The organism is Chelatococcus sp. CO-6 (assembly GCF_001271345.1).
Classification (GTDB): domain Bacteria; phylum Pseudomonadota; class Alphaproteobacteria; order Rhizobiales; family Beijerinckiaceae; genus Chelatococcus_A; species Chelatococcus_A caeni.
This window is the reverse complement of record NZ_CP012398.1, coordinates 2,130,001-2,184,954: the sequence shown is the minus strand read 5'-3', so window position 1 is coordinate 2,184,954 and position 54,954 is coordinate 2,130,001. Positions and strand designations below refer to the sequence as shown.

General features: G+C 67.5%; 57 protein-coding genes and 1 pseudogene (2 of these 58 cut by a window edge). 28 read left to right on the top strand and 30 right to left on the bottom strand.

What is annotated here, in order from left to right; genetic code table 11:
• The 6 genes in view from AL346_RS10260 to AL346_RS10235 are tightly spaced (at most 34 nt apart) and all read left to right on the top strand, a layout consistent with a single transcriptional unit that may run on beyond the window.
• Nucleotides 1–20, top strand: the end of a protein-coding gene (locus AL346_RS10260) for an ABC transporter substrate-binding protein (RefSeq protein ID WP_026015145.1). The gene continues 1,222 nt to the left of window position 1, outside the view; the window shows 20 of its 1,242 coding nt (coding positions 1,223–1,242); its start codon lies beyond the left edge, outside the window; it ends in the stop codon at nt 18–20.
• 34 nt (nt 21–54) lie between these two features.
• Nucleotides 55–927 carry a branched-chain amino acid ABC transporter permease gene (locus AL346_RS10255; protein ID WP_019402266.1) on the top strand — a complete coding sequence of 291 codons (873 nt, stop codon included), beginning with the start codon at nt 55–57 and terminating at the stop codon, nt 925–927.
• A 10-nt stretch (nt 928–937) separates the two neighbouring features.
• Nucleotides 938–1,918: a branched-chain amino acid ABC transporter permease gene (locus tag AL346_RS10250; protein ID WP_019402267.1), complete on the top strand. Its 981-nt coding sequence runs from the start codon at nt 938–940 to the stop codon at nt 1,916–1,918.
• A complete protein-coding gene (locus AL346_RS10245; RefSeq protein WP_019402268.1) occupies nt 1,915–2,670 on the top strand; it encodes an ABC transporter ATP-binding protein in 756 nt (251 codons plus the stop codon). Before AL346_RS10250 ends, AL346_RS10245 begins: the two co-directional genes overlap by 4 nt.
• Nucleotides 2,663–3,367 (top strand): ABC transporter ATP-binding protein, encoded by a 705-nt coding sequence (locus tag AL346_RS10240; RefSeq protein ID WP_019402269.1) that lies wholly within the window; start codon nt 2,663–2,665, stop codon nt 3,365–3,367. The genes AL346_RS10245 and AL346_RS10240 overlap by 8 nt, the downstream gene beginning before the upstream one ends.
• A gap of 17 nt (nt 3,368–3,384) precedes the next feature.
• Nucleotides 3,385–3,825, top strand: a complete 441-nt coding sequence (locus AL346_RS10235; protein ID WP_040404443.1) for a CoxG family protein — start codon at nt 3,385–3,387, stop codon at nt 3,823–3,825.
• A gap of 21 nt (nt 3,826–3,846) precedes the next feature.
• Here the strand turns inward: AL346_RS10235 and AL346_RS10230 are convergent, their stop codons facing one another.
• Both AL346_RS10230 and AL346_RS10225 read right to left on the bottom strand, forming a co-directional pair.
• Entirely contained in the window at nt 3,847–4,674 is an 828-nt protein-coding gene (locus AL346_RS10230) for an IclR family transcriptional regulator C-terminal domain-containing protein (protein ID WP_197286612.1), read from the bottom strand.
• Nucleotides 4,674–5,537 carry a dioxygenase gene (locus AL346_RS10225; RefSeq protein ID WP_019402272.1) on the bottom strand — a complete coding sequence of 288 codons (864 nt, stop codon included), beginning with the start codon at nt 5,535–5,537 and terminating at the stop codon, nt 4,674–4,676. The genes AL346_RS10230 and AL346_RS10225 overlap by 1 nt, the downstream gene beginning before the upstream one ends.
• 132 nt (nt 5,538–5,669) lie before the next feature.
• Between AL346_RS10225 and AL346_RS10220 the strand changes: the two genes are divergently transcribed.
• The 7 genes from AL346_RS10220 to AL346_RS10195 are packed head-to-tail and all read left to right on the top strand — an operon-like array spanning nt 5,670 to nt 11,053.
• Entirely contained in the window at nt 5,670–6,326 is a 657-nt protein-coding gene (locus tag AL346_RS10220; RefSeq protein ID WP_371259736.1) for a citryl-CoA lyase, read from the top strand.
• A 5-nt stretch (nt 6,327–6,331) separates the two neighbouring features.
• On the top strand, nt 6,332–6,478 hold the full coding sequence (locus AL346_RS25935) for a hypothetical protein (protein WP_371259735.1): 147 nt from the start codon (nt 6,332–6,334) through the stop codon (nt 6,476–6,478).
• Between the two features lie 8 nt (nt 6,479–6,486).
• Nucleotides 6,487–7,632: a CaiB/BaiF CoA-transferase family protein gene (locus tag AL346_RS10215; protein WP_019402274.1), complete on the top strand. Its 1,146-nt coding sequence runs from the start codon at nt 6,487–6,489 to the stop codon at nt 7,630–7,632.
• A 28-nt stretch (nt 7,633–7,660) separates the two neighbouring features.
• On the top strand, nt 7,661–8,065 hold the full coding sequence (locus tag AL346_RS10210; RefSeq protein WP_019402275.1) for a YciI family protein: 405 nt from the start codon (nt 7,661–7,663) through the stop codon (nt 8,063–8,065).
• Nucleotides 8,066–8,086: 21 nt separating this feature from the next.
• On the top strand, nt 8,087–9,166 hold the full coding sequence (locus AL346_RS10205) for a C4-dicarboxylate TRAP transporter substrate-binding protein (protein WP_019402276.1): 1,080 nt from the start codon (nt 8,087–8,089) through the stop codon (nt 9,164–9,166).
• A 29-nt stretch (nt 9,167–9,195) separates the two neighbouring features.
• Nucleotides 9,196–9,753 (top strand): TRAP transporter small permease, encoded by a 558-nt coding sequence (locus AL346_RS10200; RefSeq protein WP_210168029.1) that lies wholly within the window; start codon nt 9,196–9,198, stop codon nt 9,751–9,753.
• Nucleotides 9,740–11,053 (top strand): TRAP transporter large permease, encoded by a 1,314-nt coding sequence (locus AL346_RS10195; RefSeq protein ID WP_019402278.1) that lies wholly within the window; start codon nt 9,740–9,742, stop codon nt 11,051–11,053. The genes AL346_RS10200 and AL346_RS10195 overlap by 14 nt, the downstream gene beginning before the upstream one ends.
• A 188-nt stretch (nt 11,054–11,241) precedes the next feature.
• Here AL346_RS10195 and AL346_RS24600 read toward each other — a convergent pair whose 3' ends face one another.
• A complete protein-coding gene (locus tag AL346_RS24600) occupies nt 11,242–12,108 on the bottom strand; it encodes a chemotaxis protein CheB (RefSeq protein ID WP_019402279.1) in 867 nt (288 codons plus the stop codon).
• Between AL346_RS24600 and AL346_RS10185 the strand changes: the two are divergent.
• Nucleotides 12,022–15,291, top strand: a pseudogene (locus tag AL346_RS10185) (CheR family methyltransferase); the annotation flags it as partial. The gene AL346_RS24600 and the pseudogene AL346_RS10185 overlap by 87 nt on opposite strands.
• A 13-nt stretch (nt 15,292–15,304) precedes the next feature.
• Entirely contained in the window at nt 15,305–15,613 is a 309-nt protein-coding gene (locus AL346_RS10180; RefSeq protein WP_157672242.1) for a hypothetical protein, read from the top strand.
• Nucleotides 15,614–15,959: 346 nt separating this feature from the next.
• Here the strand turns inward: AL346_RS10180 and AL346_RS10175 are convergent, their stop codons facing one another.
• The 4 genes from AL346_RS10175 to AL346_RS10160 form a co-directional block, all read right to left on the bottom strand.
• Nucleotides 15,960–16,523, bottom strand: a complete 564-nt coding sequence (locus tag AL346_RS10175) for a nuclear transport factor 2 family protein (protein ID WP_040404451.1) — start codon at nt 16,521–16,523, stop codon at nt 15,960–15,962.
• A 488-nt stretch (nt 16,524–17,011) separates the two neighbouring features.
• A complete protein-coding gene (locus AL346_RS10170; protein WP_019402282.1) occupies nt 17,012–17,698 on the bottom strand; it encodes a type 1 glutamine amidotransferase domain-containing protein in 687 nt (228 codons plus the stop codon).
• A 101-nt stretch (nt 17,699–17,799) separates the two neighbouring features.
• Nucleotides 17,800–18,405: a TetR/AcrR family transcriptional regulator gene (locus AL346_RS10165; RefSeq protein WP_019402283.1), complete on the bottom strand. Its 606-nt coding sequence runs from the start codon at nt 18,403–18,405 to the stop codon at nt 17,800–17,802.
• Nucleotides 18,406–18,618: 213 nt separating this feature from the next.
• Entirely contained in the window at nt 18,619–19,500 is an 882-nt protein-coding gene (locus AL346_RS10160) for an aldo/keto reductase family oxidoreductase (RefSeq protein ID WP_026015147.1), read from the bottom strand.
• Nucleotides 19,501–19,590: 90 nt separating this feature from the next.
• Between AL346_RS10160 and AL346_RS10155 the strand changes: the two genes are divergently transcribed.
• Complete coding sequence (locus AL346_RS10155) at nt 19,591–20,502, top strand: LysR family transcriptional regulator (protein WP_019402286.1); 912 nt, start codon at nt 19,591–19,593, stop codon at nt 20,500–20,502.
• Nucleotides 20,503–20,585: 83 nt separating this feature from the next.
• Here the strand turns inward: AL346_RS10155 and AL346_RS10150 are convergent, their stop codons facing one another.
• Genes AL346_RS10150 through AL346_RS10140 form a run of 3 tightly spaced genes read right to left on the bottom strand, consistent with a single transcriptional unit; the run spans nt 20,586 to nt 22,604 of the window.
• On the bottom strand, nt 20,586–21,581 hold the full coding sequence (locus tag AL346_RS10150) for an MBL fold metallo-hydrolase (protein WP_050996619.1): 996 nt from the start codon (nt 21,579–21,581) through the stop codon (nt 20,586–20,588).
• Between the two features lie 42 nt (nt 21,582–21,623).
• On the bottom strand, nt 21,624–21,836 hold the full coding sequence (locus AL346_RS10145; RefSeq protein WP_019402288.1) for a 4-oxalocrotonate tautomerase family protein: 213 nt from the start codon (nt 21,834–21,836) through the stop codon (nt 21,624–21,626).
• A 30-nt stretch (nt 21,837–21,866) separates the two neighbouring features.
• Nucleotides 21,867–22,604 (bottom strand): SDR family oxidoreductase, encoded by a 738-nt coding sequence (locus AL346_RS10140; protein ID WP_019402289.1) that lies wholly within the window; start codon nt 22,602–22,604, stop codon nt 21,867–21,869.
• A gap of 96 nt (nt 22,605–22,700) precedes the next feature.
• Between AL346_RS10140 and AL346_RS10135 the strand changes: the two genes are divergently transcribed.
• The gene (locus tag AL346_RS10135) at nt 22,701–23,594 is read left to right on the top strand and encodes a LysR family transcriptional regulator (protein WP_019402290.1); all 894 of its coding nucleotides are present in this window, start codon (nt 22,701–22,703) and stop codon (nt 23,592–23,594) included.
• Nucleotides 23,595–23,765: 171 nt separating this feature from the next.
• On the opposite strand, the gene AL346_RS10130 is transcribed toward AL346_RS10135, so the two are convergent.
• Nucleotides 23,766–24,569, bottom strand: coding sequence for an NAD(P)H-dependent oxidoreductase (locus AL346_RS10130; RefSeq protein WP_019402291.1), 804 nt, complete (start codon nt 24,567–24,569; stop codon nt 23,766–23,768).
• A gap of 93 nt (nt 24,570–24,662) precedes the next feature.
• Between AL346_RS10130 and AL346_RS10125 the strand changes: the two genes are divergently transcribed.
• Nucleotides 24,663–25,577 carry a LysR family transcriptional regulator gene (locus AL346_RS10125; protein WP_026015149.1) on the top strand — a complete coding sequence of 305 codons (915 nt, stop codon included), beginning with the start codon at nt 24,663–24,665 and terminating at the stop codon, nt 25,575–25,577.
• 133 nt (nt 25,578–25,710) lie between these two features.
• On the opposite strand, the gene AL346_RS10120 is transcribed toward AL346_RS10125, so the two are convergent.
• Complete coding sequence (locus AL346_RS10120; RefSeq protein WP_026015150.1) at nt 25,711–26,352, bottom strand: glutathione S-transferase family protein; 642 nt, start codon at nt 26,350–26,352, stop codon at nt 25,711–25,713.
• A gap of 351 nt (nt 26,353–26,703) precedes the next feature.
• Between AL346_RS10120 and AL346_RS10115 the strand changes: the two genes are divergently transcribed.
• Nucleotides 26,704–27,510, top strand: a complete 807-nt coding sequence (locus tag AL346_RS10115) for a class I SAM-dependent methyltransferase (RefSeq protein ID WP_019402294.1) — start codon at nt 26,704–26,706, stop codon at nt 27,508–27,510.
• 372 nt (nt 27,511–27,882) lie between these two features.
• On the opposite strand, the gene AL346_RS10110 is transcribed toward AL346_RS10115, so the two are convergent.
• The 3 genes from AL346_RS10110 to AL346_RS10100 form a co-directional block, all read right to left on the bottom strand.
• Complete coding sequence (locus tag AL346_RS10110) at nt 27,883–28,605, bottom strand: DUF1194 domain-containing protein (RefSeq protein ID WP_019402295.1); 723 nt, start codon at nt 28,603–28,605, stop codon at nt 27,883–27,885.
• A 227-nt stretch (nt 28,606–28,832) separates the two neighbouring features.
• Nucleotides 28,833–30,215 (bottom strand): magnesium transporter, encoded by a 1,383-nt coding sequence (gene mgtE, locus AL346_RS10105; RefSeq protein WP_019402296.1) that lies wholly within the window; start codon nt 30,213–30,215, stop codon nt 28,833–28,835.
• Nucleotides 30,216–30,389: 174 nt separating this feature from the next.
• Nucleotides 30,390–30,683 carry a hypothetical protein gene (locus AL346_RS10100; RefSeq protein ID WP_019402297.1) on the bottom strand — a complete coding sequence of 98 codons (294 nt, stop codon included), beginning with the start codon at nt 30,681–30,683 and terminating at the stop codon, nt 30,390–30,392.
• A gap of 346 nt (nt 30,684–31,029) precedes the next feature.
• Here AL346_RS10100 and AL346_RS10095 point away from each other — a divergent pair, with 346 nt between their 5' ends.
• Nucleotides 31,030–32,325 carry an NRAMP family divalent metal transporter gene (locus tag AL346_RS10095; protein WP_026015152.1) on the top strand — a complete coding sequence of 432 codons (1,296 nt, stop codon included), beginning with the start codon at nt 31,030–31,032 and terminating at the stop codon, nt 32,323–32,325.
• 361 nt (nt 32,326–32,686) lie between these two features.
• Here AL346_RS10095 and AL346_RS10090 read toward each other — a convergent pair whose 3' ends face one another.
• A complete protein-coding gene (locus tag AL346_RS10090) occupies nt 32,687–33,700 on the bottom strand; it encodes a LysR family transcriptional regulator (protein ID WP_245258889.1) in 1,014 nt (337 codons plus the stop codon).
• Between the two features lie 171 nt (nt 33,701–33,871).
• On the opposite strand from AL346_RS10090, the gene AL346_RS10085 reads away from it, so the two are divergent.
• The 6 genes from AL346_RS10085 (at nt 33,872) to AL346_RS10060 (ending at nt 39,546) form a co-directional block, all read left to right on the top strand.
• The gene (locus tag AL346_RS10085) at nt 33,872–34,516 is read left to right on the top strand and encodes a glutathione S-transferase family protein (protein ID WP_026015153.1); all 645 of its coding nucleotides are present in this window, start codon (nt 33,872–33,874) and stop codon (nt 34,514–34,516) included.
• Nucleotides 34,517–34,550: 34 nt separating this feature from the next.
• The gene (locus tag AL346_RS10080) at nt 34,551–35,477 is read left to right on the top strand and encodes a DMT family transporter (protein ID WP_019402301.1); all 927 of its coding nucleotides are present in this window, start codon (nt 34,551–34,553) and stop codon (nt 35,475–35,477) included.
• Between the two features lie 54 nt (nt 35,478–35,531).
• Nucleotides 35,532–35,864, top strand: a complete 333-nt coding sequence (locus AL346_RS10075) for a multidrug efflux SMR transporter (protein ID WP_040404455.1) — start codon at nt 35,532–35,534, stop codon at nt 35,862–35,864.
• Between the two features lie 110 nt (nt 35,865–35,974).
• Nucleotides 35,975–37,057, top strand: coding sequence for an ABC transporter ATP-binding protein (locus AL346_RS10070; protein ID WP_082312481.1), 1,083 nt, complete (start codon nt 35,975–35,977; stop codon nt 37,055–37,057).
• Nucleotides 37,054–38,037 carry an ABC transporter ATP-binding protein gene (locus AL346_RS10065; RefSeq protein ID WP_019401390.1) on the top strand — a complete coding sequence of 328 codons (984 nt, stop codon included), beginning with the start codon at nt 37,054–37,056 and terminating at the stop codon, nt 38,035–38,037. Before AL346_RS10070 ends, AL346_RS10065 begins: the two co-directional genes overlap by 4 nt.
• 33 nt (nt 38,038–38,070) lie before the next feature.
• Nucleotides 38,071–39,546 (top strand): alkaline phosphatase family protein, encoded by a 1,476-nt coding sequence (locus AL346_RS10060; RefSeq protein WP_019401391.1) that lies wholly within the window; start codon nt 38,071–38,073, stop codon nt 39,544–39,546.
• A 300-nt stretch (nt 39,547–39,846) separates the two neighbouring features.
• On the opposite strand, the gene AL346_RS10055 is transcribed toward AL346_RS10060, so the two are convergent.
• The 14 genes from AL346_RS10055 to AL346_RS09990 form a co-directional block, all read right to left on the bottom strand.
• Nucleotides 39,847–41,409 (bottom strand): ABC transporter substrate-binding protein, encoded by a 1,563-nt coding sequence (locus AL346_RS10055; protein WP_019401392.1) that lies wholly within the window; start codon nt 41,407–41,409, stop codon nt 39,847–39,849.
• Between the two features lie 73 nt (nt 41,410–41,482).
• The gene (locus AL346_RS10050) at nt 41,483–42,262 is read right to left on the bottom strand and encodes a glycerophosphodiester phosphodiesterase family protein (RefSeq protein WP_019401393.1); all 780 of its coding nucleotides are present in this window, start codon (nt 42,260–42,262) and stop codon (nt 41,483–41,485) included.
• Between the two features lie 3 nt (nt 42,263–42,265).
• Nucleotides 42,266–43,153, bottom strand: coding sequence for an ABC transporter permease (locus AL346_RS10045; protein ID WP_019401394.1), 888 nt, complete (start codon nt 43,151–43,153; stop codon nt 42,266–42,268).
• Nucleotides 43,153–44,094 carry an ABC transporter permease gene (locus AL346_RS10040; protein ID WP_026014998.1) on the bottom strand — a complete coding sequence of 314 codons (942 nt, stop codon included), beginning with the start codon at nt 44,092–44,094 and terminating at the stop codon, nt 43,153–43,155. Before AL346_RS10040 ends, AL346_RS10045 begins: the two co-directional genes overlap by 1 nt.
• A 143-nt stretch (nt 44,095–44,237) precedes the next feature.
• Nucleotides 44,238–45,020 carry an HpcH/HpaI aldolase/citrate lyase family protein gene (locus AL346_RS10035; protein WP_019401396.1) on the bottom strand — a complete coding sequence of 261 codons (783 nt, stop codon included), beginning with the start codon at nt 45,018–45,020 and terminating at the stop codon, nt 44,238–44,240.
• 7 nt (nt 45,021–45,027) lie between these two features.
• Nucleotides 45,028–45,810 carry a fumarylacetoacetate hydrolase family protein gene (locus tag AL346_RS10030; protein ID WP_019401397.1) on the bottom strand — a complete coding sequence of 261 codons (783 nt, stop codon included), beginning with the start codon at nt 45,808–45,810 and terminating at the stop codon, nt 45,028–45,030.
• A gap of 9 nt (nt 45,811–45,819) precedes the next feature.
• Complete coding sequence (locus tag AL346_RS10025; RefSeq protein WP_019401398.1) at nt 45,820–47,274, bottom strand: 2-hydroxymuconic semialdehyde dehydrogenase; 1,455 nt, start codon at nt 47,272–47,274, stop codon at nt 45,820–45,822.
• Nucleotides 47,275–47,285: 11 nt separating this feature from the next.
• Entirely contained in the window at nt 47,286–47,966 is a 681-nt protein-coding gene (locus tag AL346_RS10020) for a class II aldolase/adducin family protein (RefSeq protein ID WP_019401399.1), read from the bottom strand.
• Nucleotides 47,963–48,823, bottom strand: coding sequence for a VOC family protein (locus AL346_RS10015; protein ID WP_019401400.1), 861 nt, complete (start codon nt 48,821–48,823; stop codon nt 47,963–47,965). The genes AL346_RS10020 and AL346_RS10015 overlap by 4 nt, the downstream gene beginning before the upstream one ends.
• Nucleotides 48,820–49,683, bottom strand: coding sequence for a VOC family protein (locus tag AL346_RS10010; protein WP_053193610.1), 864 nt, complete (start codon nt 49,681–49,683; stop codon nt 48,820–48,822). The genes AL346_RS10015 and AL346_RS10010 overlap by 4 nt, the downstream gene beginning before the upstream one ends.
• 51 nt (nt 49,684–49,734) lie before the next feature.
• Entirely contained in the window at nt 49,735–50,706 is a 972-nt protein-coding gene (locus AL346_RS10005) for a TRAP transporter substrate-binding protein (protein WP_019400070.1), read from the bottom strand.
• Nucleotides 50,703–51,659, bottom strand: coding sequence for a 3-hydroxyacyl-CoA dehydrogenase NAD-binding domain-containing protein (locus AL346_RS10000; protein ID WP_053193607.1), 957 nt, complete (start codon nt 51,657–51,659; stop codon nt 50,703–50,705). Before AL346_RS10000 ends, AL346_RS10005 begins: the two co-directional genes overlap by 4 nt.
• Nucleotides 51,659–52,930, bottom strand: coding sequence for a TRAP transporter large permease (locus AL346_RS09995; protein ID WP_019400067.1), 1,272 nt, complete (start codon nt 52,928–52,930; stop codon nt 51,659–51,661). The genes AL346_RS10000 and AL346_RS09995 overlap by 1 nt, the downstream gene beginning before the upstream one ends.
• On the bottom strand, nt 52,927–53,541 hold the full coding sequence (locus AL346_RS09990) for a TRAP transporter small permease (RefSeq protein ID WP_019400066.1): 615 nt from the start codon (nt 53,539–53,541) through the stop codon (nt 52,927–52,929). The genes AL346_RS09995 and AL346_RS09990 overlap by 4 nt, the downstream gene beginning before the upstream one ends.
• A 122-nt stretch (nt 53,542–53,663) precedes the next feature.
• Here AL346_RS09990 and AL346_RS09985 point away from each other — a divergent pair, with 122 nt between their 5' ends.
• On the top strand, nt 53,664–54,362 hold the full coding sequence (locus AL346_RS09985; RefSeq protein WP_019400065.1) for a GntR family transcriptional regulator: 699 nt from the start codon (nt 53,664–53,666) through the stop codon (nt 54,360–54,362).
• 331 nt (nt 54,363–54,693) lie between these two features.
• On the top strand, nt 54,694–54,954 hold the start of the coding sequence (locus tag AL346_RS09980; protein WP_156332851.1) for a TonB-dependent receptor. The gene runs 1,899 nt beyond the window's last position; the window shows 261 of its 2,160 coding nt (coding positions 1–261); the start codon lies at nt 54,694–54,696; the stop codon falls past the right edge of the window.

Below are 54,954 nucleotides of genomic sequence, written 5' to 3'. Positions count from 1 at the left end.
AACTGGGCCTGCCGGCCTGATCGCGCACCGGACCCCTCTCACGGAGGCCTTGCGATGGACGCCGAACTCGTCGCCATGCAGCTCTTCTCGGGCGTTGCGCTCGGCGCCATCCTGATCATGGTCGCGCTCGGCCTGTCGATCATCTTCGGCATGCTGGGCGTGGTGAACTTCGCCCACGGCGCATTGTTCATGGTCGGCGCCTATGCCGGCCTGTGGGTGGCCTCGCTGACCGGCAGCTTCTGGTGGGGGCTGCTGGTGGCCCCGGTCGCCATCGGGCTCTTCGGGATGGCGATCGAGCGGGTCCTGATCCGCCCGCTCTACCGCCGCTCGATCGACGATCCGCTGCTGCTGACCTTCGGGCTCGGCTATGTGCTCGTCGAGGCGGTGCGCATCGTCTTCGGCAGCGACGGCATCCCCTTCCCGACGCCGCCCGAGCTCGCTGGCGTCGCCGATCTCGGCATCGGCTTCTTCCCGATCTATCGCCTCTTCGTGGTCGGCGTCGTCGCCGCCGTGCTCATCCTCGTCTGGCTGTGCCTCGAGAAGACGCGGTTCGGCCTCATCGTGCGCGCCGGCGCGCGCGATCCGCTGATCATGCGCGTGCTCGGCGTCGACATCGCCCGGGTCTGGCTGCTCGTCTTCGGGCTCGGCGTCGGCCTGACGGCGCTCGGTGGCGTGCTCGCCGCACCGATGCGCAACGTCAATCCCGAGATGGGCTCGCTCGTGCTGGCGGAGGCCTTCGTCGTCACCGTGATCGGCGGCATGGGCTCGCTCGTCGGGGCGGTGGTCGCCGGGCTCGTCGTCGGCGTCGCCATCAGCATGACCGCGCTCTTCGCGCCGGAGATGGCGACGATCGTGATGTTCGCCCTGATGGCGCTCGTGCTGCTGGTGCGTCCGCAAGGCCTGTTCGGCAAGCCGGGCCGCGCCTGAGGAGAACCCGATGACCCTCTCCGCCCAATCCCTCGACGCCGGCCCTCGTCCCCTGAGGGCGCGCCTGGCTGCCCGGCGCGTGCCACTCTCGATCCTGGCCCTGTGCCTGCTGCCCTGGATCCTGCCGTCCGAGGCGCTCGCGGTGAACGTGCTGGTCTACGGGCTGGTGGCCGTCGGCTACAACCTGCTGTTCGGCTATACGGGGCTCCTGTCCTTCGGCCATGCTGCCTTCTTCGGCGCGGGCGCCTATGTCACCGGCATCGCCATCGGCCGGTTCGACGTTCCGTGGTTCGCGGCGCTGGCGCTCGGCGTGGCCGCCGGCGGCGCGCTCGCCTTCGTCATCGGCCTTCTGTCCATCCGCACGCGCGGCATCTATTTCTCGATGGTCACGCTCGCGCTCTCGCAGCTCGTCTACTACATCGCCCTGCAGGCCTCGTCCTGGACCGGCGGCGAGAACGGGCTGCGGGGCTTCACCGTCAGCGAGCTCAATCTCTTCGGCTGGACGGTCGACTTCCTCGACCCCGTCAAGAAGTACTACGTCATCATGGTCTTCGCCGCGGCGGCCCTGTGGTTCGTCTCGCGCATCCTCAACTCGCCCTTCGGCTCGGTGATCGAGGCGATCCGCGAGAACGAGACCCGCGCCCGCGCCTGCGGCTACGACGTCGAGCGCACGAAGCTCATCTCCTTCACGCTGTCGGGGCTGATCTGCGCGCTGGCGGGCACGCTGTTCGCGCTGCATCTCGCCATCGTGCCGCTCGACATCCTGCACTACCACACTTCGGGCATGATCGTGATGATGACGCTGCTCGGCGGCGCCGGCAGCTTCTTCGGCCCCTTCGTCGGCGCCTTCGCCTTCCTGCTCATGGAAGACGTGGTGTCATTGTGGACGCCGCACTGGCAGATCGTGGTCGGCTCGGTCTTCATCCTCTTCGTGCTGTTCCTGCCCAAGGGCATCTGGGGCACGCTCATGGCCCGGGGGGCCGGCCGATGAACGCGCCCCTGCTTGCCGTCGAGAACATCGGCCGGCGCTTCGGCGGCTTCGTCGCCCTCGAGGGCGTCACCGCCAGCTTCGCGCCCAACAAGGTCACCGCCGTCATCGGCCCGAACGGCGCCGGCAAGAGCACGTTCTTCAACGTGCTCTCCGGCGTGCTGCCGCCCTCGACCGGCACGATGCGCTTCAAGGGCCGGGATCTCGCCGGCACGCCCCAGCACCGCTTCGCGCATCTGGGCATCGCCCGGTCCTACCAGATCACCAACATCTTTCCCGAACTCTCCGTCCACGAGAACGTCCGCGTCGCCGCGCAGGCCTTCCGCTCGCGCTACGACATCTGGCGCGACCGGGCGGCGCTGACCGAGCTCGACGACAGGGCCGCGGCGGCGCTCGCCGCCGTCGGGCTCACCCACCGCGGCAGCGCCACGGCCAAGTTCCTCGCCCACGGCCAGCAGCGGGCGCTGGAGATCGCGATCGCGCTCGTCGCCGATCCGGAACTCCTTCTCCTCGACGAGCCCACCGCCGGCATGGGCCCTGAGGAAACGAAGGAGATGATCGCGCTTATCGAGAAGCTCGCGGCCGAGCGCACCATCCTGCTCGTCGAGCACAAGATGAAGATGATCCTGGGGCTGAGCGATCGCATCCTGGTGCTGCATCACGGCCGGCTCATCGCCGACGGCAGCCCGCAGCAGATCCAGTCGGACCCGGAGGTCCGCCGCGTCTATCTGGGGCAGAACGATGGCTATGCTTGAGATCGAGGGGCTGAACGCCTGGTATGGGGCGAGCCATGTACTGCACGGCATCTCGCTCAGCGTCCAGCCCGGCGAGATCGTCGCGCTCGTCGGCCGCAACGGCGCCGGCAAGACCTCGACGATCCGCGCCGTCATGGGGCTGATGCCGAAGGCGACCGGCTCCGTGCGCTTCGCGGACGCCGAGCTCCTGCCGCTGCCCGCCCATGCCCGCTTCGGCCTAGGCCTCGCCTACGTGCCGGAGGAGCGGCGCATCGTGCCGGGGCTCACGGTGCGCGAGAACCTGCAGCTCGGGCTCGTCGCGAGCGACGGCACGATCGACGAGCGGCAGGCGATCGACGAGATCGCCAGGAGCTTTCCGCGGCTGAAGGAGCGGCTCGACCAGCAGGGCGTGACCATGTCGGGCGGCGAGCAGCAGATGCTGGCCATCGCGCGTGCCATGATCGCCAGGCCCAGGATGATCCTGCTCGACGAGCCGTCGGAAGGCATCATGCCCATCCTCGTCGAGGAAATGGGGGTGCTGTTCCGCCGCCTGCGCGACGAAGGCACGACGCTGCTGCTCGTCGAGCAGAACGTCGAATGGGCGCTCAAGCTCGCCGACCGCGCCGTCATCATCGACCAGGGCGAGGTCGTCCATCGCAGCAGTGCCGCCGCGCTGCTCGCCGACAAGGCCATCCAGGAACGCTATTGCGCCGTCTGAACGGCGGGGAGACCACCATGGACATCACCGGCGAACACCGCATCGCGGCGTCGCGCGAGGCCGTCTGGCATGCGCTCTTCGATGCCGAGACGCTGAAGGCCTGCATTCCCGGCTGCAAGGAGCTGGAGCAGACCTCGCCGACCACCTTCGCCGCCAAAGTCCAGCTCAAGATCGGCCCCGTCTCGGCGACCTTCGCCGGCACCGTCGAGCTGCACGACATCGACGCGCCGAACGGCTGCCGCATCGTCGGCCAGGGCAACGGCGGCATCGCGGGCTTCGCCAAGGGCAGCTCCGAGATGCGCCTGAGCGAGGACGGCGCCGGGACGCTCCTGACCTACGACGCCAAGGCGGAGATCGGCGGCAAGCTCGCGGCGCTCGGCAGCAGGCTCGTCCAGGCGACCTCGCGCAAGCTGGCGGAACAGTTCTTCGGCGCCTTCGCGGGCCGGCTCACCTCCTGAGGCGACCGGCTGTTCGCCGGATCAGCTGCGCAGCATGGTCGCCAGCACGGGATAGCGGCTGAGCTGGCTCGCGATGTGAGAAGCGATGGCCCTCAATTCCGGCAGCCGCTCCGCCACCAGCTGTTCGGGGGTGACGAGGCCGGTATAGCCGGACGTGTTCAGCGCGGCGATCGTATTGCCTTCGGTGTCCCGCACCGCAACGGCGAGAGCGGTGATGCCGTAGTCGAGCTGGTCCACCGTCGTGGCATAGCCGTTGGCACGCACCTGCATCAGCTCGTCACGCAGGCGCGCCTTGTCGAGGCAGGTCTTGGAGGTGAGCGGCACGGGCTCCAGCCGGTCGAGCCAGTCGGCGAGCTCGTCGTCCGGCTTGGCGGCAACCAGTACCCGGCCCATGGAGGTCGCGAAGGCCGGATAGACGGCGCCGGCGACCGCAGCGGCGCGGCGCGCCCGCTGGCGCGAGTGATGCGCGACATAGATGACGGAATGGCCGTCCAGCGTGGCGACCGACGACGCGTCGCCGAACCGCTCGACGAGCGAGCGCAGGTCCGGCAGCAGGACCTCCTCGATGCGTGCCGAGAAGTAGAAGGAGGAGCCCAGCGCCATGATCTTCGGGCGCAGGTGGAAGCGCTTGCCCTCCTGGCCGACGTAGCCGAGCGCCTTGAGCGTGAGGAGGCTGCGGCGCGCCGCGGCCGGCGACAGGCCGACCCGCTTGGCAACCTCGCTCAGCGTCATGTCCGGGTGGTTCTCGTCGAAGGTTTCGAGAATGGCCAGCCCCTTGGCGAGCGCCTCCACGAATTCGGACGGCCGGTCCTCCCTGGCGTCGGTGTCGGGCGACAATGACATCCCCATCAACCTTCCGGTGCGAGCACGAAATCGAATTCGATGATCGCATCCGGCTTTGCGTCAAGCGTGAAGCCCAGGGCCTCCACCTCCCTCGCCGGCCGGACCTTCGCCACCAGCGACCGGCGCACGCCGAAGACCGCGTCCGCATCGAGATATTCGGTATTCTCGAAGAAGACCTCGGTGGTGATGGCGCGCATGCCGGGCGCACGCACGATGTAGTGCAGATGGGCCGCGCGCCAGGCGTGACGGTTGCCGGCGCGCAGCAGCCTGCCCACCGGGCCGTCATAGGGGACGGTATAGGGCTTCGGCAACACCGTCGTGTAGTAGTAGCGGCCCTGATCGTCGGTGGTGAAGACGCCGCGCAGGTCGTACTTGTCCTGCCCGTGCTCCTGTTCCTGGATGGGATAGGTGCCGGAGGAATCGGCCTGCCACGTGTCGACGATCGCCCCCGGCAGCGGCTTGTGCAGGATGTCCGTCACCTTGCCATATACGAGCACCTTGGCGCCCTGGCGGTCCTTGCCGAGATCGGCGCCGAGCGCCATGCGCGGGGCATTGTCGAGATAGAAGGGCCCGAGGTTGGAGCCCTCGGTGGCGCCGCCGCGCGTGTTGATCATGTCCACCAGGGCGGAAAAGCCGAGCACGTCGGAGAGCAGGATGAACTCGTGCCGCTCCGGCGTCGAGATACGCCCGCAGTCGTAGAGGAAGTTGAGCACCCCGATCCATTCCTCATGGGTGAGGTTCATCTCGCGCGTATAGTCGTGGAGGTGATCGAGCAGACCGTGCAGCAAGGCCTCGAAACGGCTGCCGGGCTCGGTCCGGAAGGACTCCTTCACCGCCTGCGTGATCGTGAACTGATTGATATCGCGCACGTTTTCCTCCGCTCCAACCGACCGGCCGACGGTCCCAAGACCCTGTGCCGGTCTTTTATCTTGACGGGACGGTAATCGCTCCGCATTATTTCGACAAGCGAAAAACATTTCGTATAGCGAAAAAGAGGCGGCATGCGGATCGGCAAACAGGACAACGCCCTGACGGCGATCGCCACCTCGGATGCGGAAACGATCACCGTCCGCGGCGAGGATCTGTGCGAGGACCTGATCGGACGGATCGGTTTCACGGACTATTTCTGGCTGCTGGTGCTGGGCCGGCGTCCGACCCGCGCCCAGGCCAAAATGATGGACGCCTGCCTTGTCGCCATCGCCGAGCACGGGCTGGTGCCCTCGGTGCAGGCGGCACGGATGACGCTCGCCGCCGGGCCCGAGGCCTGGCAGGGCGCGATGGCCGCCGGGCTCCTCGGCATGGGCAGCGTCGTGGCGGGAAGCTCCGAGGCGGCCGGGCGTTTTCTTGCCGCCGTCATCGCCAGGGCGCAGGCCGACGGGACGGAGATCGAGGCTGCGGCGATCGCCAGCCTCGGAGAGTTGAAGGCCCGGCGGGAGAAGGTGCCCGGCCTCGGCCACCCCCAGCACAGCGCCGGCGACCCGCGTGCCGACCGCCTTCTCGCCATTGCCGACGAGCTCGGCGTTTCCGGGCCGTACTGCCGGGCACTCCGCCTTCTCGCCCGGCATGCGCCGGACATCTACGGGCGGCCGCTGCCCGTCAACGTCTCAGGGCCATCCCGGCGACGATCCTCGATGCCGGCTGGCCCGTCGAGGCGCTGAAAGCCGTGCCGCTCCTGGCGCGCACCGCCGGGCTCTCGGCCCATCTCTATGAGGAATCGCAGCGGCCGATCGGTTTCATCATGTCGCACAAGGCCGACCTCGCCATCGGCTACGACGGCGCCATGCCGCGCCGCGACAGCAAGAAGGGGTGACGGCAGGGATGGTCAAGATCCTCAAGGACGTGCGCGTCGTCGAGCTCGGCACCTATATCACCGGGCCGGCGGCCGGCATGCATCTCGCAGACCTCGGCGCCGATGTCATCAAGGTGGAGCGGCCGGGAACGGGCGATCCCTTCCGAGCCTTCAAGGGCGGGCTCTATTCGCCGCACTTCCAGACCTACAACCGCAACAAGCGGTCGATCGCCCTCGACACGCAGGCGCCCGGCGATCTCGAAGTGCTGCGCGAGCTCGTCGCCACGGCCGACGTCTTCATCCAGAACTTCCGCCCGGGCGTCGCCGAGAAGCTCGGCGTCGGCGAGCGGGACCTGCGCAAGATCAAGCCGTCGCTCATCTATTGCGCGATCTCCGGCTTCGGCACGTCCGGGCCGGCCCGCGACCGGCCGGTCTACGACAGCGTCGCGCAGGCCGCGAGCGGCTATCTGCGCCTGCTCACCCCGCCGGTGAAGCCGCGCGTCATCGGACCGGCGATCGCCGACGCGGTGACCGGCCAATATGCCGCCATGGCCGTCGTCGCCGCCCTGCTGGAACGCACGAAGACCGGCAAGGGCCGGCGCGTCGACATCTCCATGCTGGAGGCCATGGCGCATTTCAACCTCGACAGCTTCACGCACTATTTCTCCGTCGGCGAGGTCATGGGACCGCTGTCACGCCCCGTGGTGTCGCAGTCCTACACATTCGAATGCGCGGACGGGAAATGGATCGCCTTCCATCTCTCGTCGCCGACCAAGTTCTGGGAGGGGCTGCTCAAGGCGACGGGGCAGGAGCAGCTGCAGGAGGATCCGCGCTTCTGCGAGCGGCTCGCTCGCATCCGCCACCAGGACGAGCTGATCGAGCATTTCACCCCCGTCTTCAAGGCTAGGCCGCGCGCAGAGTGGTGCCGCCTGCTGGAGGAGGCCGAAGTGCCCTACGCGCCAGCCTATGATGCCGACGAGGCGCTCGAGGATCCGCAGGCGGTGCACCTGCACATCAAGGTCTCGGTCGAGCACCCGCAGATGGGCACCTTCACCACCGTGCGCGCCCCGTACAACTTCGACGGCACCCCGGAACTCGACGTCCTGCCGCCGCCGATGCTCGACGAGCACGGCCCGGAGATCCGCGCCGAGATCGCCCGCAGAAGGGCCGGCTGACGCAGCGCTGCAACCCGGAGGAAGAGACATGAGCGATGCAGCCGGCCCGGATTCGGTCCCTGTCGCCGACGTGATGGAGGCCAGCAGGGGGATGCTGCAAAAGCAGCTCTACGCCATCGCCACCACACCTACGAACGGCCTCGCGGCGGTCTTCGCGCATATGGAGGCCCACCTCGCCTTCCAGGTCGAGCTGGAGCGGAAGGGCATCATGTTCGCCGCCGGGCCGATCTGGACCGATGACGAGCAGAGCTGGAGGGGCGAAGGCCTCGTCATCATCCGCGCCGCCTCGCGTCAGGAGGCGGTCGCTATCGCGGCAGAAGACCCGATGCACAAGGCGGGCGCCCGCAGCTTCACGGTCAGGCCCTGGATGGTCAACGAGGGATCGCTGACCGTCCGGCTCGACTTCTCGAAGGGGAAATTCAGCATTTCCTAGTCGCTTCCAGGGGAGGAAAACATGAAAAAGCTCTTGGGCCCGATCTTGGCCGCATTCCTCGCCTTGCCCGCCGCGGCAACGGCGCAGGAGACCATATCCCTCACCATCGCCTCGAGCCATCCGACGGTCGTTCCCTGGGTGGGAATGATCAAGACGCACTTCATGGCAAGGACCGACGAGATCCTGGCCAAGGGCGGCAAGTACAAGATCCGCTGGAACGAGGCCTTCGGCGGCCAGCTCTACAAGGCCAATGCGACCCTGTCCTCGGTGGAGGAAGGGGTGACGGACATCGGCTGGGTGTTCTCCTTCCTCGAGCCGGCGCAACTGCCGCTGAGCCAGGTGTCGACGAACACGCCCTTCACCGTCACGAACGTGCCGGTCCTGCTCGAGGTGATGGAGACGCTGCTCGAAAGCAACGAGGCCTTCCGCAAGGAGTGGGAGAACCACAATCTGAAGGTGCTCGGCCTGACGGCGACCGACCTCTATGACATCTATACGAAGAAGCCCCTCACCGGCATCGGCGACATCCGTGGCATGAAGCTGTCGGCGCCGGGCGTGCTGGGCAACTGGCTGCGCGGCACGGGGGCGAATGCCGTCGACGGCGCGCTGACCACCTTCTACACGGACATCCAGACCGGCGTCTCCGACGGCGTCCTGACGCTGGCGCTCGGCGCCCTGCCGATCAAGCTCTACGAGGTCGCGCCCTATATCAGCCGCTTCGATGCGGCCGCCGCGTTCTCTGGCGCCATCGCCATCAACAAGGACAGCTGGGATCGCCTGCCCGACGAGGTCCGCAACGCCATGATCGAGGCCGGCAAGTACTACACGGTCAGCCATGGCGAGGACATGGTGCGGCTCCACGAGGACGCGTTGAACAAGATGGTGGAGCTCGGCGCCCGGCAGTCCCCTCCGGTGACGATCATTCCGATGCCGGCCGAGGAGCGCCAGAAATGGGTCGACATGCTGCCCAACCTGGCGGCCGAGTGGGCTGCCAAGCTCGAGGGTCAGGGTGTTCCCGCCAACGCCTTCGTCAAGGAATACATGGGCGCGCTGCGCGCCCGGGGCGTCGAGCCGTCCCGCAACTGGGACGAAGGCCTCTAGGCCGCGACATGAAAGCCTCGTCCTCCAGCATGAGCGCGCCGGCGTCGGCGGCCCGTCCGGATTGGCTGCGGCGCTGCTGGGCCTTCGTCGTCGATGGCCTTGCGGCGCTGGCGACCTGCCTCATCGGCATCCTGATGGTCATCATCTGCGCCGACATCGTGTTCAGGAACGTCTTCGGCGCGTCCCTGCCGCTGGTGTCGGAAATCGGCGCGCTTCTCGTCGTCCTGATCGTGGCCCTGCAGCTCGCCTCGGCCATCCGGGCCGATCGGCTGCCGCAGGTGGAGGTCGTCATGCTGGTTCTGTCGCGTCACGCACCGCGAGCGGCGGCGGCCCTGAAGGCGGCCTTCGCCCTCACGGGCGCGGCGATGATGGGCATGATCGCCTGGGCCACCGCCGGCATCCTGGCGAAGGACGTCGCATCCGGCGATTTCATCGGCACCCCAGGCCTCGGCACATTGCCGACCTGGCCCTTCCGGGCGCTCATCATGATCGGCATGGCGGTTGCCGCGCTCGCGTTCGCGTCGGCGGCGCTCAGGCATCTGCTCGATGCCGTCACGGGAAGGATCGACACCCATGAGCCCGGCTGAAATCGGCTCGCTGGCCATCGGCGCGCTCGTCGTGCTGATCGCCGTGGGCATGCCCATCGGCGTGGGCATGCTCCTCGTCTCCTTCATCGGTGTCGGCCTCATCCGCAACGACGTGGTGGCGATGCGGATGCTCGGGCAGGTGGCGAACGATTCACTCGAGGAATATCTCTTCGCCGTCGTGCCTTTGTTCGTCCTGATGGGATTGCTCGTCACCACCTCCGGCGTCGGCCGCGACACCTTCGACGTCTTCCAGCGCCTCCTGCGCCGCCTGACGGCCGGGCTCGGCGTGGCGACCGTGTTCGCCAATGCCGTCTTTGCCGCGATCACCGGCATTTCCATCGCCTCGGCAACGGTCTTCGCACGCGTGGCGGTGCCGGAGATGAGACGGCACGGCTATACGCGCGCCTTCGCCACGGGCGTGGTCGCCGGCTCGTCCGTGCTGGGCATGCTGATCCCGCCGTCGCTGCTCTTCATCGTCTATGCGGTGCTGGCGGAGGAATCCGTCGGGCGCATGTTCCTGGCAGGCGTCGGCCCCGGCATCGTCCTGGCGCTCGCTTTCACCGCAACGATCCTGCTGCTGGCCCATACCCGCAGGCCTTTCGTGTTCTCGGGCAGCGCCGACACGGCAGGCCATGACGCAATTGGTACCGGAGGCCTGGTGCGCAAGGTCATTCCGATCGCGCTGCTGATCGGCCTCGTTCTCGGCGGCCTTTACGGCGGCTTCTTCAACCCGACCGAAGCGGGCGCCGCCGGCGCCTTCGGCGCACTCGTCATCGCCGTGCTGCGCAAGTCGCTCGACCGCCGCTCCTTCTGGAACCTGCTGGTGGAGACCGGGCAGATCACCGTCTCGGTCCTCTTCCTCATCCTGGCGGCGAGCTTCTTCTCCCGCATGCTCGCGCTTTCCGGCATGCCCCAGGCGCTGGCGGCGTTCTTTCTCGAAGGCCCCGTCGGCCCCTACGGATTTCTCGTCGCCTATATCGTGCTCGTGCTGCTGCTCGGCTGCCTGATCGATTCGATATCGATCATGCTGATCCTCCTGCCGATCGCGGTCCCCGTCGCCAAGGCCATCGGGCTCGATCCCATCTGGTTCGGCGTCATCACGGTGCTCGCGGTCGAGATGGGGCTTCTGACACCACCGTTCGGGCTCTCCGTCTACACGATCAAGTCGGCGATGGGGGATGCCGACCTCAAGGTCGGCGAGATCTTCCGCGGGGCCATGCCCTTCCTCGCCGCGATGCTGTTCACGCTCGTGCTGATCATCCTGTTCCCGCCGCTCGCCACCTGGCTTGCCCGGCTCTGAGACGCACGAACTCCGGCCCGGAGACCTCCCCCCCCTCCTCGGCTGCAGCATCCCGCCCGCCAGATCAGCTAGGCGGTCCCGGTTCCAGTCGCCATTAACGCCGATGATGTCCTGCGATCGGATGACCGGGGCAAGCTCTTCCCGAGCCTGTGCACGGTGCAGGAGCGGCAGGGCGGCGGGGCCCCCGGCTATCCCGGCCCCCTTGCGACCTCCTCCATCCGTCGGACCGCGTCACGAACGACCGTGAGCTCGTGTTCATAGTCGCGGATACGCTCGGTCCAGATATTCTGCATGAGATGATGGCCGTGCTCGGCCGCCTGCTTCTGGAGCTTGCGTGCCAGGACCACCTTCTCCTCCAGCGCACGCAGCGCACTTGCGAGCGCGCGATGCAGGTTCTCGTCGACGGCGATGTCCATCAGTTCGGCGGTATAGGTATGGCCGACATGACAGCGATACCGCGTGAGCCCGCCCTCGTCGATCTCCCACATCACGCCGTGGCAGTCGGGGCAGGCCAGCAAGGATCGCCGGCCGATACGGTCCATGTTGTCCATGTTGGCGCGTCCCCCCTTTGCTATCTCAACCTCGAGCTTGATCTCTTCGGGAATCCTGACCTGACCGCCCGCCGGCTGATGGACGATGTTCTCGATGAGCGCCGCCATGTCCTTCAGCCTGGCGACGTGGTCGGGCTCGATCATGCGCAGGGCATTTTCCGGCATATCGGGAAAGGCCGCGTCGTCGGGATGCTGCACGATGCTCACGCCGCCACACCGGCTGACGGCCCAAAGACCCGATGCGCCATCGCCGAGCGTTCCGGTGAGCACGACCCCGACCGACCGCGATCCGCAGCAGACGGCGACCGAGCGCAACATGGGATCGAGAGCCGGCCGCGTGTTGTTCTCCCGCGGCCCGACGCCGAGCAGCAGCCTGTCGTTCTCGACCAGCAGATGGCGGTCGGGTGGCGCGATGAAGATATGGCCGTTACGGCCGCCACATTCGCCGAGCCGCGTAACCACCGCGCACCGATAGACCTGTTCTTCCGGTCCCTCGGCGAGCATGGCGACGGCTTTGCCGTCATTCTCTCGGGCGCGGGTTCGGACGGGGCGGTCGGCGTGCGCAAGGTCAAGGAGGCTGGCGGGATCATCCTCGTGCAGGATCCCCACGAGGCGGAATATCCGTCCATGCCGCGCAGCGCGATCGCAACCGGCATCGCCGACGTGGTGCTGCCGGTGCGCGAACTCGCCGGAAGGCTGGGCGATCTCATCCGCAACAGGAAGGCCGGTGATCTGGCCGATCGCGGCCATGTCGACGAGGATTTGCTCCGGCGGGTGCTCGCTCATCTGCGGGTCCGCACCGGGCACGATTTCTCGAAATACAAGCGCTCGACCGTGCTCCGCCGGATCGCGCGCCGCATCCAGGTCACCAGGACCGAGGATATGCGGCGATACTACGAATATCTTCGCGACAACGAGGAGGAGCCCCAGGCGCTGCTCAGCGACCTGCTGATCTCGGTCACGACCTTCTTCCGCGACCGCGAGGCCTTCGATGCGCTGAAAGACCAGGTTCTTCCGCAACTCTTCGGTGCAAAGCAGGCAAACGAGACGATCCGTATCTGGGTGCCCGGCTGTGCGACCGGCGAAGAGGCCTACTCGATTGCCATGCTTCTGTTGGAGGAGTCGGCACGCCACGAGGAGCGGCTTCCGGTTCAGGTCTTCGCTTCCGACATGGACGCACGCGCCCTGAACCTCGCCCGCGAAGGCCAGTATCCCTCCGCCATCGAGGCGGATATCAACGAGGAGCGCTTGCGGCGCTTTTTCACGCGGGAGAAAGAGGGTTACAGGGTGCGGCAGGAAGTCCGCGACATGGTGCTGTTCCCCAGTCACGACCTGCTGAAGGACCCGCCGTTCTCGCGCGTCGACCTCATATCGTGCCGCAACCTGCTCATCTATCTCGATCGCGAGCTTCAGGAGCAGGTCTGCACCACGCTCCACTACGCCCTCAATCCGGGCGGGTTCCTGCTGCTCGGCTCTTCGGAATCCGCCGACAATCCTCCGGGCCTGTTCCGCATCGTCGACCGGAATGCGCGCATCTACCAGTCTTCGTCCGTGCGGGGAGAGCGGCCACGCCTTCTCCCGCGCCTGCTCGGCAACTATGCGCTGCGCGAACACGGTCTGCCAGCGGTGCGCAGCCCGGGCCCCGGCGCGGCGCTCAGTGATGCTGTGGCCCACAGGCGCGCCATCGAGAGACTTGCCCCGCCCAGCATGCTGGTCGACGAGTACCACAAGGCGGTCCATCTGTCCGAGCATGCGGGCCGGTTCGTCCAGCCCTCGGGCGGGCCGGTGAACAGCGACGTGGTGGACCTGGTGCGGCCGGAGCTCCGCTTCGAGCTGCGTTCGGCGCTCCACCGCGCCTTCGATCAGCAGCAGTCGACCCTCAGCCTGCCGATCCCGGTCCGTTTCAATGGCGCGGTTCACCGCGTGATCCTCCACGTCCATCCGATCGCGGGCGGCAACGAGCGTGAGGTGAGGACGGCGCTGGTCATGTTCATCGAAGGAGAGTCCGCCGGCGACGGTTCCGCTGCCGGCTCCGGCGACCAGACGAACGACGATACGGTGCGCCGTCTCACCGAGGAGCTGGAACTGACGCAGGCCCGGCTCAGGACCGTGCGCGAGGAATCGGAAGCGGCCAACGAGGAGCTGCGCGCCGCCAACGAGGAACTGCAGTCGATCAACGAGGAATACCGGTCGACCTCCGAGGAGCTGGAGACCAGCAAGGAAGAGCTGCAGTCGATCAACGAAGAGCTGCAGACGGTGAACAGCGAGCTCAAGCTCAAGCTGGAGGCGATCTCCCGGGCGCACAGCGATCTGCAGAATCTGATGGCGGCCACGGACTTCGGCACGCTGTTTCTCGATTCCACGCTGCGGATCAAGCGTTTCACCGAGCAGGTGACGGAACTCTTCAGTGTCACGCCGAACGACGAGGGACGCCCTATCACCGATTTCGCGCACCAGCTCGAATACGACGATCTGGTGCGGGATGCGCGCGCTGTCCTGGCCGACCTCGCGCCGATACGCCGGGAAATCTACAGCCGGCTCGGGCGTTGGTACGATGTCCGCCTGCGGCCGTACCGGACCGTCGACGACAAGATCGACGGGGTGGTGATCACGTTCGTGGACGTGACCGACAGGCGGCATGTGGAAGAGGCGCTGCGGGCAAGCGGCCAGGAGCTGCGCCAGCAGAAAGCCCTTGTCGAGCTGTCCCGCGCGCCGATCATGGTCTGGGACTTTGACGGCGGGATCGTCGACTGGAACCGGGGCAGTGAGGAACTCTACGGCTACACACGCGACGAGGCGATTGGAAAACGCAAGGAACGGCTGCTGAAGACCGTCGTGCCGGGCTCCTCATTCGAGGCCTTGCGAAAGGAACTGGCGGAAAAAGGCTCCTGGACAGGCGAAGTAAGGCATACGAGCAAAACGGGGCGGGAGATCGTCGTCGAGAGTCATATCGAGCTGGAATCGCTGCAGGGCCGGCGGCTCGTGCTGGAAAGCACGCGCGACATCACCGAGCGCAAGGAATGGGAGCGCCGCCAGCAGCTCCTGCTCAGGGAACTCACGCATCGGGTGAAGAATGCCCTCGCCGTCGTTCAGTCGATCGCGCAACAGACACTGCGTGCCGCTCCCTCGCAGGAGGAGTTCGTGAAGCGGTTCAGCGGCCGGCTCGAGGCTCTGGCGGGCGCCCATGGCCTGCTCGTGCAGTCGGAATGGCTCGGGGCGGACTTCCGGGCGCTGGCAGAAAGCCAGCTTGCCGGTCACGTGTCGGATAATCCGGAACGGCTGACGCTCGAGGGCGAACCGGTCATGTTGGGAGCTGATCTTGCGACCCCATTCGGTCTCGTCTTGCACGAACTCGCTACCAATGCGGTGAAATATGGGGCGCTTTCCGTGCCGGAAGGCAAAGTTCACGTAAGCTGGACCGTCTTGGAGGGGAACTCCAAACGTCTTCGGGTGTTGTGGGAAGAGAGGAACGGACCTGTCGTCGCGGCTCCTGAGAGAATCGGCTTCGGGACAAGCCTTATCGAGCGCGGTATCCCGAATGCCCGAGTCAAGCGTGAGTATCGCCCGGACGGCTTCGTTTGCACGATCGAAGTTGCGCTCCACGAGGCGACCCGCGATGGAGAGACCGACAGGGCACAGCCAAAGCCGTCCGTTGGCGGGGGTGCGGGTCCTCGTGGTGGAGGATGATACCTTCATCCTCATGGACCTCGAGGCCGTGATCGTGGATGCGGGGGCGGAAGTCGTTGGCCTTTGTCGATCCGTCGGCGAGGCCCAGTCGACCCTCGACACCACGCGCGTCGACGTCGCCATCCTGGATTTCGGCGTATCCGACGGCACGGTGGCGGAACTTGCCCATCGGCTGACGGCCCATGGCACGCCCTTTTGCTTCTACACCGGTCAGGTGGCGACGGACCCTCGCCTGGCGGCCTGGCATGACCCAAAGATCATTCAAAAGCCGGCACAACCCCGCGCAATCGTGGATACTCTAGCAACGCTGGCGGGGCGGTGAACGCAGCCTTGCAATGACCGGAACGGGCGGCTCCGTCGCCGACTGCCTAAGAGAGCTGCCGCGCCCTGGCGGGGCGACACAAGCAGGCAGGCAAGCCAGATAAAGCGCAGCGGCAACAATCCATACCCGGCCATTCCACGAGTCCGCAGTCGCGGTATAAAGAACCGTAAAGCCAAGCGGAGAAAGCCATGTTCTCATGCCGTTCCCAGGTGGAACGGCTAACGGGACGACAGCTGCAGCATCCGGTGGAGGTGCTTCTTCAGCAAGGGAGCTTCAGCTGATGGTCACAGCGCCCACGGGGCGCGGTCGGAGAACGCCTTTGCCAGGTGATCGATAATCGCCCGCATCAGAAACCGAAGAGCTGCCGGGATTCCTCAGGCGTGATGCGGCGCGTGCTGTTGTGTTCGCGCACGATCTTCCACCCGTCGCCGGTGCACCGCCATACGAGCGTCGAACGCGCGCGAACCGAGATGATCGGCTGGCCCTCGGCTGGCTCGAGGCGCGCCGCGAATTCCAGCGTCGACGTCGACAGCTCATCGCCGACAATCGCCTCCGGGCCGTTCAGGACGAGGTGGTGGGCCCGGCGCAGTGCCTGGAACGACGATTCCCACAACGCGCGGTATTCCTCCGGCGAGCGAGCAATCCGGAAATCCGGAGACATGTCGTCATAGAGCACGATATCATTGGCTTCCCAGTCGTAGTACTTGCCGAGCTTCTCGCGAAAATCCCAGGATTGGCCGGCGACCGGCTTGTCCCACCCGACAAGGATCCATTCCTTGTGGAGCTCTGGGACCGAAGTTGCGCCCGAGATTGAACACCGGGCGGCCGTCCCCGATTGCGCCTGCGCCACCGTTGGCGATGCAAGCGCCATAGTTGCGGCCGCGATGATCGAGAATAGACCGATACGCATGTTGGTCCCCTTTGCGTCAATGCGGCGAGCCATGAAGCCCCGTCGAAGATGAGTTGCTCGTCGCTGACCGTTCGACGGGCCGGGACCGAGAATACGGGATCGGGATCGCCTACGCGGTTGAGCCGATCTGCTGCTCCGGCGATGCCACCACGTCCAAGGCGCAGAGATTATCTGGCCTGGACGCCCCAACGGCTCGCAATCGTCCCGGTCATTGCCTTCTCCAAATTGTCCGGCCCGAACGTAGAGGTCGCCAATGGAGCGGACAACCTGTTCAATTATGACCAGACTGGTAAGGCCAGCTAACCAATGGCCGCCGACCCGACCAGCTTCTCCATCTTTCTGGGCGTTGCAGAGGCGCGGAGCTTTCGCGCCAGGGCCCGGGCATTTGGGTGTGAGCGATCGGCGGAAGCGCGCGCTCCCTGCTCGCCGGTGCGATTGGTGGGCAAGCCCAATCGGCATCCTCGCTCACCCCGTCGGCGCTCTTGTGACTACTTGCCCGCGCGCAGCTGCGAGAGGAGCCGCTCCGCCGTGGGGGTCGACGATGCCGGATTCTGGCCGGTGATCAGCAAGCCGTCGCTCACAACGTGAGGTGCCCAGTCCGGCCCCTTGGTGTAGATGCCGCCCTTGGCCTCCAGCTCGTCCTCGACCAGGAACGGCACCACATCGGTCAATTCGACGGCTGCTTCCTCGGTGTTGCTGAAACCCGTGACCTGCTTGCCCTCGACCAGCGGGCGGCCTTGCGGTGTCTTGGCGTGACGCAGCACGCCCGGCGCATGGCAGACGAGCGCGACCGGCTTGCCAGCGGTGATAAAGGATTCGATCAGCGCGACCGAGTGCTTGTCTTCGGCCAGATCCCACAACGGGCCGTGACCACCGGGGTAGAACACGGTGTCGAAATCGGCCTGCGACACGCTGTCCAGGCGCACGGTCGCCGCCAGCTGCGCGTTCGCCTGCGGGTCCGCCGCGAAGCGGCGGGTTTCGTCGGTTTGAAACGCCGGTTCGTTGCTCTTGGGATCGAGCGGCGGCTGCCCGCCCTTGGGCGAGGCCAGCACGATCTCCGCCCCGGCGTCCTTGAGGGCGTAATAGGGAGCGGCCAGTTCTTCGAGCCAGAAGCCGGTCTTGCGACCGGTGTCGCCGAGTTGATCGTGCGAGGTCAAGACGATCAGGACTTTCATGGTGACGTTCTCCAGGTTGACGCTTTATATTAGACCGGTCGTCTATAACGTGGACGTAAAGGTCGCACTTCGCCTGGAAGTGCGAGGCCCCTTTTTTCCGGTCAGGGGGAAAGATGCAGCATCTGGCGCGTGCTCGTCATGGCGATCTCGAAAGGCTTGGTGTTGCGGGCGATCTTCACCATCACGCTGGCCCCCAGCCACAGCTGATACAGAGTTTGCGCGACAGCAGCGGGGGTACCGTCGACGGACAGCGAACCTTCCGCCACGCCGGCCTCGATGGCGCGCGCCAGGCGATCGGTAATGCCCGAGGTTCCCCTCTTGAGCGCCAAGCGCATGGCTTCGGACAGATCAGCCACTTCCGCACCCAGCTTCACCGCCAGACACTTGCCCTGGCAGTCGTCGAACGACTGGGTGTCCTGCCAAGCCTTCCAGTAGTTCATCAGGCGCTGCGCCATGGTTAGGCCCGGCGCGCTCATCGTGGCGTCGAGGTCAGCCAGATAGTCCTCGAAGTAGCGCTCGAGCAAGGCTTCACCGAAGGCATCCTTCGAGCCGAAGTAGTGATAGAATGATCCTTTCGGAACGGCCGAAGCGGTCAATATCTCGTTGATCCCGACAGCGGAAAAGCCCTTGCCGGCCATGATGCGCTGACCATGGGCAAGGATGCTCTCACGCACGTCGCGGGCTTCGATGGCAGGTGAAGTGACCATGACGCCAACGTAGCATCGATTAGACCGGTCGTCTATAATAATGCGCGGAACAACAGGTCATCGACGGGCGCCTTGCTCTGGAACGCGATGTCGACGACCTCGGCCAGCAGCGCGAAGACGACGGGGAAGTCGCCGGCCGACAAGCCAGTCGAGGCCGCTGCGCCCCACACTTCGGCCGTGCCGATTGGCGCTTCGCTGCTCTGAGGAATAGGGCTACGCCCGGGCTTCGGCCGTCGCGATCCCGTCGAGCTCGGCGATGGCATCCTCCGGCAGGACCAGCGATGCGGCCGCGATGTTCTCGCGCAGATGGGAAACCGAAGAGGTACCCGGTATCAGCAGGATGTTGGGCGAACGCTGCAGCAGCCAGGCGAGCGCCACCTGCATGGGCGTGGCCCGCAGCCGGGCCGCGACGTCCGAGAGGGTCCCCGACTGCAGGGGGCTGAAGCCGCCCAGCGGGAAGAAGGGCACATAGGCGATCCCGTCCTCCGCCAGGGCGTCGACCAGCGCGTCGTCCCCGCGATGCGCGAGGTTGTAATGGTTCTGCACGCAGACGATGTCGGCGATGCTCCGCGCCTCCTCCACCTGCGCCTTGGTGACGTTGCTGATGCCGATGTGGCGAACCAGCCCTTGGCGCTGGAGATCGGCGAGGACCTTGATCTCCGCTGCGATCGCTCCCTCCGCAGGGCCATGGGGATCGATCATCACCCGCAGATTCACCACCTCGATCACCTCGAGCCCGAGGTTGCGCAGGTTGTCCTCGACAGCCCGCGCGAGTTCGTCCGCGCGGACGGCAGGAAGCCACGAACCGTCATCGCCTCGGCGCGCGCCGATCTTGGTGACGATCGTCAGATCGACCGGATAGGGAGATAGCGCTTCACGGATCAACTGGTTGGTGACGTGCGGCCCGTAGAAGTCGCTCGTATCGATATGGTTGACGCCGAGCGACACGGCCTCGCGCAACACCGCGAGGGCTGCATCGCGGTCCCTGGGCGGCCCGAACACGCCCGGCCCGGCGAGCTGCATCGCGCCGTAGCCGAGCCGCTTCACGGTGCGGGTCCCCAGCTTGAAAGTTCCTGCCTGGTCGATGGTCTGCATGTCGGCCTCCATGTCCGGTTCCCATTTAGTCGTTGCCGACTGCACGGATAATCCAGCATGATCCGCACGAGCTGTGCGGAAGAGCGAACAATGCGAGCTGACCTGGGCGATCTGAACGCCTTCCTGGCCGTGGTGCGCGCCGGCGGCTTCCGCGGCGCGGCCCGCGCCAGCGGCATGGGCGCATCGAGCCTGAGCGAAGCGGTGCGCCGCCTCGAGACACAACTGGGCGTTCGCCTGCTCCACCGCACCACCCGCAGCGTCGCCCCGACCGAAGCAGGCGCGCGGCTGATCGAGCGCCTGGCGCCTGCACTGGGCGAGGTAAAGGCCGCGCTCGAAGTGGTGAACGGGTTTCGCGACCGGCCGGCGGGCACGCTGCGCCTCAACGTGCCGGTCGTCGCGGCCCGGCTCGTGCTGCCGGCGATCCTCCCCGGCTTCATGGCCGCCTATCCCGACATACGGCTGGAGATCATCGTCGAGGAGAGCTTCGTCGATGTGCTGGCCTCTGGCTGCGATGCGGGCATCCGTTACGAGGAGCGGCTGGAACAGGACATGATCGCGGTGCCTATCGGGCCGCGCGTCCAGCGCTACGCCACCGCCGCGGCGCCGGCCTACCTCGACCGGCACGGCCGCCCGGAACACCCGCGCGACCTGCTTGGTCACGCCTGCCTGCTCGGGCGCTTCCCCAGCGGCGCGATGATCAGCCCCTGGGAGTTCGAGCGCGCGGGCGAGGTGGTGCGCGTCGAACCGCGGGGCCCGCTGGTGGTGAGCGTCGGCGCCGGTGTCGATCTTGCCGTCGACACGGCCATCGCCGGCGTCGGGATCGTCGCGCTATTCGAGGACTGGCTGCGTCCGCACTTCGACAACGGCGCGCTCGAACCCGTGCTGCAGGACTGGTGGCAGCCCTTTTCCGGACCTTTCTTGTATTACTCCGGCCGCCGCCTCGTCCCCCCGCCGCTTCGTGCCTTTCTGGACTTCATCAAGGCGGGTGGCGCCAGCGCCTGACGGCCTCACGGATGGCCGGTGGAAACGGCAACGCCCCGCCGGGCCTCGCATTCGTCGGGCCCGGCCGTCGGCGCCCGGCAGACCTACGTCCTCTGCTGAAAGTATCGGAGTGCTGGCGAAATGAACTCCGGATTCTCCCAGGTTGCATAGCGCGCGCGAAGGAGCGACGGGAGATTGGCGGTCCGCGGACCAGCCTCGGCGAGCATTTCACGCATCGTCCGGAAATAGCCGAGCACAGCCTCCGGAAGCTCGATGCCGGCGAGATTTCCGTGCCCCGGCACAATGAGGCGCGGCGGCAGCCGCATCATGTCATTGAGGGCGGTTTCCCACCTGGCAATGTCCATGTCGCCGGCATCGATCATGGGCGGAAAGAACGGGACGATCGGAAACATCCGCTCTTCGAGGAGGTCTCCAGCGAACAGGATGCGCTCCTGAGGCAGAAAGACGATCTGATCCCCCGGAGAATGGGCGGTGCCCCAGGTCCGTAGCCGGACCTCACGGCCGCCGAGATCGATCACGGACTCGGCAGTGTCATAGGTCTCGTCCGGCGGCGTCAGCTCGATCCCGTCCAGCAGGTGCTTATGCCCTTCCGGCAGAATACGGGCTCTGAAGCCCTCCAGCAGGATCTGACCCGAGCGCTGCAGATAGTCTCGTTGCGCGCTGTTGTAGTAGATGCGTGCGTCGCGCCTGAACACCTGGGCACCGAAGGCGTGTTCCGGATGGGCATGGGTCACCGTCAGGATGATCCGGCGTCCCGGTGCGAGTTCTCGCGCCAGGCGCAGGACGTTCTCGGCGCTCTCGATACCAAGGCCGCAATCGATCACCAGCACGCTTTCCGTGCCGACGACGATCCCGATATTCGGAACGAGCGGGATGCGCTTGTCGGGCACAAGAAAGACGCCTGGCGCCATCTCGGCCGGAAAACGCGTATCCACAGTCGGCAGGGGTCGCGCGGGCGGTGGCAAGGCGGCCTGTTCTTGGGCGCTTGCGGGGACCGGCACCATTCCGGCCAGTCCAACGAGGGCGGTCAGCTTCAGCAGATCGCGCCTGTCTGCACCCGCTGCTTTTTCAGTCTCCATCACACGTCTCCCGTGTTCAGCAGTTCCCTATCGGGCCGGGCGTCAGTCCTTGGCCCGGTACTCTTCCGGCATGATGAACACCTCGTCCGCCCGTCCGTACCCGCCGTCGGGCACTTCCTCGATCAGGACCATCGTGTTCGGACGCACGACCTCTCCGAAGTAGTCGACCAGGAGTTGCGTCGTCTTGTGGATCAGGTCTTCCTTCTGCGCCGTCGAAAGCGAGGCCTCAGGCAGCTTGTAGTTGGCGAAAGGCATGGGTGGGCTCCTTGGATTTGAGGGTTGGGATCAGACCGCGCCGCCATTGGCGCGGATGGTTTGGCCGTTGATCCAGCCGCTGTCCGGCCCGGCCAGGAAAGCGACGGCGTCGGCGATGTCGCCGGGACGGCCGAGGCGGCCGAGCGGGATCATCCGCGTGATGCTGGCAACGAGCTCCTCGGATTTGCCGCGCAGGAAGAAGCCGGTCTCGACGGGACCGGGCGCGATCGCGTTCACGGTGATGCCACGCGGGCCCAGCTCCTTGGCGAGCACATGCGTCAGCGCCTCGATCCCAGCCTTCGTCGCGGCATACAATCCGTATCCGGGCTGGTAGAAGCCCACGACGCTCGAGGACAGGCTGATGATCCGCCCGCCGTCGCGCAGCCGCCTGGCGCCTTCGCGCATGCCGCGGAACGTGCCGCCGAGATTGATCGCGCAATGGTCGTCGAAATCCGCGTCCGTCGCGTCGGCGACCGCTGACAGCCGCATCATGCCCGCATTGTTGACCAGGATGTCGACCGGGCCGAACGCGGCTTCGGCCGCCTCGAACAGCGCGGGCATGCCGGCCGGATCGCCGACGTCAGCCTGCACCGCCACCGCCTTGCCGCCCGCCTGTTCGATGTCCTGCACGACCTGACGGGCAGCAGCCTCGTCGCGCGCATAGTTCACCGCGACAGCACAGCCCTCCCCGGCCAGCCGCCGCGCGATTGCAGCGCCGATGCCCTTGCCGGCGCCGGTCACGATCGCTCTCTTGTCCTTCAGTCTCATGTCTCGACCTCCGTTGCTCGGCAAGGAGGTAGGGAGACTTCACGTTGGGATAATCACTCTTTCGCGGGCAATGAAATTCGCCTATCCCGAACAATCATGGACCGTCTCGATGCAATGCGGCTTTTCGTTCGCGTCATCGACCGTCGCAGCTTCACGGCCGCGGCGGCGGATCTGGGCATTCCGCGGTCCACGGCAACCGAGGCGATCCGGCGGCTCGAGCGGAACCTCGGCAGCCGGCTGCTGGAACGCACCACCCGGCATGTGGCGCCCACGCCGGATGGCGACGCCTATTACCGGCGGTGCCTGTCGATCCTCGCCGATGTCGACGAGGCGGAGGGTGCCTTGCGCGGCGGCGAACCCTCCGGGGTGCTCCGCATCGATGCGCACGGCACGCTGACGCGGGCTTTCCTGCTGCCGCGCCTGCCTGAGTTCCTGGAGGCGTACCCACAGATCAGGCTGCAGATCGGCCAGGGCGACAGGCTGGTCGATCTGGTGCGCGAGGGGGTGGATTGCGTCATCCGGGCGGGCGAACCGGATGACAGCGGCCTCATCATGCGCAGGCTCCCCGATATTCCCGAGCAGACCTGCGCCAGTCCTCTCTATCTCGAACGTCACGGGGTGCCCGCTTCGGTCGATGATCTCGACGGACACCAGATGATCGGCTTCGTGTCGTCGCGCACCGGCCGTGTGATGCCGATGGAGTTCCAGACCACCGAAGGCGTCAGGGAGGTGACGCTCCCCTGCCGCGTCACCGCCAACGAGGCGGAGACGGCGCACCATCTCGCAAGGATGGGGTACGGGCTGATCCAGGCGCCCCGCTATCGTTTCCGGGAAGATCTGGCGCGGGGCGCCCTCGTGGAGGTCCTGCCGGATCAGCCGCCGCCGCCTCTGCCGCTCGCGGCCTATTATCCGCAGAATCGCCAGCTGTCGCCCCGTGTTCGGGTGTTCCTCGACTGGGTGGTGGCTGTCTTTGACGTGGCAGATCTCTAGTGTGATGGGCTTGCCTGCGCGAGGCTCAAGGGCGCGCCTGGTGCCGCTCATGACCATCCGCGCGGCAGGCGCGCACGGGCGCACTTCTGAAGCGTAACCGGACCGGCTCATTCCTCGGCGCTTGGGCTCCAGACCCTGCCGGTCCGCTTCCGGCCCCCGACCGGCGGCGTCTCACCGTTCGTTGACACCGCCTTCATTGTCCACATGAAGCCCGAAGCCGGTTGCGCCCGGATCGCCCAGTCCCGGGCGGAGCTGCATGCTCGGGATCAGATAGTCGCCGGCATTCTGCTGCCGGTAGGGTATGGGCCGGGTCGTAAAAAGCGTCCGCATCCTCTTGCGCAGGTGCTCAGCCACAGGCCCGAGCCTGCTCTCATCGAAACCGTCGGCCCTGTAGACGACGAACGGCGGGAGGACGTCGTAACCCGGGTAATAGAGGATGCCGTGGTTGATGGGGAACAGGAGGTCGTCGATCGGGCCGTTGACCCCGCGGGCGGCGTAGTGCTCCTCCCAGCCGCCGGCGGTCACGATCAACATCGCGCGTTTGCCTGCCAGCGTGCCCTCACCGTAGCGGTCGCCCCATCGCCTGTCGCTGTGCTCGCCGACACCATAGGCGAAGCCGTAGGCAAACACGCGATCGACCCAGCCCTTGAGGATCGCCGGCATGGTGAACCACCACAGGGGAAACTGGAGGATGAGGGCATCGGCCCAAAGAAGCTTCTCGATCTCGGCCTTGACGTCGCTGGTGAGGGTGCCGGCCTCGAAGGCCTTTTTCGACGCGGCAACCGTAATGAGGCGTTCGTCCCGCGCCAGTGATGGAAAATCGGCTCGGTCGACCTGCGACTTCCAGCCATCGGCATAGAGGTCCGAGACTTGCACCTCGTGACCCTGGGCCATCAGCTCCTTGACGGCGATCTCACGGAGCGCGCCGTTCAGCGAGCGCGGTTCAGGGTGGGCGTAGACAATCAGAACCTTCATGGGTCAGGGATCCTCGGTTGGCACTGATCCCCACGCTAGCCAAGGCCGGAATAATCCAGTAGGTGTCGGCAATGCATAAGATTATGCCGGACAATGGATAGATCCGACGTCACCCTTGAACGCATGCGCACCTTCGTCCGCGTCGCCGAGCGGGGCAGCCTGTCGGCGGTGGGACGCGAACTCGGAATGGGCCAGTCGACAGTCTCCCGGCATCTGCGGGAGCTGGAGACCTCCGTGGGAGTGCCCTTGCTCAGCAGGACCACGCGGCGCGTCGCGCTGACGGAGGAAGGCAGCCGCTACTATGCCAACTGCCTGCAGATCCTGCGCCTCGTGGAGCAGGCCGGCAATGAAGCGCGGGGTGCGCGCGGCGCGCCGTCCGGCACGATCCGGGTCTCCTGCACTGCGGCCTTCGGGGTCCTGCACGTCAGCCGGTTGATCTTCGCCTTTCAGGATCTCTATCCCGACATCGACATCGACCTCGGCCTGACCGATGAACGCATCGATCTCGTCCGGGAGGGCGTCGACATCGCACTGCGTCTCGGCCCGCTCACCGACAGTTCCATGAAGCTCAAGCCGCTCGGCCGGTCGCAGCGCCTGCTGGTGGCGGCGCCGGGCTATCTCGCGGCACGCGGCAGGCCGACGGTCCCGCAGGATCTCATCGGCCACGAGGGCATCAGGATGATGAACATCGCGGGAAGCGATACGCTCGTCCTGCAGGGGCCGGATGGAGAACGGCATGCGGTGCCCTTCGGCGGCCGTTTCCGCGTCGACCACGGGCTTGCCGCACGAAGCGCGCTTGCCGCCGGACGCGGCATTGCACCCGCGCATCGCTGGCTGGTCGAGGATCTCCTGGCCGAGGGTCAACTCGAGGCGGTCCTGCCCGGCTATTCCCTGCCGTCCGTCCCGCTGAGCATGCTGATCGTTCCCGGGCGCGCGGACGTCGCTCGCGTCAGGCTGCTCATCCGGTTCCTCACGGAGCAGATCGCCGGCATAGCAGGAATGGGGTAATCGGCCTCACCCACAATGTGATGCCTGCGGTCACGCTGCTGCTTCACCCGCAAGGCACCAGGGACACGAGCCTTACGCGGCCGATCGCCCTCGGCGCGAAGAGACCGGATCGCACGGCGCGCGATCCTCCCCCTTACGGCAGCGCATTGATTGCCAGCTGCGCAGCGAAGGCTCGCTGGTAAGCGGGCCGCGCTTCTCCGCGGGCGACATAGGCCGCAAGGCTTGGGTGCTCATCGAGAATGCCCGATGGCTTCAGCCGCTGCAGCACGTGCACCATCATCAGATCGCCCGCACTGAAGGCGCCATCGAGCCAATCGCCATCGCCAAGGTGGTTGGAGAGCTCCTGCAGTCGGGTATGGATGCGAGCTTCCACGAGCGGCATCCGTTGCGCCGTCCAGGGCTCGCGGCCCTCGATGAGCTTGGCCGTTACCAGTTCGAGGATGGGCGGCTCGATGGTGCCGACCGCGGCGAACATCCAGGTGATAGCGCGGGCACGGCCGTTTGCGTCGCGGGGCAGGAGGCCTTCATGATGCTCGGCGATGTGGAGGACGATCGCGCCGGATTCGAAGAGGACGAGGTCGCCTTCGGTATAGGCGGGAATCTGGCCGAAGGGCTGGAGGGTACGATAGGCCGGCGTCTTCATGGCGACAAAGGAGACTGGGCGAACGTCATAGGGTTGGCCGACCTCCTCGAGCGCCCAGCGTACCCTCAGGTCGCGCGCGAGCCCCTTTCCGCCATCCGGCGAGCGTTCGAAGGCCGTGATTGTTATGGTCATCATGGACCTCCCATGCCATGCGCGCCACAGGGGCGGGTCGTCTTCGCCGTCCTCGCCGGATCTCTGTGACCCTATCACACGCATCGTCTGTTTCCCGTCTGGCCGGCACGGCCGACTTCTCAGCGGGACGAGGGGGTGGCGGCAATCGCCGTGGATGCGACAGAGCGAGATCGCCGATAACGACGTCAATGTCACAGAAGCCGCCCGGGGACCCCGGTGCTCTACGGCTGAGTTCAATCCACTGCAAGCCGCCGCATCCGTGGTCGCACGAGCGGCAAGTCTTGATGGACTAGCAGCCTTTGCCGGGGACGGCGTATAATGCGCTACGGCTGTGTCGCAGGAAACAGGCCGATGTCCGAGGCATCCCGTCACGACGCATGGCAGGCCGGCGACAACTACGACCTGTATATGGGTCGCTGGAGTCGGCAGATTGCGCCGCGCTTTCTCGATTGGCTCGACGCTGCCGATCAGTTGGATTGGCTCGATGTCGGCTGCGGGACCGGAGCGCTTTCGATCGCCATTCTCGATCGCTGCGATCCCAAGAGCCTGATCTCGATCGACCCGTCCGAGGGCTTCCTCAAGAGAGCCCGTGCGAGTACCGCCGATGGGCGCGCAACGTTCGAGGTGGGCGATGCTCAGGCTCTGCCGGTGGATACCGGCAGCAAGGACATGATTGTGTCCGGGCTGGTGCTCAATTTCGTTCCCGACAAAGAAAAAGCGCTGGCCGAGATGCAGCGGGTGGCGCGCAGCCGTGGGACGGTGGCGTTTTATGTCTGGGACTATCCAGGCGGTGGCGTCGAGTTCATGCGCGCCTTCTGGACGGCCGCGACGGCACTCGACCCGCGTGCCAGGGACCTGACCGAAGACCGGCGATTTCCTTTTTGCACGGCCGATGGACTGGCGAACCTGGCCAGATCAACCGGCCTGACCTCGGTGGACTGCATCCAGATCGAGGTGCCGACGCTGTTCAAGGATTTTGAGGACTACTGGCACCCGTTTACGCTGGGGGCCGGGCCTGCACCGGGCTATTGCTCCAGTCTCGGCGCCCACGCCCGGGAGAGGTTGAGAGAAAAGCTATACGACAGTCTCCCCCGCGGAGAGGGTGGAGCAATTCCACTCAAAGCGAGAGCTTGGGCAGTGAAGGGGGTGGCCGGCTGATACCCAACGACGAGCCGAGGGATTGCTCGTGCCCCATACGTCGGCGTTCACGGCTGCCATTGTCACCGCCACTGGAAAAGACGAGCGGCCGTGCTTCCTGTCGCTCATCCAAAACCGCGAGATCGTCGTTCGCTGCCATCCTCCCCGGCCCGGGCCGCAGCCGCGATCTGCGGCAGGCCCGATACCATTGCCGGACAAGGTGACCAGGAGAGCGACGCCTGCATCGGCGACTTGCGCGCGGGCGAGAAGTGCGCTCGCGCTGCTTTCCATGCGAGACCACCACCGTGATCATTGCCATTCTCGCCAGCTTCGGCGCCACCGGCGCCATGTGCTGGCTGGTCTTTGCTCTTCCCGCCTTTGCGGGCGCCGAATTCAGTCGAATGAGACGTCGTAGGGCGGCAGCATCGTCAAGTGCCGGATATCGTAATGGCTTCCTGCAATCTCTCTTTTCAGCTTGTACAGGATTGCAGCAGAAAAGGCCCTGAAATCGTCGGCCACGACCAGGAAGGCACCGGGACCGCCGATGACATTGTCGCGGAAATACCTGTCGAGCGTCGGCTCCTCGGTCAATATCGGCAGGCCGTTGATCGTGATGCCCGCCGCGAGGGCCTCGTCGCGCGCCTCCGCGGGCGGGCGGCCGCTGTTGTTCGAACCGTCGCCCGAAATGTCGATGACCTTCCGGCTCGCGGCATGGCCACTCGACTGAAGAAATTGCACCGAAGCATCGATGGCACCGCTCAGGGAGGTGGAGCCACTGAGGGAGCGGCCGGTCTCCAGGGCCGCTGTCGCGAACCGGCTTGCCGACACCCGGTCCCGGATGACGGTCCAGCCGACGACCTGCCGATAATCGCCATAACTCGCCCATTGGACGAGGGTGACGGCAATCGCGCCGTGCGGACCCTGCTCTATCGCACCGATGACGTCGCTGTTCCGGAAGGCCTCGGCGAAGCCGCGCATCTGGAGCTGATAGCGCTCCTCGTTGACGCTCGAGGACGTATCGACGGCCAGGACGAGCGCAAGATCGACATCGGCCGAGCGTGCGGGCACGGCCGAGAGAGGCGAGCCTATCAGGAATGCGACCAGCAGCGCGGTCAACGAGAGCCTCATGACTGCAACTCCCCCGCTTTGGCGTGCTCGATGCCGCCCCCCCCTGCAGCCCAGAACCCTCAGGTTAGTGGACGGACTTTCGCCAGACCAGAGCGTATCGCTCCGCGGCGCCGTTCACGATAGCTCGCTCCCTCGCCCCCGCAGGGCGCGAGGGAGCGCCATCGCAGCCACGCCGCCGCCAAGGTGATGCGCAACCCGTTCGGCCGCCGTCGGTCTTATCCCTCGGTCAGCAGATGTCCGAGGAAGGCATAAGCCAGGCCGAAGTAGATGAAGACGCCGAGGAGATCCATGATCGAGGTGATGAGCGGCGAGGACAGCGTCGCCGGGTCGGTGCCGATGCGACGCGCGGCGAACGGCAGCAGCGCGCCGATGACACCGCCGAGCACGGTGCAGATCGCCATGGACAGGCCGACGACCATCAGAATGTCGCCGCCGACGCCCTTGCTGAAGAAGGCAAGCACCGCCTCGAGCATGGAGATGACGAGGCCCAGCATCAGCGCGACCGGAATCTCCCGCCGGATCACGAACCAGACGTCGCGCCAGCGCAGCTTCACCTCCCCGATCGCCATGGCCCGGATGACGAGGGTGGCGGACTGGCTGCCGGTGTTGCCGCCCATGTCGACGATGGGCGCGATGAAGGCCGCGAGGATGATGACCCGATCGAGGATGGCCTCCTGCGCCGCCACGAAGGTGCTGGTGACGACACCGAAGACCGTCAGCATGATCAGCCAGAAGGCCCGCACCTTGAACATCTCGAGGAAGGAAGAGGACCGCAGGTCGAGGTCGGGGCCGCCGCCCACGGCCACGTTGCCGCCGAACTGCAGCACGCGCCGGCCGCGCTCCAGCTCCGCGACATCCATGGCGTCGTCGACGGTGACGATGCCGACGAGGGCCTCGCCGCCGTTGACGATCGGCAGCGCCAGAAGGTCATAGTCGGCGATCTTGCGCGCCACGTCCTCGCGCCTGTCCTCGACGCGCGCGAAGACAGCCCCCTTGCGCATGATGTCGGCAATGCGGGCCTCGTCCTTGGCGAGCAGGAGGTCGCGCAGGGAGATGACACCGACGAGCTGACGCGCCTCGTTCACCACATAGGCTTCGTAGATCGTCTCCCGGTCCGGCGCCTCGCGGCGCAGCCGCTCGATCGCCTGCCGGGCGGAGAGGTCCGGCGCGAGCGTCGCGTAGTCCGAGGTCATGATCGAGCCGGCCGTGCCTTCCGGATAGGAGGCGAGCCGGCGGATGTCCTCGCGCTCGGCATGCGCGATGCCGGGCAGGAGCGCCTGCTGCTGCTCCGGCGTCAGCCGGTTGAACAGGTCCGCCCGCTCGTCGTGCGACATGGCGGTGACGAGCCGCGCGAGGTCGCCCCGGGAGAGCTCGCCGGCGACGGCGACCTGGGTCGCCGGATCGAAATAGCCGAAGACTTCCGCCTCGCGGCGATCCGGCAGCAGGAGCAGGATCCTGGCGATCTCGGCGGGGTCGAGATCCCCCATGTAGGCGACGATATCGGCGGCATGTTGGCCGGCGAGCGCCGCCTCGATCGAGGAAAGATCGTTCTGGGCGAGATAATCGCGGAGAGCCGCGTTGACGATGGCAACGGTCATGGTTGTCAACTCCGTCGGTCGGTCGGCGCCGACGGAGGACCGCCCATCACGAGAGATGCGGGGCCTGGCGTCGGCAGATTGTCGGGGTGAAGCGAAGCGGGGTGGCCACGAAGCGCGAACGCCGCGTGGCCCCAGGCCTAGGTCGATCGTCCATGTCTGGTCTCCTCGAGAACTTCAGGCGGCCCGAAGGCAGCCGTCGATGGGACTTGGCCTGCTGACAGGACGGGCCTGCAGCCGGGCACGCGGCGCAAGACTGCCGCCGTCGGTTTCGGCGCCGCCGTTGTCCGCGGACCAGCGGCAGCGCAGCTCAGCCGTCGTCATGTCAGTGAACCACTGGCAGGCCGGCGCGCGGCCAGTGCCCGGCGGCGCGCCGCCCTGGAGGCGCTCGGGACGCGGCTTCACGGCCGCCGAACGCGCGCGATCCGGCGGAAGCCGGTCGACATGCGGGAGGAAGATGACGTTCTTCATGGTTCACCTCCTTCGACCCCTCACGGCGGGGGAGGAGGTGAACGGGGCCGCCCTCAGGCGCGGACGCCGCCGCTCACCCGGCCCATGCCGGGAGCGATCCAATCTTTCTGCAATGGCGCCCGGTGACGGACGCCACGACTAGAATAGTCGTCCATGGTTCTCTCGATTGTCGGATGCGCCCGCCGGCCGAACCGCCACGGACGCCTGGGCACATACGCCTTCGCATGTCAGAGATCAAGCGGAAAACCGGGGCCTCCAGCACTCCCGGCGATGCAGCCCATGCAGCGGAACTTTTCTGCGATGCGGCACGTTTCACCCCGCTGTGCATGGCTGGAGAAAACAGCCGTTGGAAAGGTCAGAACCTGCCGCTGATGTCATCCCGCCGCAGGCGCAGTCGCGACTTCTTCGATTCCTTGGCCCAGGCCTGATCACGGGCGCGTCCGACGACGATCCGAGCGGGATAGCCACCTACAGCCAGGCCGGCGCGCAGTTCGGGTTGGCGCTCGGCTGGACCATGTTCCTGACATGGCCGCTCATGGTCTCCATCCAGCTGATCAGCGCCAGAATTGGCCGGACCACGGGCCACGGGATTGCGGGCAACCTGCGCAGACACTGCCCCAAATGGCTGCTGCTGTGCATCGTGTCGCTCCTGCTAGCCGCGAACACGGTCAACATCGGCGCCAACCTCGGCGCGATGGCCGATGCGACGAGGCTGGTGTTCGGCGGGCCTGCGCTCCTTTATCTGTTCGTGTTCGCCACCATATGCGCCGCGGTGCCTGTCTGGACCAGCTATCGCCACTACGTTGCGGTCCTGAGATGGATGACGCTGGCGCTGCTGGCCTACATCGTCACCCTGTTCGCCGTCGACGTTCCGTGGCGCGAGGCGGCATACCGGATCCTGGTGCCGACAGTGGCCTGGAGCCGGGATTATCTGATGATGATCGTCGCGGTCTTCGGCACGACGATAAGTCCCTATCTCTTCTTCTGGCAGGCGTCCGAGGAGGCGGAAGATGTGAGCGAGACGCCACATCGCGCGCCACTGAAGCAGAACCCGGGCCAAGGCCCGGCAGCCCTTGAACGTATTCGCTTCGATACGATGGGCGGAATGGCGGCCAGCAACATCGTCGGATTGGCGATCATCCTGACCGCGGCGTCGACGCTGCGGCCGAACGGCATCACCGACGTCGAGACTTCGGCCCAGGCGGCCGAAGCACTGCGGCCCCTCGCCGGCTCCTTTGCATCAACTCTGTTCGCCTTGGGCATCGTCGGCACGGGCCTGCTTGCAGTGCCGGTTCTGGCGGGCTCGGCAGCCTACGCCCTCGGAGAAGCGCTGCATTGGCCAACGGGGCTAACCCACAAGCCCAAGAATGCGAAGGCCTTCTACGGCGCGATAGTGATCGCCACGATCGTCGGTGCCATACTGAACGCCACCCCTGTCAACCCGATGAAGGCGCTCGTCTGGACCGCGGTGATCAATGGCATCGTGGCCGTTCCGGTCATGGGGATCATGATGTATCTGGCGTCGCGCAGGGACATACTCGGGCCATTCGCCGTCGCCGGCATCCTGAAGTGGCTTGGATGGCTCACCACGACCATGATGGCTGCAGCGGTCGTGGCGATGATGATGGCCGGCTTTGCTTGACCCACCGGCGTAAGGACACCCCGGGTTAGGCGTTTCCGAAACTGCACAGGCCGCGCCGTGACGTTGCCTGCGGATCGTCGCATTGACGCGCCGCATTGGCGATCGCTGGCCCAACGGCCGTAATGGCGGCCGGGGCTTCGCGCGCAAGAGCGGTTCGCGATGGACTCGCCCGACGAGATTCTGTTCCGGCCGACCCGCAGGAGCTGTGACGACAATGCTCGACAGCGAACCGACCAGCTTCCACAGCGACACGATGGTCGGATCGCATTGCTGCAGCGCCGGCTCGCTCGCGCTCGGCCCCCGGATCGTGGAGGCCGGGCTTCAACCCGTCGCAGCGAGCGCGCAGTTCCTTGATCGTAACCTATGCTGGCCGATCCAGAATTCGCGCTGCGCCTGGCTGCTCGACATCGCAGGCGAGGTCAGTCTGATCCTCCCACACGGAGCCACCCTCAAACAGCTCCCGCTGGCGCGCCAGCCCGTCGCCGACGACATCGAAAAAGGCCCTCACGCGCGCCGTCCCTTTGAGGTCCGCATGAGTCACGATCCAGAGCTCACCTTCGAGTTCGCGGATTGGCTCGGGCAGCGCCCTCGTCACGCCAGGTTCGCCGTCGCCAAGATAGCAGGGCAGCAGCGCTACCCCGATGCCGGCCCTCGCCGCGACGAGCTGGTTGACCAGACTGTTCGTTCGATAGACGAACGCCTCGGGTGGCCCCGCACGTAACAGCCAGTCGGCAGCCCCTATACCCGACGTCGTCTCCTCCCAACCAATCAGGGCGTGGCGATCCACACCGACGTTTGACAGCGGGCCGCCATTTGCTTCGAGATAGGCCGGAGCCGCATAGAGCGCCCAAGCGACAGCCGATAGCTTGCGCCCCCAAAGGTCTCCTTCCTTCGGGCGTATGGGACGCAGGGCAATGTCGGCTTCACGACGCGACAGGCTGAGCACGCGGTTGTCGATCGCCAGTTCCACGACAATGCCGGGGTGGACCTGCCGGAACGCAGCAAGAAGCGTTGTCAGCTGGCTATAGGCAATCGTTTCGGACGAAGTCACCCTGAGACGACCGGACAGGCGATGATCGCGGCCCGATATGTCGCGATCGAGCGCCAGCGCCTCGTCCTCCATGCGTTCCGCGCCGGCCGCCATGCGCGAGCCGGCCTCCGTCGCTCTGTAGGCGCCGCCGGGCAGCCGCTCGAATAGCCGCACCCCGAGCCGCTCCTCCAGTGCCTTCAGGCGACGGAACGCCGTGGAGTGATCAATCCCGAGCGTGACCGCCGCCGCCGTGAGGCTGCCGGCGCGCTGGACCGCAAGCACCAGCCGGAGCTCGTTCCAATCATCCATGCCGACGACGATAACACCGGCGCTGCTTGCAGTCACGCAAGCGGCGCTGGCGAAATGCCAATGAGCCTTGCGCGGGCGCTCACGCTAGCTTGGTGTCGATCACTGGCACACGAAAGCCATGGGCGAAGCCATGAATGCCGCTCGATGCGGAGGCAGCACCGTCTCCATCGGGGCGACCCGGCAAGCCCGGCCCTGGAGACAAGCGTAATGACCCCGCTCCAACTCTATACCTATCAGACGCCGAACGGTCACAAGGCCTCGATCATGCTCGAGGAGATCGGTCTCCCATACGATGTTCATATCGTAGACATCGAGAACGGGAGGCAGACAGCGCCGGAGTTCCTGGCTCTCAACCCCAACAACAAGATTCCAGTCATCGTCGACCCGGACAGGGACCGCACCGTCTTCGAGTCGGGCGCGATCCTGCACTACCTCGCCGAGCGATCCGGCGTCCTCTTGCCCGGTTCGGATGCCGAGCGCATCCAGGTATTGAGCTGGACCTTGTTCCAGGCCGCGCACGTCGGGCCGACATTGGGGCAGCTCTGGAACTACAAGATCTTCGCGCCTGAGAGGATTCCCTACGTCATTGACCGTTTCGCAGCGGAGGCAAATCGCATCTTCCGTGTGCTCAACGGGCAGCTGAAGCGCCAATCCCACATCGCGGGTGAAGCGTACGGCATCGCCGATGTGATGACCTGGCCATGGATTCACGCCGGCCTGAACAAGCTCGGCCTCGCGCTCGAACTAACGCCGAACCTCGCCCGCTGGTACAGCGCAGTCGGTGCACGCCCGGCCGTCCAGCGCGGCCTTCTCGTGCCGCGACTGCCGCGTCACGAGAGCGCTGTCGCCTGACCTCCATTCTCAACGTCATCAGGAAGGCTCTGACATGGAGGCCCTGTTCGTCCCATTGGCCATCATCTCGGGCGGTTTGCTCGCCGTTCAGGCCGGTGCCAACGCGCAACTCTCGAAAGCGGTTGGGTCGCCGTTTGCTGCGACCACACTCCAGCTCTCGGTTGGCACGGGACTTCTGGCTCTCGTCGCCCTGCTGACGGGGACGCTCGCTGCGCTCGTCGCCCTGCCGCAGGCCGCGTGGTGGCATCTCGTCGGCGGCACTGCCTCGGCCATCTACGTCGTCTCGACCATTGTTCTCTTCCCCCGTCTCGGTGCCGTCGTCTCTGTAGGGCTCTTTATCGCCGGGCAGATGCTCGTTTCGCTCGCCATCGATAGCTTCGGCCTCCTCGGCGTGACCCGGACGGGCCTTCAGGCCGGAGCAGCGATCGGCACTGCTGTCGTGCTCCTTGGCGCGGCGATGATCGTTTTCGGTCAGACGGGCGGAACGGACAACCTCAAGGCCGACAAGCTTGGCTGGATTGTCCTGGCGCTTTTCGCCGGCGCAGTGCTTCCGGCCCAAGGCGCCGTCAATGCGCTGCTGCGCCAGGACCTCGGCGGTGCATCGTTTGCTGTTGGCGCCGTGTCATTCTTCGTCGCTACGCTCGCAATGGCGGCAGTGCTGTTGGTGACGCTCGCGTGGCTGAAGGCGCCCCGCCCCAATATCGGCGGCATGCAAGCCATGCCCTGGTGGGGTTGGCTCGGCGGGTTCGCAGGAGCGACCTACGTCACCACGGTGTTCACGGCGATCCCGGTGATCGGCGCGGCGGCGGCGGTCGGGTTCACAGTAGCGGGTCAGCAGATCGCGAGTGTGTTCGTCGACCGCTACGGCTGGTTCCGCCTCCCGCAGAGACCGGTTTCAGTCTTGCGCCTGGCCGGTGTCGTGCTGCTGCTCTGCGGCGTCGCGCTCATCAAACTCATCTGACACAGGATCGAACGGAATGCGGTCGTGATCCCCTTGATCGCCGGGAGCGTTGATATGTCGTCGACATCGATTGCTTGGATATATCTGACATTATCCGGTCTGGCAGACGTCGTCTGGGCTGCCACCACAAAATTATCGAACGGGTACACCCGCACCTCTTGGACGCTCATCTCAATTGTTGCTCTGTTCGTATTTCTTGCGCTGCTCACTCAAGCTTTGAAGACGCTGCCACTCGGCACGGCCTACGCCGTTTGGACTGGCATTGGAGCCGTTGGCTCGGTCGTCTGCGGCCTGCTCCTGTTCGGTGAGACGCTCAGCGCCGCGCGCGCCGCCGCAACGCTCGTGATTGTGGGAGGGGTCGTCGCGCTCAAGGTCCTGCCGGCCTGATGGATCCGCCCAGGTCTGTATGAGGGGTCATGCGCGGGGCCCGGGGCCGATCCCCGGACAGCGGCCATCGTCATCGGGCGGTCATCGACGGCGTGTCTAGTCCGACCGTCATGACTCCCGCTTCCTCCTCCGTGAGGAGTTCGGCCCATCCGGTCCCGGGCTCCGTCGCCGCTCCGCACGAGCCGCTGCTCGCGCTCGATGCCTTTACCGTCGCCTTCGCGGCGCGGGATCGGGCGGTGCCTGTCGTCCACGGCATCGACCTCTCGCTGGCACGGGGGGAGGCTCTCGGCATCGTCGGGGAATCGGGCTGCGGCAAGAGCGTGACGTGGCTCGCGGCGCTCCGGCTCCTCGGCCACGGCGTCGTGACCTCCGGGCGCGTGCTGCTCGCCGGCCGCGACCTGACAACGATGAGCGAGCGCGAGATCGCGCGCGTGCGCGGCGGACGCATCGGGCTCATCTTCCAGGACCCGACGAGCTCGCTCAACCCGGTGCTGACCATCGGCGCGCAGATCGGCGAAGCGTTGGCGCTGCATCGCGGCCTTCGGGGGGAGGCGGCGCACGCGGAGGCGCTGCGCCTGCTCGACCGGGTCGGCATCGCCGATGGGCGCCGCCGGCTGCGGCAATATCCGCACGAATTGTCCGGCGGCATGAACCAGCGCGTCATGATCGCCATCGCGCTCGCCGGCGAGCCCGAGGTGCTGGTGGCGGACGAGCCGACGACGGCCCTCGACGCCACCATCCAGGCGCAGATCCTCGACCTCATCCGCGACATCCGCCGCGACAGCGGCATGGGCCTTATCCTCATCAGCCACGATCTCGGCGTCGTCGCCGAGCTGTGCGACCGCATCGCCGTGATGTATGCCGGCCGCATCGTCGAGACCGCCCCGGCGCGGCGGCTGCTCGCCGCGCCGCGCCACCCCTATACGCGCGGGCTCATGGCGGCGCTGCCGACGCTGGAGGGGCCGCGCGTGCGCCTCGCTCCCGTCCCGGGCACGGTGCCGGCACCGGAGGCCATGCCGCCCGGCTGCGCCTTTGCCCCGCGCTGCGTGCGCGCGACGGCGATCTGCGGCACGCGCGTGCCGGAGCTTGCGCCGATCGACGACCGGCACGAGGCGGCCTGCCTCGCGCTCGACCAACGCGGCTTCCGCACCACGCCGGCCGACGCCCCTGCCCTCGCGGGAGCCCCCGCATGAGCGCCCTCCTGACGGTCCGCGACCTCAGCCGGCATTATGCCGTACCGGGCATCGGCGGCGAGCGCCGCATCCTCCACGCCGTGGACGGGGTCAGCTTCTCGCTGGCGGCCGGTCGCACCCTCGGCATCGTCGGCGAATCCGGCTGCGGCAAGTCGACGACCGCCAAGCTCGTCCTCGGCCTGACGCCGGCCTCCGGCGGCGAGGTGCTGTTCGACGGCCTGCCGGTGACGGCGACGCGCGACGGCCGCTGGCGGGCGATGCGCCGCACCATGCAGATGGTGCATCAGGACCCGCTCGCGGCGCTCGACCGGCGTCTCACCGTCGGCGAGCAGGTGACGGAGCCGCTCCTCATCCACCGCCTCGCGCGCGGCAAGGCGGCCCGTGAGCGCGCCCTCGCCCTCTTCGAGGCGGTCGGCCTGCGCGAGGACCATTTCGCGCGTTATCCGCATGAACTGTCGGGCGGCCAGCGCCAGCGCGTCGTGCTCGCCCGCGCGCTCGTGCTAGAGCCGAAGCTCGTCGTCTGCGACGAGCCGATTTCGGCACTCGACGTCTCGGTGGCGGCGCAGGTCATCAACCTGCTGCACGACCTGCAGATCCGCTTCGGCATGGCCTATCTCTTCATCAGCCACGACCTCAAGGTGGTGCGCCAGATCGCCGACGAGGTCGCCGTGATGTATCTCGGCCGCATCGTCGAGCAGGGCCCGCCGGAGGCGCTGTTCCACACGCCGGCCCATCCCTACACGCAGGCGCTCGTCTCGGCCGTGCCGAGCCTCGGTCGGCACACGCGCGAGCGCATCGTGCTCGCGGGCGACCCGCCGAACCCGGTCGACCGGCCGGCGGGCTGCCCCTTCCATCCCCGCTGCCCGCGCGCCGTCAGCCGCTGCCGCAGCGAAGCCCCGGCCCTGCGGCCGGCGCCGGACGGGCGCCTTGCGGCGTGCCATCTGGTGCCGGCGGCCGATTCCGTTTCGGCTGCCGCCTGAGCGGCGGCCCCTTTTTCATCAGGAGCATGTGACATGGCGCAGGATCTGGCGCAGGAGACGGCGGCCGCCGACCGGGTGATCGTGGCGGTATTCGACGGGCTGCGGCCCGACCTCGTGACACCCGAGCTCACGCCCAACATCATGCGGCTCGCCGCCCGCGGCACCTGGTTCCGCGAGGCGCGCAGCATCTTCCCCTCCGTCACGCGCGTCGCCACCACCTCGATCGCGACCGGCGCACCGCCGACGGTACACGGCGTGGTCGGCAACATGTTCTACCATGCCGAGGCCATGCCGGAGCGCGTGTTCAACACGGGCGAGAGCGAGCACATCCGGCGCGTGGAGGCGCACCACGGTGGGCGCCTCGTCGGCGTCGACACGCTCGGCGACGTGCTCGCCCGTGCCGGCCGGCGCCTGGCGGTGGTGCACACAGGGTCGCCCGGCTCGACGCATTTCATCAATCCGCGCGCCCGCGCCAACGGCCACTGGACGTTCTCGATGCTCGGCCCTGCCGGCACGCAGACGCCCGAAGCCGTCGAGGAGGTCGTCGCCCACCTCGGCCTACTGCCGGAGCGCGCCCTGCCGCGGCTCGCCGAATGTCGGCACGCCGGCCGGGTCATGGCCGAACACGTGCTGCCGCAGCTGCGCCCCGACGTGGCGCTCGTCTGGTTCAACGAGCCCGACACCACCTTCCACTACAAGGGCATCGGCTCGCCGGAGGCCAAGGCCGCCGTGGCCGAGGCGGACAGGGCCTTCGGCGTCATCCTCGACTGGGTGGAGGCGCAGCCGGACGGCGAGCGCATCGCCGTGATCGCCGCCTCTGACCACGGCCAGATCTCCGCCAATGTCGCCCATCCGCTCTTCGACGAGGCCGCCGCCGCCGGCTTCGCGCTCGGCCTCAAGGACGAGCTCGACGAAGCCGCCTTCGTCGTCACCGGCGGGCGCAGCGGCGAGATCCGCCTGAAGGACGCCGATCCCGCGGCCCTCGCGCGCATCGCCGCCTGGCTGATGGAGCAGCCGGCTGTCAGCCATGTCTTCTCGAAGCCGCGCAACGAGGTGGAGGGCGAGATCCCCGGCACGCTCTCGCTCGGGCTCGTCAACAACGCCCATGCACGCAGCCCGGACCTCATGTTCGCCCTCGCCTCCGATCTCGGCACCGATGCCCATGGCCTCACCGGGCTCGGCATCATGACGCCGGGTGACGTGCCGCTCGGCGGCGGCATGCACGGCGGGCTGAACCGGCACGAGCTCAACAGCCTGCTCATCGTCGCCGCCCCCGGGCTCGGCGCGGAGGTCACGACGGGGCCGGCCGGCATCATCGACATCGCGCCGACCGTTCTCGGGCTGCTGGGCCTGCCCAAGGCTGAGACGATGCAGGGCCGCAACCTCGCCCGCCCCGCGCGGCAGGAAGCCGTAACGGCGCGCCACGCCACGGGCAGCGGCGCCTTCTCCCAGCATGTCGACGTGGTGGCGGAGGACGGCCGGCGCTTCATCCTGAGCGGCGGGCACTGATCGCGCCGGCGACGCCGCGCCGCACTGGCAAGATGGATTCAAATCGGCGCAGGCTCCAGCTTGATCCCTCCCCTTGAGGGCAGGGTGGATCGCGCCGAAGGCGCGAGACGGGCGGGGTCAAGACCGGGTACGGCGCTCCTGACGCCGACCGCGTGGCCCCCTCCGTCGCCGCTTCGCGGCGCCACTCCCCGTTACGGCGGGGAGGATCAGCACACACCTTGAAGTCACATGCTGGAAAAGCGCCCTCCCGGATCCGGGAGGGCGCTTTCATCTTGTACGCTGCCTTTTTGCGCGGCCTGCTCAGACCTTGCCGAAGGACAGGTTGTCCGGCCTCAGGTCCATGAAATAGAAGGTGGTCGGCCGCCAGGCGATGGACTTCTTGATCGCGTAGGATTCGCTCGGCTGGTAGAGGATCGTGGCCGGCGCCTCGTCCTCCCAGGTGTCGAGCATCTGCGTGAACAGCGCCTTGCGCTCGGCGGGGTCCACCTCGGCCTCGAGGGCGCGGCCCAGCCTGTTGAACGCCTCGGCCGATTGCCAGTGACCGGCCGTCTGGATCTCGCCGTCCGGCCCCCACGCCACCCAGATGGCGCCCAGCGGGTCGGGCAGGCGGGTGGAGTTGGACCAGTTGAAGATCTGTGCGCCTTCGCCGCGCATCTGGGTGGAATTCTCGACGACCTGCAGCGAGGCGTTGATGCCCACGGCCTTCCACTGCTCGATCAGGATCTGCGCCGCCTCGAGGGCATTGGTGTAGTAGTTGGCCTGCGTGCGGTAGACCACAGGCTCGCCCTTGTAGCCCGCCTCCGCGAGGAGGGCCTTCGCCTTCTCGGGATCGTAGGGCAGCGCGCGGCCCTCGACGAACATCTGCCCGTATTCGGGGAAGTTGTGGCTCGCCGGCACCTTGGCCATGCCCTGCCAGAGCGTGTCGACGAGGTGCTGCCGGTCGATGGCGCAGGCCAGCGCCTGGCGGATGCGCTTGTCGGCGAGCAGCTTGTCCTTGGCGCTGAAGGCGAGGACATGGACGTTGGCGAGCACCACGGTGCGCACGTCGATGTCGTCATAGCTGCCGACCACATCGACCTGGTCGGGCGGCACGTTGGTGATGAGGTCGTAGTCGCCGGCGACGAGGCCGGCGACGCGTGCCGCGAGCTCGGGCACGCGCTTGAAGACGACACGGCGCGCTGTCGGCCGGCCCATGAAATAATCGTCGAAGGCGTCGAGCACCGTCTCGTCCGCGGCGTTGTGCGAGACGACCCGATAGGGACCGGTGGCCACCGGCTGGCGGGAATAGCCCTGGAAGCCCAGCTCCTCATAGGCGCGCTTGTTGACGATCCACGCGCACCAGGAGGCGAGCCGCTGCTCCAGCAGCACGTCCGGCACGCGCGTGCGGAAGCGGACCGTGTAGCGGTCGACGGGCTCGACGGAGGCGAGGACGCCGAAATAGGGCCGGCCGCCGGGAATCTCCGCCTTGTCGCCCCACAGGCGCCCCTCGCGGAAGGTGTAGGCCACGTCCTCGGACGTCAGCTCGTCCCCGTTGTGGAACTTCACGCCCTGGCGCAGCGTGACGACGAGCTCGGACGGCGACACGCGCTCCCACTTCGTCGCCAGATGTGGCTTGAGTTCCGAGCCGCCGCCGTCGGGCGAGCCGAGGAAGTCGCGGCGGATGAGCGTATCGAAGATGGAATAGGTGACGCGCGTGCCGACGTTGGAGAGCTCGCGCGCCGGCTCGAGCGTGGCCGGCAGATCGGCAACGGCCACCGTGAAGGACGGGCGCTGCTCCGGGGCGGCGAGAGCGAAGGAGGCCTTGACGAGCAAGGGGGCCGCAACCGCTCCTTCGAGCAGGCGGCGACGGGTGATGGAGACCATGGGCTACTCCCTGAGGTGGCCGTGCGCGGACGCGATCGCGGACAAAACGGACGGCGGAAGGACGCGATGGGCCCTAACCCGGTGAGACGACAGGCGCGTGACGGGCTGTGGACGGCGTGCCCACTTTCAGGAGCCGCGGATCGTCGAGGAGCACGGCGTCGGGCGCGCATTGCGCGATGCGGGTGAGGCCGTCGCCATCGACGTGGCCCACGGGAAAGGGCGGATAGCCCGGCAGGGGCTCGGCGCGCGGCTGGCCCACCATCACGGCGAGCCGGAGCCCGGCGGCGCGCACGGCCGCCACGCGTTCGCCCGACAGATCGCCCTGCCAGAGCCTGAACCAGTCCGCCCCCGCGCCGCGGGCAGCGGCGGCGCCGTCCGGATCGGCGGCGAAGGCGAGGACGGGCAGGTCCGTCAGGGCGCGGGCAGCCACGATGAGAGCCGTGTCGCGCAGACCAAGCAGCACCCGCCCGCCGGCGTCCTGCGTGTCGACGGCACCGAGGATCCCCGGCAGGACGCGCGTGTCCTTCAGCTTGACGTCGAGCAGCAGCCCCAGCGGCGCCGAGGCCGCGATCGCCTCGGCCAGCGTGAGCAGGCCGGGCAGGACGGCGCGCAAGGTGGTGAGGTCGAGCGCCGCCACGGATCGCGGGTCGCCGGCGAGGCGCAGGAGATCGGCATCGTGCACGCAGACCAAGGCGCCGTCGGCCGTGACACGCACGTCCGTCTCCACCGCATCGGCACCGGCCGCCACAGCGGCTGCGAAGGCCGCCGCCGTGTTCTCGCCCGCGAGCGCCGCGCCGCCGCGATGGGCGATGACGAGCGGGCGGGAGCCGGGGGAGCGCCAGGGAAAGGTCATGCGCTATCTCCGCCTCAGGGTGGGGTCGAGCCTGTCGCGCAGCCAGTCGCCGAAGAGGCTCATGGACAGCGTCGTCAGGAAGATGGCGACGCCGGGGAAGACCGCGATCCACCAGGCGTTGAGCAGGTAGCGCCGCCCCTCGCCCAGCATGAGCCCGAGCGACGTCCCCGGCGGCTGCACCCCGAGGCCGAGGAAGGACAGGGAGGTCTCGAGCAGGATCGTGGCGGGAAAGTTCAGCGTCGCCTGCACGACGAGCGAGGCGACGATATTGGGCAGGAGATGGCGGAAGATGACGCGCGCCGAGCGCGCGCCGAGGGCCTCCACCGCATTGATGTAGTCGCTCGCCTGTTCCGAGACGACGAGCCCGCGCGCGAGGCGCGTGTACTTCTCCCATCCGTCGAGGCTGACGAGAACGATGAAGAGGACGATGTTGTTGCCGAAGAAGGCGAGCAGCGTCAGCGCGAGGATGAGCGCCGGCACGGCCGCCTGGGCATCGACCAGCATCATGATGGCCTGATCGATAAGGCCGCGGAACCGGGCGGCAAGGAAGCCGAGCAGGGTGCCGAAGACGGCGCCGATGAGCGTGCCCATCACGGCGATGAGGATGGAGCTGCGCGTGGCGTAGATGAGCCGGCTGAGGATATCCCGGCCGAGATGATCCGTGCCCAGCACGTGGAGCATGTCGCCGGCCTCGCTCATCGGCGGGCGCATGCGGGCGAGGAGGTTCTGCGTCGTGTAGTGAACCGGCGCCAGCCAGTCGGCGAAGATGGCGACGAAGACGACGAGGACGAGAAAGCCCGCCGACAGCGCGACGAGCGGCGACATGGGAAAGCTGGCGCGGCGCCGCGGGGCCGGTGCGGCGAGACGGCTGGCGGGCTCGAGCGCGCTCATCAGGCGTGCGCCCCCTGCGCGCCGCGGAAGCCGCCGAGCCGCGGGTCGATGAGGATGTGCAGCACGTCGACCAGGAGGTTGGAGACGACCATGATGAGGGTGACGGTGACGATGCAGGCCTGCACCACCGGCAGGTCGCGCGTCGCCACCGCATCGACGACGAGGCGGCCAAGGCCCGGCCAGGCGAAGATCGTCTCGGTGACGGCCGCCCCCGCGAGGATGTTGCCGATCTCGATGCCGAGGAACATCAGCAGCGGCACCGAGGCGTTGGGCAGGGCGTGGCGCAGGATCACCGCGAGCGGCAGCACGCCGCGCCCGCGCGCCGCCCGGATGAAGGGCTTGCCCAAGACCTCGAGCGTCGCCGTGCGGGCGAAACGCGCGAGCCGCCCCGCGAGCGGCAGGCCGAGCGTCACCGTCGGCAAGATGAGGTGAACGAGGCTGTCGGAGCCGGCCGAGGGCAGCACCCTGAGCTTCAGGGCGAAAAGCAGGATGAGGAGGATGCCGAGGAAGAAGACGGGAATGGCATAGCCGAAGACGGCGGAGGCCATCGCCAGGCGGTCGATGACGCTGTTGTGGCGGATGGCCGCGAGGATGCCGAGCGGCAGACCGATGACGAGGGCGAGGAACAGCGCGGAGAAGCCGAGCAGCGCGGTCTTGGGCAGCGCCTCGACCACGGCGGTGAAGGCCGGCCGCTCATCGGCGAAGGACAGGCCGAAGTCGCCGCGCACGACGCTGAAAAGATAGCGAAGATATTGCTCCCACAGCGGCTGGTTGAGGCCCCATAGCTCGCGATAGTACTCGCGCACGTCGGGCGGCGTGTCCATCGACAGCATGATGTCGGCGGGATCGCCGGCAGCGCGCAGCGCGATGAAGACGCCGGACACGCACAGGAACAGGGTGAGGAGGGCACGCCCGACCCGCAGGGCGAGGAATCGCGTCATCGGCTTCTCGGCAAGGATGGCAGGCTCGAAAACGGCTGCGCCCTTGTTGAAGCCGATCCGCAACAGATTGATGACAGCGCTTCCTTGGTCACGCCCTCCAGCCGGCTGGCCGCGCGTTGTGCACAGCCGACCGCCTTCAGCGATCAGGCGCGCGCGGCCGCGGCCTCGCTCACCTGTCGCCTGAGCGCCGCCGCCGCGCCGAGCATGAGGCCGAGGTCGACGCCGCCGGCGACGAAGCGATAGCCCCATTCGGCGTAGCGGATGGCGTCCTCGGCCCTGGTGGCGAGGATGCCGGCCGGCTTGCCGATGCGGGCGAGGCGCTCGGCCGCCGTGCGCAGCGCCTCCTGCACCTCCGGGTGGCCAGGCCGGCCGAGATGACCGAGCGAGGCGGCAAGGTCCGACGGGCCGATGAAGATGCCGTCGACGCCCGGGACGGCGGCGATCTCCTCGAGCCGGCCGAGGGCCGCGCCGGTCTCGATCTGCACGAGCACGCAGATCTCCCGGTTGGCGACCTCGAAATAATCCCCCGTGAGGCCGAAGCGGCTCGCACGGGTGGAGCCGGCGACGCCGCGAACGCCTTCGGGCGGATAGCGCGTCGCGGCGACCGCCGCCTGCGCCTCCGCGGCCGTCTCGACGAAGGGCACGAGCAGGGTCTGCGCGCCGATGTCGAGCAGGCGCTTGATCAGCACCTTGTCGTTCCAGGCCGGCCGCACGACGGGCGCGGCCGTGCCGACGGCTGCGGCCTGCAGCAGGGGCTGCACGCCGGCAATATCGACCGGCGCATGTTCGGTGTCGAACAGCAGCCAGTCGAAGCCGACGAGCGACAGGGCCTCGGCCGCGACCGGGCTCGCCAGCGACATCCACAGGCCGTGCAGCATCTCGCCGGCGAGGAGCCGGCTCTTGAAGGTGTTCTTCGGCGCCTGCATGGATGCCTCACACGAACTGGACGGCGACCGAGCCGAGCGGCCCGAAATCGGCATGCAGGGTGTCGCCCTTCTTCGCCCAGACCGGGCGGGTGAAGCTGCCCGAGAGCAGCATGTGGCCGGGCTCCAGCGTCACGTCGAAGGGCGCGAGCTTGTTGGCGAGCCAGGCGACCGCCATGGCCGGGTGGCCGAGCACGCCGGCTGCCAGCCCCGTCTCCTCGATCTCGGAATTGCGGTAGAAGATGGCGCCGACCCAGCGCAGGTCGACATCCTCCGGCCGCACGGGTCGCCCCCCCAGGATGAGCCCGGCAGCGGCGCCGTTGTCGGCGACCGTGTCGAAGATGCGCCGCGGCTCCTCGACGCGCGCGTCGATGATCTCGATCGACGGCACGACCCACTCGGTGGCGCGCATCACATCGACGAGCCCGACGTTGGGCCCCTTCAGCGGCTCCTTGAGGATGAAGGTGAGCTCGGGTTCGACGCGCGGCACGCAGAAGTCCTCGAAGCGCACCTTGGCGCCGTCGGCGAGAACGAGGTCGTCGAACATGTAGCCGTAGTCCGGCTCGTCGATCTTCGAAGAGGCCTGCATCGCCTTCGAGGTCAGGCCGATCTTGTGGCCGATGATCTTCGCGCCAGCCTTCACCCGCGCCTCCGCGACGGCCGAGGAGATCGCGTAGCTGTCGGCGATCTCGATATGCGGGAACATCTCGGAGGGACGCTTGCCCTGCTTCTTGGTGCGATGGCTTTCGAGCAGCCCCGCGACGGCCTGGGCGCGTTCTTGTTCGGTCAGCATGAGCGGTCCTTAGAGCTTGACGCAGACGTTGCGCAGTTCGGTGTAGAATTCGAGCGAGTGCAGCCCGCCCTCGCGGCCGATGCCGGAGGCCTTGGCGCCACCGAAGGGCGTGCGCAGGTCGCGCAGGAACCAGCAGTTGACCCAGACGATGCCGACCTCGATGCCGCGGGCGACGCGGTGGGCGCGGCTGAGGTTGGTAGTCCAGATCGAGGTGGCGAGGCCGTAGGGGCTGTCGTTGGCGAGCATGAGCGCCTCCTCCTCGCTGTCGAAGGGCGTGACATGCGTGCAGGGGCCGAAGATCTCCTCGCTCACCACCGGCGAGGTCTCGGGCAGGCCGGTCCACACCGTCGGCTCCACCCAGTAGCCGCCCTCGAAGCCCTGCAGCTCCGGCACGCCGCCACCGGCCAGCAACGTGGCGCCCTCGGTCCGCGCCTTGGCGTAATAGGACAGCACCTTCTCGCGATGCTCGGCGCTGATGAGCGGACCCATCGTCGTCGCCGGGTCGAAGGGATCGCCGAAGCGGTAGCTGCGCGCCTTCGCGGCGAGGCCCTCGACGAGGCGGTCGAAGATGCCGCGCTGCACGTAGAGCCGCTCCGTGCCGAGGCAGACCTGGCCGGTATTGGCAAAGCACGCTCGCCCGATGCCTTCGAGCGTCGCCTCGAGATCGGCGTCGTCGAAGACGATGCCGGCGTTCTTGCCGCCGAGCTCGAGCGAGACCGGCCGCACGCCGGCCGCCGCGGCGCGCATGATGGCCTCGCCCGTGCGCGTCTCGCCGGTGAAGGTGATGCCGTCGACGTCCGGATGGCTGGTGAGGAACTCGCCCGCCGCGCCCGGCCCCTGGCCGTGGACCACGTTGTAGACGCCGCGCGGCATGCCCACCGCGTTCATCACCTCGCCGAGCAGCGTCGCCGTCGCCGGCGTCTCCTCGGAGGGCTTCACCACGACGGTGTTGCCGCAGGCGAGCGCCGGGGCGACCTTCCAGGTCATCAGCAGCAGCGGCAGGTTCCAGGGGCAGATGACGGCGATGACGCCGCGCGGCACGCGCAGGGCGTAGTTCAGCGCGCCGGCCCCGTCCGGCGTCGCCATCTCGAAGGTCTCGGTCGAGGCGGTCAGGATCTGGTCGGCGAAGACGTTGAAGTTGGCCGCGCCGCGGGGAATGTCGATATGGCTCGCGATGGAGCGCGGCTTGCCCGTGTCGCGGATCTCGGCGGCGAGGAACTCGTCGAAACGGGCGTTGATGCCGTCGGCGAGCTTGCGCAGGAGGCCGACACGCTCGGCGACCGACATCCGCCCCCACGGGCCGGCGAGGGCGGCGCGGGCGGCGCCCACGGCAGCATCGACCTCGGCCTTGCCCGCCGCCGACACCTCGCCGATCACCTCGCCGGTGGTCGGAAAGCGGTTCTCGAACGCCTCGCCGCTGCCGGCGACGAAGGCGCCGTCGATGAAATTGAGAAACTTGGTCACGTGTCGTCCTTTCACGCCGGCGGCAACTCGGGGTCGCCCTCGGTCAGGTAGTCCCACATCCGCTCGAAGATCCGTCCCGCGCGCGTCGCGCGTTCGGCCGCCGCCTCCACCCCGATGACGGGCGCGCTCGCGGCAAGGCCGCTCGCCAGCGCCGCGAGCTCGATGCGGCACATGTCTTCCAGATACCAGGCGAGCACGACGGCCTCCGCGAGGCTCGCGCCCGCCACCACGGCGCCGTTGCCGCGCATCATGACGCCGGCGCTCTCGCCCATGGCGTCGATCACGCCGCGCGCCTTCACATCGTCGCGCACCAGCTGGATGTCGTCCCAGAAGCCGACGCGCGGCGCGAAATAGGTGCCGAAGCCGTGCCGCATCGCCGGCACGCGCCCGAGGGCGGCAAGCGCCATCATCGACGGCGACATGAAGCGCACGACCCCGCCCGCCCCGGAGCGCGTGGCATAGATGCGCTGGTGCAGCCGCACCTCGCCGAGGACTCCGTCAGGCAGCGGCCCTTCCACGGGCACGCGGGTGCAGGCCTCGCCCGGACGCACCTGGCCCATGGGCCGCGACGGGCAGACGAGGAAATGGCCGGCGTCGCTGCGCGCCGAGCAATGGCCATAGGCGTGCACCAGCCCGGCGCGTGCGAGCGCGCGCGCCGCGATGCGCACGGTGCGTGAGAGATCGTCGCTCATTTGTCCTTGAAGGCCGCGATGTTGGGCTTGGCGCCCCAGTGGCAGAAGCCCTTGGGCTCGAAATGGAACTGACGGTCGCGCCAGAGTGGCTCGTCGTGGATCTCGCACACGCCCGTCGAGTATTCGAAGGTCATGCCCTCAGGACCCGTGAAGTAGAGAAACTGGGCGGAGGACGTCGGATGCCGGCCCGGTCCGAAGGTGATGTTCACCTGGTTCTCGCGCACGTGCGTGAAGGAGCGCTGGATGTCGTCGGCGCTCTCCACCTGGTGGTTGATATGCTGGATGCCGGCCCTGTGGAACGGGAAGAGCGCGATGGAATGGTGGATGGTGCCGAGCCGCATCAGGGGCGCATCGCCGATGCGGTCCGAGACGCGGGCGTTGCACACCTGCGTCCAGAAGGCCTCGTCCCGCTCGGGATCCGTGGTGCAGAGCCCGACGTGCGAGAAGCCGGTGATGCCGGCATCGCGGGTGCCGTGATAGCGCCGGCCGGAGACGGCGGGGCGCACGACGAATTCGATGCCGTTGCCGGTCGGGTCGCTGAAGCGGATGAACTCGCGCACGTGGCGTGCGTCGCACTCCGCCGGCGAGCCGTAATGCACGGCATGGCCCAGGCGCTCCAGCGTCGCGGCAGCGCGCTGCAGGTCGTCGGAGGAACCGATCTCGAAGGCGGTGACCTGGTCGGCCGGATCGCCCTCGAAGTAGCACAGGGTGTGCTCGCGCGCGTCCGACTTGAAATAGGTGGCGCCGCGGCGGCGCTCCGACACCTCGAGGCCGAGGATGTTGACGGCGAACCATTCGGCGCCGGCGAGGTCGCGCGTACCGAGGCGGCAATAGACGACGTCCTTGAGCTCGATCATTCCGCGTCTCCTCCCATGAACTCGCGGACCGCGCAGGGAGAGCCCCAGGCGCAGTGCGAGAGCGCGCCGTCGGCGAACTGGCGCGGGCCGCGGGCCGCGATCTGCGGCCCTTCCTCGGTTTCGGCGGCATAGCTGTAGAGGATGTCGCCGGGGCCCCGGGTCGTGACGAAGATGGCGCCGGAAGTCGGCTGGCGGCCGGGCCCGTGGACGATCGGCATCTGCCGGCCCTGCAGGAAGTACCAGTCCTGCATGACATTGTTGATGCCCTCGACGGCCCAGGTGGCGCCGAGCAGCCCGTCACGGCGCGAGGGATAGAGCGCGATCCTGTGATGGGCGTCGTCGATGCGCAGGAAGACCGCGTCCCCCGCCCAGTCCGACACCTCGGCGCCGACGCCGCGCGTCCAGAAGGCCTCGTTGGCGGAGATGTCGATGCAGGCGAGCTGCACGGCCTGAAAGCCCGTGATGCCGGCGTCGCGCGGGCCGTGGTAACGCCAGCCGGAGGTGAGCGGTCGCCAGACGAGCTCGACCGTCACCCCGTTGGGCGCCATGACGGCGAGCCCCGCCTTGACCTGGCGTTCGGCCGCCTCCTCGCCCGTGAGGCGGCGCGGTTCGTAGGACTTGAGCCGCTCCGCGGCAATGTCGAGGTCCTCGCTCCGCGCCACCGTCAGGGCGACGGCCCCGCCGTCCCCCGCCGTCGAATAGCACAGTGCATAATTGCGGGCGTCGGAGCGGAAGCGGGCGTGCCGATCGCTGCGGTCGGCGGGCTGCAGGCCGAAGATCTCCGCGGCAAAACCCGATGCGGCGTCGAGATCGTCGACGTCGACGCGGATGTAGCGCAAGTCACGGTAAGCGAGCGTCATCGTTTCCTCCTGCGCGCGGCGGCCATCAGCACGCCGCGCGCCTCATGCACGTCACTGGGCAGCGACGTCGGCCTCCAGCGCGCCGAGCAGCGGCGTCTGCTCGCTCCACTCGGCGTACCAGGCATCCACCGCCTTGCCGAAGAAGGCGCGATCCACCTTGATCACCGGCACCTTCGTCGTCTTGAGCTGGGCAAGATAGTCCGCATCGATCTTCGCATAGGCGGCGACGATGTTGTCGATCTCCTCGGACATGACCTTCTCGATCAGCGCCTGGTCCTCGGCGGGGACCGTCTGCCACTTGCGGCCCGAGGCGACCGCGATCATCGGGAACATCATGTGGTTGGATTCGATGATCGTGCCCGCGTGGTCGTAGTATTTCGAGTTCCAGGTGCCTTCGAAGTCGATCTGCATGCCGTCGACCTGCCGGTTGGCGAAGGCGTCATAGAGCGCCGGCAGCGGCATCGGCGTCGGGGCGGCGCCGAGCTTGGTCCAGAAGTCGAGCTCCTGCTTGAGCGGCACGGTGCGGATCTTCTTGCCGGCGATGTCGGCCGCGCTCTCGACCTTGCCGGCCATCACGATCTGCCGCATGCCGGCCATGCCCCAGCCGAGGCCCTTGAGGCCGAATTTCGTGACCTCGTCGCTGAGCTTCTGCGCCACCTTGCCCTTGAGCAGGCGGCGGGCGCCGGCGGCGTCCTTGACGAGATAGGGCGCGAGGAAGATGCCGTAGTTCGGGTCGCGGTTGGTCAATTCCCCGACCGTGAGGAAGGCGAAGTCGAGCGCCCCGGTCTGCAGCTGCTGCAGCATCTGCGCCTCGTTGCCGAGCTGGCCGGAGGGGAAAACGAGCAGCTTGATGCGCCCGTTCGAGCCCTCGTCGAGGCGCTTGGCGATGACCTCGGCCGATTTCGACCATTGGTGCGGCGGCGGCGTGATGAGGCCGATGCGATATTGCTGCGCCTGCGCCGAGCCGGCAATGAGCCCGGCAGCAAGGGTCGCGGTCGCAGCCAGAAGCTTGAAGCCCTTCATTGTTCATGTCCTCCCGATATGTCTCGTTCATGTGCCGGCGCCCCCGCTTGCGCGAGGAACGCCAGAAGTTCGGGCAGCCGCGCATCGCGCACGGCGGCGATGGCGCCGACCGGACGCGGATCGGCCTCGTTCATGCCGTCGACCAGGGCCCGGCGCATTTTTTCGTCGAGCGCGGGCGTGCCGAGGCTCGCCCACCAGCGCTCGAATTCCGGCCCCAGCGCCTCGAGGAACCGTGCCATGCCGCCCTCGGCGCCGGCGAGGTGGAAGACGGTGGACGGGCCGACGATGCACCAGCGGGGCGCGAGGCCCAGCGTCACCGCCCGCTCGATGTCGGCGAGGCTGGCGACACCCTCGCCCGCCAGATGCACGGCCTCGCGCCACAGCGCCGCCTGCAGGCGGTTGACGAGATGGCCCGGCACGGGCCGCGTCATGCGCAGCACGGTCTTACCCATCGCGGCATAGAAGGCGTCGGCACGCGCCAGCACCGCCTCGGCGGTCGCCGCGCCGCCGCACAATTCGACGACCGGCATGAGATAGGGCGGGTTGCAGGGATGGGCGATGAAGAGCCGCCCGGGATGGGCGAGGCCCGCCTGCATGGCATCCGGCGACAGGCCGGAGGAGCTCGACGCGATCAGCGTCCCGGCGTCGAGGTATGGCTCGAGGGCCGAAAGGGCGGCGCGCTTGAGGTCGAGCCGCTCCGGCAACGCCTCCTGCACGAGCTCGGGCGCCGGGCCGCAATCCTCCACCCGCCCGCACAGGCGCGGCGGCACCACGTCGTCGGCAAGCGTGCCGAGCCGCGCCATCACCGGCTTCGCCGCTTCCCAGGTGGCGTCGAGCCGGCCGCCGGCCGCCGCATCGGGATCGACCACCGTCACGATATGGCCGGCGCCGGCGAAGGCCGCCGCCCATCCGCAGCCGATGAGCCCGCCGCCGAGGATCCAGACCCGCGCCATCACAGGAGCCCCTTGAGCCCGGTCGACAGCACCGGGAAGAAGACGATGAGCAGCAGGACGGCCGCCGTCGCGAGGAAGAAGGGGATGAGCAGGAGCGACAACCGCTCCGCCCGCACATTGCCCATGAGAGCCGCCGTGAAGAGGCCGGTGCCGACCGGTGGCGTGAGCAGGCCGAGCGTCAGGTTGAGGCAGAGCACGACGCCGAAGTGGAAGGGGTCGATGCCGTAGACGCCGGTCGCCACCGGCAGCAGCACCGGCACGATGAGGATGATCGCCGGGATCGGATCCGTGATCATGCCGAGGCAGAGCAGCAGGAGATTGAGCAGCAACAGGAAGACGATGGGCGATTCCGTCATCGCCTGCATGGCCGCGGCGACGAGCGCGGGCAGGTTCTCGAAAGTGATGACCCAGCTGAAGACCTGCGCGGCCGCGATGAGGAAGAGCACTATGGCCGATCCCCGCGCCGCATTGATGAAGGCCGGCAGGATGTCCGCCAGCGTCATCTCGCGATAGACGAAGAGCCCGACGAGAATGGCGGCCAGGCTGGCGACGGCGGCCGATTCCGTCGGCGTCGCGAAGCCGCCGAGGATCGAGCCGATGATGATGAGCGGGATGAGCGCCGCCGGCAGGGCATCGGCCACCGCGCGGACGCGCTCGGTCAACGTCATCGCCTCGTTGGCGGGGAAACCGTGCCGGCGGCCGAGCCAGGCGATGACGAGGATGAAGGCGGCGAAGATGAGAAGGCCCGGCACGATGCCGGCGATGAACAGGTCGCCGATCGGGATCTGCGCCACGACGCCGAAGATGATGAAGAGCATCGACGGCGGGATGACCGGCGCCAGCAGGCCGCCGGCCGCGGTGATCGCCACCGAGACGTCGCGCGGATAGCCGGCCCGCTCCATCTCGGGCACCGCGAGGCGCGACATGATGGTGATCTGCGCCACGGTGGAGCCGAGGATGGCCGCCATCATCATGTTGGCGATGAGGTTGACATAGGCGAGCCCGCCGCGGACCGAGCCGAGGAAGGCGAGCGCCAAGGCCATCAGCCGCCGGCCGATGCCGCCGGCATTCATGAACTCGCCGAGAAGGATGAAGAGCGGCAACGCCAGCAGCCCGTAGTTCTCGAGCCCGCCGTAGAGCTGCTGGCCGTAGGACTGCAGGAGGATGCCGTTGCCCGAGGCGAAGATGTAGATGAGCGCGACGCCAGCGAGCGTGAAGGCGATCGGCACGCCAAACGCGAGGAAGCCGACGAAGGACAGGCCGACGATCACGGGTGCGCCTCCCCGCGTTCCGCGACATGCGCGGCAAGGCCCGCGACGACGTGCAGCATCGCCGTCAGGCAGAAGACGGGCAGGACCAGCCAGAACCAGAACTTGCTTACGCCGAGCGTCACCGTCGGCTCCTGATAGATGAAGTTGAACGTGTCGGCGCTGAACGCCTCCAGCGTCTCGGCCTTCAGGAGGCCGACCGGATCGAACCAGCGCCACAGCACGACGGCGAGCACGCCGAGGAAGAGGAGCAGGGAAAGATCGACGGCGATGGCCATCGCGCGCCCGACGCGTCCGGGCAGCATGTCGGGCAGGAGCATGACGGCGATGTGCTGCCGGTGCGCGAGCCCGACGGAGGCGCCGATGAAGGCCGCCCAAACCATGCAGTTCACGGCGAGCTCGTCCGTCCAGATCAGGGGTCGGCCGAAGCTGCGCGACACGACATTGGCCATCAGCAGCGAAAAGACGACGAAGACGGCAAGTCCGGCAACGGCTGCCTCGATCCGTGCCAGGGCGCGGCTCAGCCGCCCCAGCGCAGGCGCGCACGCAACGATCCTTCCGGGCGCGAGCGCCGGTGCCATGGCCCGGGCGTCGCGGGTCGATGTCTCTTGCATCGATTTTCCTCCCTGCCAGAAGAAAATATCGATATTTTTGCCATGTCAATTTGAAAATTGATATTTTTGCGAGACGCGCTTATCGTCACCCTGGCGAAGCGTCGCCAGCGACCGAGGCATGAATGAATGTCGTAGCCCCCTCCCCGGATGAACTCGTCGACAAGACGAACGCGGAAAAGGCCTACCGCCTCATCCGTGAGGACATCGTCTCGGGCGAGCTGAGACCGGGCCTGAAGCTGAAGATCGAGATGCTGCGCGACCGCTACGGCATCGGCGCCGGTCCCCTGCGCGAGGCGCTGGCGCGCCTGTCGGGCGACCATCTCGTGACGCTCTTCGGCCAGCGCGGCTTCGTCGTGGCCGAGATGTCGGTGGAGGACGCGCGCGAGATCGGCAATCTCCGCAAGATGCTGGAAGCCGAGGCGCTGTCGGAATCGATCCCCGCCGGCGACCGCGCCTGGGAGGAGCGCGTCATCACCACCTACCACCGACTTGAGCGGCTGGAATTGAGCGCCAACCAGGGCGTCGACCACCTCGCGGAATGGGAGCGGCTGAACCACGCCTTCCACGAGGCCCTCGTCTCCGCCTGCCCCTCGGCCTGGCTGCTGCGCCTGAGGGCGATGATGTTCAAGCACCACGAGCGCTATCGCCGCCTGTCGCGGGTGCGCACGGTGCTGACGCGCGACATCCACCTCGAGCATCGCGCCCTGCTCGATTCGGCACTCGAACGCGATACGGCCCGCGCGGTCGACACCATCCGCACGCACGTGCAGCGCACCACGGACGCCGTCATCGCCGCCCTCGCGGACGCCGGGCGCAGGTGATCCGGCCCCCGCCAGCTCCGGCGGCCATTCCCCGGTAACGCGCCGGGAGCATCCCCTCCGAAGCAATCCGCCGGCCCGCAGCGTCACGCTGCGGGGCATCGCGGCCGCCTGGGCGGCCAACAGCCTTCCGGCCCTCACATTGACAAGCCCGATCTGCGATGAAAAAAGAAATATATAAAATATTTCTTTTAGAGCGATGCCAATGTACGCACCAGCTTTTGCAGCAAACGGCAGATATGGGACGAAGCGGGCAAAGAAGAACGCCGCCGGGCGTATTGAATTGCCGCGATGGCCCGAAGCGGCGGGCCTCGCGCCCGTCCTGTTTCTCGTGATGGCCGGCGAGGCCTGCCTCGCCCAGTCGGCGACGCCCGGCACCGTGGTCCTCGAAACCATCGAGGTGACGGCCGAAAAGTCCTCGGCCGCCGAGCGGCTCGGGGCGCTGCCGGGCGGCGCGGCGCTGGTGACGTCGCAGGACATGCTCGCCTCCGGCAACCTCACGCTATCCAAGGCTCTGGAGAGCGTGCCCGGCGTCGTCATCCAGAACTTCTTCGGCGGCAACGACCAGCCCCGCGTCCAGGTCCGCGGCTCCGGG

Excerpts from the sequence above, each read along its gene's own strand:
- AL346_RS10255 (WP_019402266.1), top strand. The coding sequence starts at position 55 with ATGGACGCCGAACTCGTCGCCATGCAGCTCTTCTCGGGCGTTGCGCTC.
- AL346_RS10250 (WP_019402267.1), top strand. The coding sequence starts at position 938 with ATGACCCTCTCCGCCCAATCCCTCGACGCCGGCCCTCGTCCCCTGAGG.
- AL346_RS10245 (WP_019402268.1), top strand. The coding sequence starts at position 1,915 with ATGAACGCGCCCCTGCTTGCCGTCGAGAACATCGGCCGGCGCTTCGGC.
- AL346_RS10240 (WP_019402269.1), top strand. The coding sequence starts at position 2,663 with ATGCTTGAGATCGAGGGGCTGAACGCCTGGTATGGGGCGAGCCATGTA.
- AL346_RS10235 (WP_040404443.1), top strand. The coding sequence starts at position 3,385 with ATGGACATCACCGGCGAACACCGCATCGCGGCGTCGCGCGAGGCCGTC.
- AL346_RS10230 (WP_197286612.1), bottom strand. The coding sequence starts at position 4,674 with ATGGGGATGTCATTGTCGCCCGACACCGACGCCAGGGAGGACCGGCCG.
- AL346_RS10220 (WP_371259736.1), top strand. The coding sequence starts at position 5,670 with ATGCGGATCGGCAAACAGGACAACGCCCTGACGGCGATCGCCACCTCG.
- AL346_RS10215 (WP_019402274.1), top strand. The coding sequence starts at position 6,487 with ATGGTCAAGATCCTCAAGGACGTGCGCGTCGTCGAGCTCGGCACCTAT.
- AL346_RS10210 (WP_019402275.1), top strand. The coding sequence starts at position 7,661 with ATGAGCGATGCAGCCGGCCCGGATTCGGTCCCTGTCGCCGACGTGATG.
- AL346_RS10205 (WP_019402276.1), top strand. The coding sequence starts at position 8,087 with ATGAAAAAGCTCTTGGGCCCGATCTTGGCCGCATTCCTCGCCTTGCCC.
- AL346_RS10200 (WP_210168029.1), top strand. The coding sequence starts at position 9,196 with ATGAGCGCGCCGGCGTCGGCGGCCCGTCCGGATTGGCTGCGGCGCTGC.
- AL346_RS10195 (WP_019402278.1), top strand. The coding sequence starts at position 9,740 with ATGAGCCCGGCTGAAATCGGCTCGCTGGCCATCGGCGCGCTCGTCGTG.
- AL346_RS24600 (WP_019402279.1), bottom strand. The coding sequence starts at position 12,108 with ATGCTCGCCGAGGGACCGGAAGAACAGGTCTATCGGTGCGCGGTGGTT.
- AL346_RS10180 (WP_157672242.1), top strand. The coding sequence starts at position 15,305 with ATGGACCTCGAGGCCGTGATCGTGGATGCGGGGGCGGAAGTCGTTGGC.
- AL346_RS10175 (WP_040404451.1), bottom strand. The coding sequence starts at position 16,523 with ATGCGTATCGGTCTATTCTCGATCATCGCGGCCGCAACTATGGCGCTT.
- AL346_RS10170 (WP_019402282.1), bottom strand. The coding sequence starts at position 17,698 with ATGAAAGTCCTGATCGTCTTGACCTCGCACGATCAACTCGGCGACACC.
- AL346_RS10165 (WP_019402283.1), bottom strand. The coding sequence starts at position 18,405 with ATGGTCACTTCACCTGCCATCGAAGCCCGCGACGTGCGTGAGAGCATC.
- AL346_RS10160 (WP_026015147.1), bottom strand. The coding sequence starts at position 19,500 with ATGCAGACCATCGACCAGGCAGGAACTTTCAAGCTGGGGACCCGCACC.
- AL346_RS10155 (WP_019402286.1), top strand. The coding sequence starts at position 19,591 with ATGCGAGCTGACCTGGGCGATCTGAACGCCTTCCTGGCCGTGGTGCGC.
- AL346_RS10150 (WP_050996619.1), bottom strand. The coding sequence starts at position 21,581 with ATGGAGACTGAAAAAGCAGCGGGTGCAGACAGGCGCGATCTGCTGAAG.
- AL346_RS10145 (WP_019402288.1), bottom strand. The coding sequence starts at position 21,836 with ATGCCTTTCGCCAACTACAAGCTGCCTGAGGCCTCGCTTTCGACGGCG.
- AL346_RS10140 (WP_019402289.1), bottom strand. The coding sequence starts at position 22,604 with ATGAGACTGAAGGACAAGAGAGCGATCGTGACCGGCGCCGGCAAGGGC.
- AL346_RS10135 (WP_019402290.1), top strand. The coding sequence starts at position 22,701 with ATGGACCGTCTCGATGCAATGCGGCTTTTCGTTCGCGTCATCGACCGT.
- AL346_RS10130 (WP_019402291.1), bottom strand. The coding sequence starts at position 24,569 with ATGAAGGTTCTGATTGTCTACGCCCACCCTGAACCGCGCTCGCTGAAC.
- AL346_RS10125 (WP_026015149.1), top strand. The coding sequence starts at position 24,663 with ATGGATAGATCCGACGTCACCCTTGAACGCATGCGCACCTTCGTCCGC.
- AL346_RS10120 (WP_026015150.1), bottom strand. The coding sequence starts at position 26,352 with ATGACCATAACAATCACGGCCTTCGAACGCTCGCCGGATGGCGGAAAG.
- AL346_RS10115 (WP_019402294.1), top strand. The coding sequence starts at position 26,704 with ATGTCCGAGGCATCCCGTCACGACGCATGGCAGGCCGGCGACAACTAC.
- mgtE (WP_019402296.1), bottom strand. The coding sequence starts at position 30,215 with ATGACCGTTGCCATCGTCAACGCGGCTCTCCGCGATTATCTCGCCCAG.
- AL346_RS10100 (WP_019402297.1), bottom strand. The coding sequence starts at position 30,683 with ATGAAGAACGTCATCTTCCTCCCGCATGTCGACCGGCTTCCGCCGGAT.
- AL346_RS10085 (WP_026015153.1), top strand. The coding sequence starts at position 33,872 with ATGACCCCGCTCCAACTCTATACCTATCAGACGCCGAACGGTCACAAG.
- AL346_RS10080 (WP_019402301.1), top strand. The coding sequence starts at position 34,551 with ATGGAGGCCCTGTTCGTCCCATTGGCCATCATCTCGGGCGGTTTGCTC.
- AL346_RS10075 (WP_040404455.1), top strand. The coding sequence starts at position 35,532 with ATGTCGTCGACATCGATTGCTTGGATATATCTGACATTATCCGGTCTG.
- AL346_RS10070 (WP_082312481.1), top strand. The coding sequence starts at position 35,975 with ATGACTCCCGCTTCCTCCTCCGTGAGGAGTTCGGCCCATCCGGTCCCG.
- AL346_RS10065 (WP_019401390.1), top strand. The coding sequence starts at position 37,054 with ATGAGCGCCCTCCTGACGGTCCGCGACCTCAGCCGGCATTATGCCGTA.
- AL346_RS10060 (WP_019401391.1), top strand. The coding sequence starts at position 38,071 with ATGGCGCAGGATCTGGCGCAGGAGACGGCGGCCGCCGACCGGGTGATC.
- AL346_RS10055 (WP_019401392.1), bottom strand. The coding sequence starts at position 41,409 with ATGGTCTCCATCACCCGTCGCCGCCTGCTCGAAGGAGCGGTTGCGGCC.
- AL346_RS10050 (WP_019401393.1), bottom strand. The coding sequence starts at position 42,262 with ATGACCTTTCCCTGGCGCTCCCCCGGCTCCCGCCCGCTCGTCATCGCC.
- AL346_RS10045 (WP_019401394.1), bottom strand. The coding sequence starts at position 43,153 with ATGAGCGCGCTCGAGCCCGCCAGCCGTCTCGCCGCACCGGCCCCGCGG.
- AL346_RS10040 (WP_026014998.1), bottom strand. The coding sequence starts at position 44,094 with ATGACGCGATTCCTCGCCCTGCGGGTCGGGCGTGCCCTCCTCACCCTG.
- AL346_RS10035 (WP_019401396.1), bottom strand. The coding sequence starts at position 45,020 with ATGCAGGCGCCGAAGAACACCTTCAAGAGCCGGCTCCTCGCCGGCGAG.
- AL346_RS10030 (WP_019401397.1), bottom strand. The coding sequence starts at position 45,810 with ATGCTGACCGAACAAGAACGCGCCCAGGCCGTCGCGGGGCTGCTCGAA.
- AL346_RS10020 (WP_019401399.1), bottom strand. The coding sequence starts at position 47,966 with ATGAGCGACGATCTCTCACGCACCGTGCGCATCGCGGCGCGCGCGCTC.
- AL346_RS10015 (WP_019401400.1), bottom strand. The coding sequence starts at position 48,823 with ATGATCGAGCTCAAGGACGTCGTCTATTGCCGCCTCGGTACGCGCGAC.
- AL346_RS10010 (WP_053193610.1), bottom strand. The coding sequence starts at position 49,683 with ATGACGCTCGCTTACCGTGACTTGCGCTACATCCGCGTCGACGTCGAC.
- AL346_RS10005 (WP_019400070.1), bottom strand. The coding sequence starts at position 50,706 with ATGAAGGGCTTCAAGCTTCTGGCTGCGACCGCGACCCTTGCTGCCGGG.
- AL346_RS10000 (WP_053193607.1), bottom strand. The coding sequence starts at position 51,659 with ATGGCGCGGGTCTGGATCCTCGGCGGCGGGCTCATCGGCTGCGGATGG.
- AL346_RS09990 (WP_019400066.1), bottom strand. The coding sequence starts at position 53,541 with ATGCAAGAGACATCGACCCGCGACGCCCGGGCCATGGCACCGGCGCTC.
- AL346_RS09985 (WP_019400065.1), top strand. The coding sequence starts at position 53,664 with ATGAATGTCGTAGCCCCCTCCCCGGATGAACTCGTCGACAAGACGAAC.